The sequence below is a fragment of the Vibrio sp. S9_S30 genome, from assembly GCF_014694455.1.
In the GTDB taxonomy this organism is placed as follows: Bacteria; Pseudomonadota; Gammaproteobacteria; order Enterobacterales; family Vibrionaceae; genus Vibrio.
Map to the genome: position 1 here is coordinate 230,686 of NZ_JAAUWT010000004.1, position 57,671 is coordinate 288,356.

Annotated in this window: 55 protein-coding genes (2 of these 55 only partly in view); 41 read left to right on the forward strand and 14 right to left on the reverse strand. The window is 46.4% G+C overall.

Annotated features, from left to right (window positions below; translation table 11 throughout):
* Nucleotides 1-54: the final stretch of a GNAT family N-acetyltransferase gene (locus HC752_RS25250; RefSeq protein WP_190334347.1), read on the forward strand. Its footprint begins 477 nt before the window's first position; the window shows 54 of its 531 coding nt (coding positions 478-531); its start codon lies beyond the left edge, outside the window; it ends in the stop codon at nucleotides 52-54.
* A 138-nt stretch (nucleotides 55-192) separates the two neighbouring features.
* On the opposite strand, the gene HC752_RS06625 is transcribed toward HC752_RS25250, so the two are convergent.
* From HC752_RS06625 to HC752_RS06660, 8 genes are all read right to left on the reverse strand, one after another.
* Complete coding sequence (locus HC752_RS06625) at nucleotides 193-1,218, reverse strand: GGDEF domain-containing protein (protein ID WP_190334348.1); 1,026 nt, start codon at nucleotides 1,216-1,218, stop codon at nucleotides 193-195.
* Nucleotides 1,219-1,445: 227 nt separating this feature from the next.
* Nucleotides 1,446-2,171 (reverse strand): DUF3581 domain-containing protein, encoded by a 726-nt coding sequence (locus HC752_RS06630; protein WP_190334349.1) that lies wholly within the window; start codon nucleotides 2,169-2,171, stop codon nucleotides 1,446-1,448.
* A gap of 190 nt (nucleotides 2,172-2,361) precedes the next feature.
* Nucleotides 2,362-3,894 (reverse strand): histidine ammonia-lyase, encoded by a 1,533-nt coding sequence (gene hutH / locus HC752_RS06635; RefSeq protein ID WP_190334350.1) that lies wholly within the window; start codon nucleotides 3,892-3,894, stop codon nucleotides 2,362-2,364.
* A gap of 11 nt (nucleotides 3,895-3,905) precedes the next feature.
* Nucleotides 3,906-5,588, reverse strand: a complete 1,683-nt coding sequence (gene hutU, locus HC752_RS06640) for a urocanate hydratase (RefSeq protein WP_190334351.1) — start codon at nucleotides 5,586-5,588, stop codon at nucleotides 3,906-3,908.
* A 97-nt stretch (nucleotides 5,589-5,685) separates the two neighbouring features.
* Nucleotides 5,686-6,774, reverse strand: coding sequence for a formimidoylglutamase (hutG, locus tag HC752_RS06645; RefSeq protein WP_238930434.1), 1,089 nt, complete (start codon nucleotides 6,772-6,774; stop codon nucleotides 5,686-5,688).
* The gene (gene hutI / locus HC752_RS06650; RefSeq protein WP_190334353.1) at nucleotides 6,767-7,975 is read right to left on the reverse strand and encodes an imidazolonepropionase; all 1,209 of its coding nucleotides are present in this window, start codon (nucleotides 7,973-7,975) and stop codon (nucleotides 6,767-6,769) included. Before hutI ends, hutG begins: the two co-directional genes overlap by 8 nt.
* A 327-nt stretch (nucleotides 7,976-8,302) precedes the next feature.
* A complete protein-coding gene (hutC, locus tag HC752_RS06655) occupies nucleotides 8,303-9,013 on the reverse strand; it encodes a histidine utilization repressor (RefSeq protein WP_190334354.1) in 711 nt (236 codons plus the stop codon).
* 442 nt (nucleotides 9,014-9,455) lie between these two features.
* Nucleotides 9,456-10,874, reverse strand: coding sequence for a mannitol dehydrogenase family protein (locus tag HC752_RS06660; RefSeq protein WP_190334355.1), 1,419 nt, complete (start codon nucleotides 10,872-10,874; stop codon nucleotides 9,456-9,458).
* Nucleotides 10,875-10,963: 89 nt separating this feature from the next.
* On the opposite strand from HC752_RS06660, the gene uxuA reads away from it, so the two are divergent.
* Nucleotides 10,964-12,154 (forward strand): mannonate dehydratase, encoded by a 1,191-nt coding sequence (gene uxuA, locus HC752_RS06665; RefSeq protein WP_190334356.1) that lies wholly within the window; start codon nucleotides 10,964-10,966, stop codon nucleotides 12,152-12,154.
* On the opposite strand, the gene HC752_RS06670 is transcribed toward uxuA, so the two are convergent.
* Entirely contained in the window at nucleotides 12,151-13,374 is a 1,224-nt protein-coding gene (locus HC752_RS06670) for an ROK family protein (protein WP_190334357.1), read from the reverse strand. The genes uxuA and HC752_RS06670 overlap by 4 nt on opposite strands.
* A 258-nt stretch (nucleotides 13,375-13,632) precedes the next feature.
* Here HC752_RS06670 and HC752_RS06675 point away from each other — a divergent pair, with 258 nt between their 5' ends.
* From HC752_RS06675 to HC752_RS06800, 26 genes are all read left to right on the forward strand, one after another.
* Entirely contained in the window at nucleotides 13,633-14,388 is a 756-nt protein-coding gene (locus tag HC752_RS06675; protein WP_190334358.1) for a glucosamine-6-phosphate deaminase, read from the forward strand.
* Nucleotides 14,381-15,589, forward strand: coding sequence for an N-acetylglucosamine-6-phosphate deacetylase (locus tag HC752_RS06680; protein WP_190334359.1), 1,209 nt, complete (start codon nucleotides 14,381-14,383; stop codon nucleotides 15,587-15,589). The genes HC752_RS06675 and HC752_RS06680 overlap by 8 nt, the downstream gene beginning before the upstream one ends.
* 119 nt (nucleotides 15,590-15,708) lie before the next feature.
* On the forward strand, nucleotides 15,709-16,680 hold the full coding sequence (locus HC752_RS06685; protein WP_202987884.1) for a TRAP transporter substrate-binding protein: 972 nt from the start codon (nucleotides 15,709-15,711) through the stop codon (nucleotides 16,678-16,680).
* 78 nt (nucleotides 16,681-16,758) lie between these two features.
* Nucleotides 16,759-17,244, forward strand: coding sequence for a TRAP transporter small permease (locus HC752_RS06690; RefSeq protein WP_190334360.1), 486 nt, complete (start codon nucleotides 16,759-16,761; stop codon nucleotides 17,242-17,244).
* The gene (locus HC752_RS06695; RefSeq protein WP_190334361.1) at nucleotides 17,241-18,530 is read left to right on the forward strand and encodes a TRAP transporter large permease; all 1,290 of its coding nucleotides are present in this window, start codon (nucleotides 17,241-17,243) and stop codon (nucleotides 18,528-18,530) included. Before HC752_RS06690 ends, HC752_RS06695 begins: the two co-directional genes overlap by 4 nt.
* Nucleotides 18,531-19,187: 657 nt before the next feature.
* Nucleotides 19,188-20,051, forward strand: coding sequence for an amidohydrolase family protein (locus HC752_RS06700; protein ID WP_190334362.1), 864 nt, complete (start codon nucleotides 19,188-19,190; stop codon nucleotides 20,049-20,051).
* A 10-nt stretch (nucleotides 20,052-20,061) separates the two neighbouring features.
* Nucleotides 20,062-20,382, forward strand: coding sequence for an L-rhamnose mutarotase (locus HC752_RS06705; RefSeq protein ID WP_190334363.1), 321 nt, complete (start codon nucleotides 20,062-20,064; stop codon nucleotides 20,380-20,382).
* A gap of 10 nt (nucleotides 20,383-20,392) precedes the next feature.
* A complete protein-coding gene (locus HC752_RS06710; protein ID WP_190334364.1) occupies nucleotides 20,393-21,151 on the forward strand; it encodes an SDR family NAD(P)-dependent oxidoreductase in 759 nt (252 codons plus the stop codon).
* A 25-nt stretch (nucleotides 21,152-21,176) separates the two neighbouring features.
* Nucleotides 21,177-22,037, forward strand: coding sequence for a fumarylacetoacetate hydrolase family protein (locus HC752_RS06715; RefSeq protein ID WP_190334365.1), 861 nt, complete (start codon nucleotides 21,177-21,179; stop codon nucleotides 22,035-22,037).
* A gap of 28 nt (nucleotides 22,038-22,065) precedes the next feature.
* Complete coding sequence (locus HC752_RS06720) at nucleotides 22,066-23,169, forward strand: mandelate racemase/muconate lactonizing enzyme family protein (protein WP_190334366.1); 1,104 nt, start codon at nucleotides 22,066-22,068, stop codon at nucleotides 23,167-23,169.
* Between the two features lie 168 nt (nucleotides 23,170-23,337).
* A complete protein-coding gene (locus HC752_RS06725) occupies nucleotides 23,338-24,126 on the forward strand; it encodes an IclR family transcriptional regulator (protein WP_190334367.1) in 789 nt (262 codons plus the stop codon).
* 370 nt (nucleotides 24,127-24,496) lie between these two features.
* A complete protein-coding gene (locus HC752_RS06730) occupies nucleotides 24,497-26,236 on the forward strand; it encodes an ABC-F family ATP-binding cassette domain-containing protein (RefSeq protein ID WP_190334368.1) in 1,740 nt (579 codons plus the stop codon).
* A 337-nt stretch (nucleotides 26,237-26,573) separates the two neighbouring features.
* Nucleotides 26,574-26,951 carry a GNAT family N-acetyltransferase gene (locus tag HC752_RS06735; RefSeq protein WP_238930435.1) on the forward strand — a complete coding sequence of 126 codons (378 nt, stop codon included), beginning with the start codon at nucleotides 26,574-26,576 and terminating at the stop codon, nucleotides 26,949-26,951.
* A 244-nt stretch (nucleotides 26,952-27,195) separates the two neighbouring features.
* Nucleotides 27,196-29,688 (forward strand): galactose-binding domain-containing protein, encoded by a 2,493-nt coding sequence (locus HC752_RS06740; protein ID WP_190334369.1) that lies wholly within the window; start codon nucleotides 27,196-27,198, stop codon nucleotides 29,686-29,688.
* Nucleotides 29,689-29,925: 237 nt separating this feature from the next.
* On the forward strand, nucleotides 29,926-30,222 hold the full coding sequence (locus tag HC752_RS06745) for a YibL family ribosome-associated protein (protein ID WP_190334370.1): 297 nt from the start codon (nucleotides 29,926-29,928) through the stop codon (nucleotides 30,220-30,222).
* Nucleotides 30,223-30,705: 483 nt separating this feature from the next.
* Nucleotides 30,706-32,013, forward strand: a complete 1,308-nt coding sequence (locus HC752_RS06750; RefSeq protein ID WP_202987885.1) for an extracellular solute-binding protein — start codon at nucleotides 30,706-30,708, stop codon at nucleotides 32,011-32,013.
* Nucleotides 32,014-32,082: 69 nt separating this feature from the next.
* The gene (locus HC752_RS06755) at nucleotides 32,083-33,012 is read left to right on the forward strand and encodes a carbohydrate ABC transporter permease (protein ID WP_202987886.1); all 930 of its coding nucleotides are present in this window, start codon (nucleotides 32,083-32,085) and stop codon (nucleotides 33,010-33,012) included.
* 10 nt (nucleotides 33,013-33,022) lie between these two features.
* The gene (locus HC752_RS06760) at nucleotides 33,023-33,982 is read left to right on the forward strand and encodes a carbohydrate ABC transporter permease (RefSeq protein WP_190334371.1); all 960 of its coding nucleotides are present in this window, start codon (nucleotides 33,023-33,025) and stop codon (nucleotides 33,980-33,982) included.
* Nucleotides 33,979-34,167, forward strand: a complete 189-nt coding sequence (locus HC752_RS06765) for a hypothetical protein (protein ID WP_190334372.1) — start codon at nucleotides 33,979-33,981, stop codon at nucleotides 34,165-34,167. The genes HC752_RS06760 and HC752_RS06765 overlap by 4 nt, the downstream gene beginning before the upstream one ends.
* Before the next feature lies 1 nt (nucleotide 34,168).
* Nucleotides 34,169-35,290: an ABC transporter ATP-binding protein gene (locus tag HC752_RS06770; RefSeq protein ID WP_190334373.1), complete on the forward strand. Its 1,122-nt coding sequence runs from the start codon at nucleotides 34,169-34,171 to the stop codon at nucleotides 35,288-35,290.
* Nucleotides 35,287-36,363: an ABC transporter ATP-binding protein gene (locus HC752_RS06775; RefSeq protein ID WP_190334374.1), complete on the forward strand. Its 1,077-nt coding sequence runs from the start codon at nucleotides 35,287-35,289 to the stop codon at nucleotides 36,361-36,363. Before HC752_RS06770 ends, HC752_RS06775 begins: the two co-directional genes overlap by 4 nt.
* Before the next feature lie 51 nt (nucleotides 36,364-36,414).
* Nucleotides 36,415-37,305: a sugar phosphate isomerase/epimerase family protein gene (locus HC752_RS06780; RefSeq protein WP_190334375.1), complete on the forward strand. Its 891-nt coding sequence runs from the start codon at nucleotides 36,415-36,417 to the stop codon at nucleotides 37,303-37,305.
* Nucleotides 37,306-37,349: 44 nt separating this feature from the next.
* Entirely contained in the window at nucleotides 37,350-37,853 is a 504-nt protein-coding gene (locus HC752_RS06785; RefSeq protein ID WP_190334376.1) for a VOC family protein, read from the forward strand.
* The gene (locus tag HC752_RS06790) at nucleotides 37,850-39,025 is read left to right on the forward strand and encodes a mandelate racemase/muconate lactonizing enzyme family protein (RefSeq protein ID WP_190334377.1); all 1,176 of its coding nucleotides are present in this window, start codon (nucleotides 37,850-37,852) and stop codon (nucleotides 39,023-39,025) included. Before HC752_RS06785 ends, HC752_RS06790 begins: the two co-directional genes overlap by 4 nt.
* A gap of 2 nt (nucleotides 39,026-39,027) precedes the next feature.
* Nucleotides 39,028-39,726, forward strand: coding sequence for a FadR/GntR family transcriptional regulator (locus HC752_RS06795; RefSeq protein ID WP_190334378.1), 699 nt, complete (start codon nucleotides 39,028-39,030; stop codon nucleotides 39,724-39,726).
* A gap of 4 nt (nucleotides 39,727-39,730) precedes the next feature.
* A complete protein-coding gene (locus tag HC752_RS06800) occupies nucleotides 39,731-40,720 on the forward strand; it encodes an NAD(P)-dependent oxidoreductase (RefSeq protein WP_190334379.1) in 990 nt (329 codons plus the stop codon).
* A 72-nt stretch (nucleotides 40,721-40,792) separates the two neighbouring features.
* Here the strand turns inward: HC752_RS06800 and HC752_RS06805 are convergent, their stop codons facing one another.
* The 3 genes from HC752_RS06805 to HC752_RS06815 all read right to left on the reverse strand — a co-directional run bounded on the left by HC752_RS06805 (nucleotide 40,793) and on the right by HC752_RS06815 (nucleotide 43,286).
* Nucleotides 40,793-41,389 (reverse strand): class I SAM-dependent methyltransferase, encoded by a 597-nt coding sequence (locus tag HC752_RS06805; RefSeq protein WP_190334380.1) that lies wholly within the window; start codon nucleotides 41,387-41,389, stop codon nucleotides 40,793-40,795.
* 271 nt (nucleotides 41,390-41,660) lie between these two features.
* The gene (locus HC752_RS06810) at nucleotides 41,661-42,716 is read right to left on the reverse strand and encodes a Gfo/Idh/MocA family protein (RefSeq protein WP_238930436.1); all 1,056 of its coding nucleotides are present in this window, start codon (nucleotides 42,714-42,716) and stop codon (nucleotides 41,661-41,663) included.
* Nucleotides 42,717-42,842: 126 nt separating this feature from the next.
* A complete protein-coding gene (locus HC752_RS06815; protein WP_190334381.1) occupies nucleotides 42,843-43,286 on the reverse strand; it encodes a MaoC/PaaZ C-terminal domain-containing protein in 444 nt (147 codons plus the stop codon).
* A gap of 146 nt (nucleotides 43,287-43,432) precedes the next feature.
* Between HC752_RS06815 and HC752_RS06820 the strand changes: the two genes are divergently transcribed.
* From HC752_RS06820 to HC752_RS06870, 11 genes are all read left to right on the forward strand, one after another.
* A complete protein-coding gene (locus HC752_RS06820; RefSeq protein WP_194717303.1) occupies nucleotides 43,433-43,993 on the forward strand; it encodes a MaoC family dehydratase in 561 nt (186 codons plus the stop codon).
* A complete protein-coding gene (locus HC752_RS06825) occupies nucleotides 43,986-45,113 on the forward strand; it encodes an extracellular solute-binding protein (RefSeq protein WP_190334382.1) in 1,128 nt (375 codons plus the stop codon). The genes HC752_RS06820 and HC752_RS06825 overlap by 8 nt, the downstream gene beginning before the upstream one ends.
* The gene (locus HC752_RS06830; protein WP_190334383.1) at nucleotides 45,110-46,258 is read left to right on the forward strand and encodes a CaiB/BaiF CoA transferase family protein; all 1,149 of its coding nucleotides are present in this window, start codon (nucleotides 45,110-45,112) and stop codon (nucleotides 46,256-46,258) included. The genes HC752_RS06825 and HC752_RS06830 overlap by 4 nt, the downstream gene beginning before the upstream one ends.
* A 71-nt stretch (nucleotides 46,259-46,329) precedes the next feature.
* Nucleotides 46,330-47,652, forward strand: coding sequence for an ABC transporter substrate-binding protein (locus HC752_RS06835; RefSeq protein WP_190334384.1), 1,323 nt, complete (start codon nucleotides 46,330-46,332; stop codon nucleotides 47,650-47,652).
* A gap of 68 nt (nucleotides 47,653-47,720) precedes the next feature.
* On the forward strand, nucleotides 47,721-48,638 hold the full coding sequence (locus tag HC752_RS06840; protein WP_190334385.1) for a carbohydrate ABC transporter permease: 918 nt from the start codon (nucleotides 47,721-47,723) through the stop codon (nucleotides 48,636-48,638).
* Between the two features lie 2 nt (nucleotides 48,639-48,640).
* Nucleotides 48,641-49,495, forward strand: coding sequence for a carbohydrate ABC transporter permease (locus tag HC752_RS06845; protein ID WP_190334386.1), 855 nt, complete (start codon nucleotides 48,641-48,643; stop codon nucleotides 49,493-49,495).
* A 6-nt stretch (nucleotides 49,496-49,501) separates the two neighbouring features.
* The gene (locus HC752_RS06850; protein ID WP_190334387.1) at nucleotides 49,502-50,623 is read left to right on the forward strand and encodes an ABC transporter ATP-binding protein; all 1,122 of its coding nucleotides are present in this window, start codon (nucleotides 49,502-49,504) and stop codon (nucleotides 50,621-50,623) included.
* Between the two features lie 2 nt (nucleotides 50,624-50,625).
* Entirely contained in the window at nucleotides 50,626-51,294 is a 669-nt protein-coding gene (locus HC752_RS06855; RefSeq protein WP_190334388.1) for an RraA family protein, read from the forward strand.
* The gene (locus tag HC752_RS06860; RefSeq protein WP_190334389.1) at nucleotides 51,294-51,593 is read left to right on the forward strand and encodes a UxaA family hydrolase; all 300 of its coding nucleotides are present in this window, start codon (nucleotides 51,294-51,296) and stop codon (nucleotides 51,591-51,593) included. Before HC752_RS06855 ends, HC752_RS06860 begins: the two co-directional genes overlap by 1 nt.
* On the forward strand, nucleotides 51,586-52,776 hold the full coding sequence (locus HC752_RS06865; protein WP_190334390.1) for a UxaA family hydrolase: 1,191 nt from the start codon (nucleotides 51,586-51,588) through the stop codon (nucleotides 52,774-52,776). The genes HC752_RS06860 and HC752_RS06865 overlap by 8 nt, the downstream gene beginning before the upstream one ends.
* A gap of 27 nt (nucleotides 52,777-52,803) precedes the next feature.
* The gene (locus tag HC752_RS06870) at nucleotides 52,804-53,529 is read left to right on the forward strand and encodes an enolase C-terminal domain-like protein (protein WP_190334391.1); all 726 of its coding nucleotides are present in this window, start codon (nucleotides 52,804-52,806) and stop codon (nucleotides 53,527-53,529) included.
* Here the strand turns inward: HC752_RS06870 and HC752_RS06875 are convergent.
* On the reverse strand, nucleotides 53,445-54,188 hold the full coding sequence (locus HC752_RS06875) for a metallophosphoesterase (RefSeq protein ID WP_190334392.1): 744 nt from the start codon (nucleotides 54,186-54,188) through the stop codon (nucleotides 53,445-53,447). The genes HC752_RS06870 and HC752_RS06875 overlap by 85 nt on opposite strands.
* Before the next feature lie 721 nt (nucleotides 54,189-54,909).
* Here HC752_RS06875 and HC752_RS06880 point away from each other — a divergent pair.
* Together HC752_RS06880 and HC752_RS06885 are read left to right on the forward strand one after the other, a co-directional pair.
* Complete coding sequence (locus tag HC752_RS06880) at nucleotides 54,910-56,091, forward strand: lytic polysaccharide monooxygenase (RefSeq protein WP_190334459.1); 1,182 nt, start codon at nucleotides 54,910-54,912, stop codon at nucleotides 56,089-56,091.
* 225 nt (nucleotides 56,092-56,316) lie between these two features.
* Nucleotides 56,317-57,003: a hypothetical protein gene (locus HC752_RS06885; RefSeq protein WP_190334393.1), complete on the forward strand. Its 687-nt coding sequence runs from the start codon at nucleotides 56,317-56,319 to the stop codon at nucleotides 57,001-57,003.
* A 149-nt stretch (nucleotides 57,004-57,152) separates the two neighbouring features.
* Here HC752_RS06885 and HC752_RS06890 read toward each other — a convergent pair whose 3' ends face one another.
* Nucleotides 57,153-57,671: the 3' portion of an amino-acid racemase gene (locus HC752_RS06890; RefSeq protein WP_190334394.1), read on the reverse strand. Its footprint extends 129 nt past the window's final position; the window shows 519 of its 648 coding nt (coding positions 130-648); its start codon lies off the right edge, out of view; it ends in the stop codon at nucleotides 57,153-57,155.

The following is a 57,671-nucleotide window of genomic DNA, read 5'->3' on the forward strand; positions in this document are numbered from 1 at the left end:
AACGGATGTGTGATTGATTGTTATGAGTACCGATTAGAGCTCAATGTATTGTAGTTGTCTGCCACCCAATTGCGTTCCGATAACGCCAATAAATGGTGTTTCACAAGATAGGCTTGGTCTTACACAAGATATGATTCACAGACTGTTTCGTTTTAACACGGTCATAACATCGCCCCCAAAGCAGTCAGGCTGTTAACTGACATACTCTTCTTTATAGCGTTCTATCCTATTACGACCGTTGTGTTTTGCGGTATACAGCGAGAGGTCTGCGTTTTTCATCCATTGACTGATATTGATATCTGCGTTGGAAGACGTTATACCCGCGCTAATCGATGCAGTAAGATTATTGTGTATTCGTAATTCAGACACTTGTTGTCGTAGCTTTTCTAACCGGATATAGCTGTCTTTCAATCCAGACTTTCTATACAAAATTAAAAACTCATCACCTCCCAAACGGAAAATGAAATCATTGGGGCGCGCCGTTTCTTTGAAAACCCTTACCACAGACTGAATCATTAGGTCGCCTATATCATGACCAAACTTGTCATTCACTTGTTTGAAGTTATCAATATCGATGAGCGCGATCGTGGAAGACAGCCCTGTCTTTTGATGAAGTTCAAGTGCCGTCCCTAAAAACGCGTCGAGTTGAGCCCGATTGTAGGCGCCCGTCATTGAATCCGTAATCGACAGCTCTTTAAATCGGTCTTGCAAGTTGCGAAACGAAGTCGTGACAAAATGGGAAAAGAAAGCCGTGATTGAGAGTGCACCAACAATGCGAAGCAAGGTGGAATGCTCGATGTAGAAATAACCTGTGATGGTGATACCAATGACCATAATAACGTTAAAGGCCAACGATATTTTGGTGGGCATAATAAAAACAACACTGACAGCGATAGGAAAGGCCCAAAAAGAGCCATTGATCCCTAATACTGGGATGGCAAAAATTCCACACGCGATTAACAACGTTACAGGAAACAAATAACTGATCATGGAACGTTGTCTGGTGTAAAACCAATACACTTCGAGTAACAGTGAAAGCTCAAAGGTCATCAGTAGCGCGGCATAAAAGTATTCCCCCAGTATTACATTCTTAATTGAAAATGGTAGAAAGGTGAGCAATGAAACAATGGTAATAAAACGGAGCACTTTATGATGCTCGTTTAGCTCCAATAACCCGTAATTTGACGCCATCCATTCTGGCGTTCTTTTTCTTAGCATATGTAAACCTCATGTCGAGGCAGCACTCATAACATTGAATCTCCATGTTTGAGGTACCAGCAAAGCGCGATGTTATCTAACAAAAGTATAACAAACTCTAGGGTAAATTGAGTCATAGGATTGCACAGAAACTGAGTGGATTGTGAATTAGGCGACAAACTTGGAAAAGAAGGCAGAAATAAAAATCCCGAGCAAGGCTCGGGATTCAAAGAAATCAGTGCGTGAGATCACGCGGCTTCGACTTGTGCGGCAATGAATGCATCTTTACGAGCATTAAAACGTTCGACTAAGTCATCGACGGCTTCTTTTTCGTAAGGTTTAAGACCAGACGCGACCATGCGCTTCACACCTTTACCTACCACTTCCCCATCCTCAATAAAACGGAAGTTAAGTGTAACCAGACCACGTTTACCTTCAATATCGAACGTCGCACCAGAAAATTCGACTACAGGTTCAGACAAATCGATGCGAGTGAACTCTACTTCCATGCTCTCATACATGACGAGCGGTCGCTGGCAATTAATCATCATTTGCTTGTCCTCCATAAGAGGCACCATGATGTGAGGAAAATTCATGCCAGAAAACTGAACATAAGATTTCGTCAGGTATTCAATGAACTTAGCGTCTTTTGATACATCACCTTCATGGTGCATGTGCAAGTACTCTTTGCCATGTTCATCGACTAACGCACTTTCCGTTTTTCCTTTTTCTTCAACAGACAAGGCAATGCCTTCTGATACCATCCCCGAAAAGTCAAATCTCATTTTTTGACTCACGCCTTCCTGATTGAGGAGAACAGCAAATAGCAAATCGCCAGGAACACAGAAGCGTTTATTGTCTTCGTCATGGATTGGGTTGTAATCGCCCGCCACTTTCTTAGCAAAATGACTTGCTTGCTGGCGAGTGAACTGAAATTGATTGCCTTGGATTGAGAAGTAAGGTGTTAGAAACATAATTCACGGTTAATTACAAAAACTTCCGCGATTATATCCGACATTTATTGGGAAATGGTCTATCCAGTGAAAATTAACCTCCCCGAGGGGAGGTTATCTTATGGTTTTGTGCACAAAAAGACAGTTTGTTTAGAATCGGTTTAGATGATGTGCTTTGAAATCACCTCGTTTTTAAAAGCCAAGCGGTTTGCTAAACCGATGCTAATGTCTTTTCTGGCATTAAGTGGTTGTGAACAGCAAGTTTTAGTAGGGCATTTGCTTGTTCGATGTCTGGAGCGAAGTAACGGTCCTTATCATAAAAGGACACCTTTTCTCTTAGGATCTGTTTAGCCTCTTCAATACGAGGAGACGATTTTAATGGAGCGCGGAAGTCTAAGCCTTGAGCCGCTGATAGATACTCAACGGCGAGGATTCCACGGGTGTTTTCTGCCATGTCTCTCAGGCGTCTGCCTGCAAATGTTGCCATAGAAACATGATCCTCTTGGTTTGCGGACGTCGGAAGGCTGTCGATTGAGGCTGGGTGAGCCAAGGTTTTGTTTTCACTCGCTAACGCCGCCGCTGTTACTTGAGCAATCATAAAACCAGAGTTGACGCCGCCATTATCCACAAGAAACGGTGGAAGCTTACTCAGCGCGCTATCTATCAGTAGTGCCATACGACGTTCAGACAAGCTCCCAATTTCCGCAATCGCTAACGCCAAGTTATCGGCTGCCATGGCAACAGGCTCCGCATGGAAGTTACCTCCTGAAATGATGTCGCCGTCGTCGGCAAAAACGAGCGGGTTATCAGACACTGAGTTGGCTTCCACTTGCAGTATTTCAGCAGAATTGCGAATTTGCTGTAAACACGCCCCCATGACCTGCGGCTGACAGCGCAGTGAATACGGATCTTGAACTTTTTCGCAGTCGGTATGGGATTCGCCAATTTCACTGCGGTTATCCAGCAAATGTCGATAGGCAGTGGCAGCATCCATTTGGCTACGATGGCCGCGAACCCGATGAATACGAGGGTCGAATGGACGACGGCTACCTAGGGCCGCCTCTACCGACATGGCACCACATACCGTAGCAGACGCAAATAAATCTTCGGCTGCAAATAGCCCTTCTAACGCAAATGCGGTGGAAGCTTGTGTGCCATTCAGTAGTGCCAACCCTTCTTTGGGGGCAAGGGTGATGGGCTCTAAACCGGCAATTTTGAGTGCTTCAATACCCGATATGATTTTGCCATTGTGACGCGCTTCCCCTTCACCGAGTAATATGGTGCTCATGTGTGCGAGGGGGGCTAAGTCGCCAGATGCGCCAACGGAGCCTTTTTGAGGGACACACGGATAGACTCGAGAATTGACCAGTTTGATGAGCGCGTCGATGACTTTTAATCGAATTCCTGAATAACCGCGAGCTAAACTGTTTATTTTCAATACCATCATTAAGCGAACGGTTTCGTCGTGCATCAGTTTGCCGATACCCGCGGCATGGGAAAGTACGATACTTCTTTGAAGTACTTCGAGATCTTCTGGCGCAATACGTGTATTCGCTAAAAGCCCGAATCCTGTATTGATGCCGTAAACGACACGGTTTTCCGCAATCACTTCATTCACGACTTGCGTACTCGCCTCGATGTTTGGAATGGCCGATGGATCGAGTGAAAGGTGGATAGGGGCACGGCTCACTTCACGTAGCTGGCTTAGGCTGATGTTTCCTGGGTTTAGTTTTAAATTGTTCATGGGTTTCTCACTCATTTCAGACGGCTTAGTTCTTCGTTCAACATTGGCAGATCCAATTTCTGCTCTTTTGCGCAGTGTTTCGCGATGTCGTAACCCGCATCCGCGTGGCGCATTACGCCCGTTGCTGGATCGTTATGTAATACACGAGCGATACGCTCAGACGCGTCATCCGAGCCGTCACAACAAATCACCATACCAGAGTGTTGAGAGAAGCCCATGCCTACACCACCACCATGGTGAAGCGATACCCACGTTGCGCCACCGGCTGTGTTCAATAGAGCATTCAGTAGCGGCCAATCTGATACCGCGTCAGAGCCATCTTTCATGCCTTCTGTTTCGCGGTTAGGGCTGGCGACGGAACCTGAATCTAGGTGGTCACGACCGATGACAACTGGTGCTTTCAGTTCACCGTTTTTCACCATTTCATTGAATGCCTGACCAAGCCGCTCACGATCTTTCAGTCCAACCCAACATATGCGTGCAGGCAAACCTTGGAATTGGATGCGCTCACGAGCCATGTCGAGCCAATTGTGTAAATGTGGGTCGTCTGGGATCAGTTCTTTGACTTTTTGATCCGTTTTGTAAATGTCTTCTGGGTCACCAGAAAGCGCTGCCCAGCGGAATGGACCAATACCTTCACAGAACAAGGGGCGAATGTAAGCCGGCACGAACCCAGGGAAATCAAAGGCATTCTCCACGCCTTCTTCCAATGCCATTTGGCGAATGTTATTACCGTAATCGAGCGTAGCGGCACCTTGCTTTTGCAAATCCAGCATCGCTTGAACTTGAATCGCCATGGATTGTTTCGCGGCTTTCACCACACCGGCTTCATCTTCAAGGCGGCGAGCTTTAGCTTCGTCCATTGTCCACCCTTGTGGCAGGTAGCCATTAAGTGGGTCGTGTGCCGATGTTTGGTCTGTAACCACATCTGGCGTAATGCCGCGCTTAACCAATTCTGGGAAAACATCCGCAGCATTGCCCAGCAATCCGACAGAGATAGGGGTATCGGAGTCTTGGATCATTTGCAGGGCTTCATCAATGCTGGTGGCTTTTTTATCAACGTAGCCCGTCCGTAATCGGTAGTCGATACGCGTTTCATCGCACTCGACAGCGATCATTGAAAAGCCCGCCATCGTAGCGGCCAGTGGCTGCGCACCGCCCATGCCACCCAATCCGCCTGTGAGTACCCAGCGGTCTTTTGCTTGCCCATCGAAGTGCTTTTTAGCCACCGCAACAAAAGTTTCATACGTTCCTTGAACAATGCCTTGAGAGCCAATGTAAATCCACGAGCCTGCCGTCATTTGTCCGTACATCATCAACCCCTCTTTATCGAGTTCGTTGAAATGTTCCCAGTTCGCCCAATGAGGAACGAGGTTGGAATTCGCAATCAATACGCGCGGGGCATGCTTGTGAGTCGGGAATACGCCAACAGGTTTACCTGACTGGACCAGCAATGTTTGATCGTCTTCGAGCCTTTCTAGCACCTCGACAATTTTGTCGTAGCACGCCCAGTTTCGAGCGGCACGACCGATGCCGCCGTAGACAACCAACGCATGCGGATGTTCGGCAACATCAGGATCAAGGTTGTTCATTAACATGCGAAGTGGGGCCTCAGTTAGCCACGATTTTGCACGAAGTTGTGTTCCGTGGGGGGCACGAATGGTTCTGGTTGTGTCGAGCCTTGGATCCGTCATTGGATACTCCTTTCTGAATTCACGTTATTGGGTAGACAGCTGCATGTCTTAACTCATTTGCTGCTTAGGCAAACGACTTTGTTTTTTGATAAGACAATTAAAGTTGGTTACGCGACATCGATCTGGCGATATCCCAACACAATCGAGCAGCTAGCCTTGCGGTTTGACCATCGATATCAAATCTCGGGTTGTATTCCGCAATGTCGGCGATTTTTAGCTTTTTATAGTTGTTCAAAATTAATGAAAAATACGGTGAGAAGGTGTCCATACTCACCCCTTTTGCTGCTGGTGCACTGACTCCTGGAGCCGTGGCAGCAGGGAAAACATCCAAATCAATGGTCAGATAAATCACATCGTTTTGGTCGATAAACCGCTGAAGCTGAGTTAACTGTTTAGTCAATGTGCCAGCGTGCATTTGAGTGTCTTCGACATACCACACTCCCAAGTCGTCTGCTCGCTTGAACAGTGCTTTGGTATTGCTTGCTGCACTTACGCCAAGACAGGCGTAGTTAAATGCCCAGCCTTGTTTTTGGCAGTAGCGATGAATTTGATTAAATGGCGTGCCCGAACTGGGCTGAATACTCGTTTTAGCCACATTTGATTCAGTTCCGCTCAATACCGAACTCTTGAATTCGAACCCGTTAGACTCGAAAACGCGTAAGTCGAAGTGTGCATCGAAATTGATAATGCCAATTTGAGGTGGAGAGATGTCTGCCTCTGCCTCTGCCTCTGCCTCTGCATCAGCATTCGCTTGCGTTTTTTTGCTCTGCTCTTTGGTTAGAAATTTTGCCAATCCGAGGAAGGATGCCCACGCAATTTCATGACCACCACCCAGCGTAATGGCAGGAGTCTGTTTAAGGGTGGAGCAAAGCACATTCGCTAAGGTATTCTGGCTTTGTTCTAATTGGTCGTCTTCACATACCACCGTTCCACCATCAAACAATCGGGTGGGTTCGTGCCATGCCATATTGGCTAGGGCTTCCCGAATTTTGTTGGGCGCGGCTTGAGCGCCGATACGCCCTTTATTGCGAGCCACACCCGCATCGCACGCAAACCCCAAAATGGTTACGTCGCCTAACCCCGCATTGCTGGGGGTACCATGGCGGATGATATGATGAACCCGTTGACCAAGTTCGCCATCTTCAATGTCATTTCGACCTTGCCATTCAAATCGTTGTTCAGACATGGGTCCACTCTCCGTTGACGATACGAGCATGTAAGTGTTGGATGCCAACCTGATAGCTCAGGTCAGCTGGGTGTTCGATGTTCCATAGCGCAAAGTCGGCATCAAAACCCACTTGTATTTTGCCTTTGCTGTCTTGTAACCCTAAGGCTTGAGCGGCGTTGATGGTGACTCCTCTTAACGTCTCTTCCGGCGTTAAATTGAATAAAGTGCAGGCCATATTCATCATTAACGTCAAGCTGGCGAAAGGGGAAGTGCCTGGGTTAATGTCGGTTGAAACCGCCATAGGGACATGGTGTTGGCGAAGTAATTCAATAGGCGGTTTCTGTGTTTCACGTAGGAAATAGAACGCCCCGGGCAGTAAGGTAGCGACACATCCCGCCTTTGCCACGGCTTTTACGCCCGCTTCATCGAGGTACTCGATATGGTCGACAGAGAGCGCCCCGTGCATAGCGGCCAAGGCGCTGCCCCCTAAGTGACACAGTTGTTCGGTGTGACCTTTGATGTTAAGCCCGTGCGCTTTCGCACTCTCAAAAACGCGCTCGGTTTGCGCTAGGTTAAAGCCAATTGATTCACAGAATACGTCTACGGCTGAAGCCAGCCCTTCCGTTGCGGCGGCAGGGATGATCTCGTTACACACCAAGTCGATGTAGGCGTCTGCGTTGTTACGGTATTCAGGCGGTACAGCGTGGGCGGCGAGTAACGTGGTTTCAACATGCACGTTGTATTGTTCGCCCAGTAGCGTAGCGGCGCGCAACATTTTCAATTCGTCTTCCAGTGTTAGCCCGTAGCCGGATTTGATTTCAATGGTGGTAACACCTGAATGCAATAACGCTTCCATTCTCGGACGAGAACATTCGATTAACTCTTCAATGCTCGCTTCACGAGTGGCCTTCACTGTCGAAAGAATACCGCCCCCTTGTTTGGCGATCTCTTCATAAGGCACACCGGTTAAACGCATTTCGAATTCATTGGCTCGATTCCCTGCGTATACCAAGTGGGTATGGCAGTCGATAAGCCCCGGTGTGACCAATTTGTTTTGACAATTGAACGTGTCGGAATTGGGCACTTGCGCTGAGATTGAATCGCCAATAGCGTCAATTTTTCCATTTCTGATCAGCACCGATGTGGGGGCAGACACGGTATACCCTTGTGTGCCATTCACCATGGTGACCAATCTTGCGTTGATGAGTTTCCGAAGCATGATGTCATCTTGTAAAGTCAAATGTATATACAATTAAATAGATGAATTCAGAAAATGGAGCAAGCGATATGTTAGAAAAATGTGATCGTGGAAGTGATTTTGATGTGCTTGAACAGATAGGTCAGAGCACATGAATTTGGTCGAATGGCGACGATCTGCTGACCTGCTAGGGTCAAATTGTGTTTAATTTCTATGCGGTTAATCTATGTGGCGTACAAACGATGTAGTGTACAAACGACGTAGCGTACAAACGATGTAGCGTACAAACGATGTGTGCATAAGCTGCGTAGAGTTTCAGTTGCGGGCAAGAGTAAAGAGATCCCAGCATCAAATATCAATCTTGGAGCTCAATTTGTAGCGCGTGCCAGGGTGATAAAGTTGCGCTGAGCTGACTAACTTATCGCCACTCCATGTTCTTCTATTCAGCAATAAGCAGGGCTCGTAGTTTTTAAGTTCTAAAGCGTCCCTAATGGTGGTTTCGGGATGAATCGCTTCTACCGTGTGTTCGATAGCACTGAGTGGGCAGTTATCGGATAAGTATTGATTCGGCGTGATGGTTGAAAAATCTTGTTGGAGGTAGTGCGGCGCGTAGGCAGCATTCACCCAACGTACTTCAAGCTGAATGGGGGTTTTGTCTTCAAAGTGGATAATCTCTGTGTAAAAAACGTGACTGCCTAGCATGACACCCAGTTTAATGGCGGTTGTGTCGTCGGCTTTAAGCGCTTTCTGAGTCAGTACTTGGCTATGATATTGTTTACCACGAGAAGACACTTCTTCGGCAATATTGCGGATATCGAGTAGGGGAGATTCGGCTTTTTCTTCTATGGCACAGACAAACGTGCCTAGACGAGGAGTGCGTTTTAGCTTGCCCTCAGACACCAAATCTCGAATGGCTTTGTTCACCGTCATTCGACTCACTTCAAATTGCTCAGTGAGCTCGAGTTCAGTTGCGATTCTTTGACCTACCGGCCAAACACCGGAATCAATTTTTTCTTGGATGTAGCGTTTGATTTGTATATATAGTGGAGCGCTTGACATGACAGATATTGTCCCTTATTGACTATACAAATGATGCGAAATTTTCGTTCAGATAGCAAGCCGATTGCTTCACAAAATTTCATTATGGTGAGTGGAATGCGGTTTATAGGCGGCTCCGCTTTTGGTCAAACAAGGGATGTTAGACAAATAGTTCAGCCGTTGGATCAAGTGTTGGCTTTATTGGTGTGCTCACATAACCGGTGAGGTATTGGCGAAGGGTTTGGTGTATTGGTGGAGATATTGCAGATGTTGGACTCATCGGTGACCCATCTCCGCTTGTGTCTGAGCCCACAGTGGTAACGGATGAAAAGGCTGATTACTGCCACGCGTTGGAAAGGAAACCCACGACATAACAAGACAAGAAGCCTTTGCCAAGTGCAGTGGGCTGCATTTGCATTTACACATTCATCTGCATGTACATTGCCATTCCTTTCCAGCCTCTCTAGGATTCGTTGAACATTTTTAGCGTGCCCTTTACGCCATGTTGTACGATGGCGTTATAAGCGTTCTTTATCCCAGTGACAGCGGCATCATTAGTCATGAATTGAGTGCCAAAAATGTCTTCAATGTTGAGGAATTGTTCTACTAACTCGTTTGCCGACGCGGTTTTATGAATGTGAGCAAGGGGTTCTGATTTTGGATCTTTGACTTCAAAAGTTTCCCCATTATCGTCCACGCCACCTACGTATCGTATCCACGCTGCGATCGCCAAATAGTAATCGTTACAGTGTTGATCGGCTTTCAGTCGAATCGCTAAGGGGTTTAGGATTCGTTGCGGTAGCTTTTGGCTGCCATCCATCGCGATCTGCCACGTCTTGTGCTTGAGTTGGGTGTTGCGAAAACGCTCAATGAGCGATTCTTGATACTGGTCTAATTCGTGCTGAGGCATGCGCAACGTTTGCGCTTGCGATGCCATTAAGCGTCGAACCGCTATCTCGAAATCTTTGTCTTGGATCGTCTCTGCTACCGTTTTATAGCCTGCCAAGTAACCCAAATACGCAATAAAGGAATGCGCGCCATTGAGCATGCGTAATTTCATGTCTTCATAGGGCGTCACATCTTCAACAAATTGAGCGCCTGCCGTTTCCCAGCTTGGTCTGCCATAACGGAAGTTATCTTCTATTACCCATTGGCTGAAAGGTTCGGTGATGATGCCACAGGGATCGTGTTCACCCAAAATGCGGTCCATCTCTTCTTGAGTTTCATGCGTAACCGCTGGCGTAATTCGGTCGACCATGGTGGATGGAAAAGTGACTTCTCGGTCTATCCAATGGGCAAGATCTGGAGACATCCTCTGAGTGAACTGCATCACAGCGTGTCGAATGGTTTCCCCATTATTTGGGATGTTGTCGCAAGACAGAACCGTCACACCTTTAAGGTTTCGTTCAAACCGCCTTCTGAGAGATGCCACAATGTAACCAATTGCGGAGCGTGGCTCGTTGGGGTTGGCTAAGTCATGCTGAATGAGAGGATCGTGTGTGTCTAGCTGCCTTGAATGAGGTTCTATGCAATATCCTTTTTCAGTAATGGTGAGTGAGATAATACGGGTATCGGTTGACGCCATCGTCTCTAAGATGGTGTCTCTGCCATGCATCTCAGGGTGCAAGGCGTGGCTAATGGATTGAATGTGAGTGACACTTGCGCCGCTGTCCCCTTTGGCAATAACAGCGTATTGATATTGTTGCTCGGTTAGGGCGGTAATCATTGGCTGTCCGCTAAATAAGCTCACCACGCAAGTCCCCCATGGATCTTCAGTGTCCATCGCCTTGTGAGAATACACCGCTTGGTGCGCTCGATAGAATGCCCCAAAACCTAAATGAACGATCTTTGTCGGTATACTTTTGTCGATTCTCATGTTCATATTTTCACCAATGGTCTTTACAAAATAATTAATAACAGGTTATGTTATTAATTATTTTCAATCAAGTGATCATTCAAACGGAGTGAGTTATGGAACAGACTTGGCGCTGGTACGGACCGCAAGATCCTGTGTCTTTGCAACATATCAGGCAAGCAGGCGCAACAGGGATAGTGACAGCATTGCACCATATTCCTAACGGAGAGGTATGGAGCATAGAAGAGATCCGCACCCGAAAGAGCCAAATTGAACACGCAGGGTTAACGTGGTCGGTAGTGGAAAGTGTGCCTGTGCATGAAGACATAAAACTGAGGAAAGGCAACTGGCCAACGTGGGTCGAAAATTATAAGCAAACCCTAGAAAACCTTGCAGCGTGTGGTATCGATACCGTGTGTTACAACTTTATGCCCGTTCTAGATTGGACGCGCACAGACTTGGAATATGAACTGCCCGATGGCTCAAAAGCACTGCGGTTTGACCATACACTTTTTTCCGTCTTTGAGCTGCATATTTTGAAGCGTGAAGGCGCGGAGCATCAATACAGTGAAGAGGAAAAATCCAAAGCCCGCGACGTATTCTCGACGATGCACCAAGAAGAAATCGACAAGCTGACGGCAAACATCATCGCAGGGCTTCCGGGGGCAGAGGAAGGGTATACTTTGGCGGAATTCCGTGCCCATCTAGCGCATTACGATAATGTAGATAAAGACACGCTTCGTTCTAATCTCAAGCTGTTTTTAGAAGCGTTAATGCCAACCTGTGAACAGCACAATATTAAGATGGCGATTCATCCCGACGATCCACCCAGACCTATTTTGGGGTTGCCCCGAATTGTTTCGACCAGTGAGGATATGGCGTGGTTGGCGGAATCTGTTCCGAGTGAAAACAACGGATTTACGTTTTGCACGGGTTCCTACGGTGTTAGGGCAGACAATGATTTGGTTAACATGATTCAAGCATTTCATGACCGAATATTTTTCACACACTTACGATCGACTCAGAGAGAAGAGAACCCCCTAAGTTTCCACGAAGCGGCACATTTGGAAGGGGATGTGGACATGTATTCCGTTGTGCTCGCGCTTTTACAAGAAGAGTCCAGAAGGCGAGAGAATGGCGACAACCGTTCTATTCCGATGCGCCCAGATCACGGGCACCAAATGATAGATGATTTAGACAAATCAACGAACCCAGGTTACTCGTGTATTGGCCGATTAAAAGGGCTCGCGGAATTCCGAGGGCTGGAGCTGGGCATTCAGCGAATGCTGAGTCAAAAAACCGCTTAACGGCTTTTTAGTCGCCCTATAATTTCGGTTTGAAACAGGGGTGACAGTGCGCCAAAGATCTCATCGGCTTTGGCGCGCTGACCGACGTGCAGTGTCACTTCTCTCGAGACAAACGGTGGTAACTTCTCGGCGACGCGTTGTTCTAGTCGTTTAAATATTTCTGGGCTTTGAGCGAAAGGTCCGGTGATCACGATTTGCTGAGGAAACAAAACCAAAAAGGCATTCATTAATGTCGCGCTCATCAATTCAATCGCCTGATCGATCACAGGCAGATCGGCGATTTCTTTATTCGTAAACATTTCTTCGAACCCCGCTTCGTTGACGGGAACATCTTGAATGTGAGCCTTCAATTCCCCTTCAATGGCTCTTAGGGAAGCGATCGATTCCACTGTAACCAGTTTGTCACCCATAAAAACGGATGTTTGCCCAAGTTCGCCAAAGCCACCGATAGGCGTATGGAGCACTTGTCCTCTCAATGCATAGGACGTTCCGATTCCGTATCCCCAGTGAATATTCAGAACCGATTCTTTTCTGTTTTCGGGGTGTCGTAGCAAACGTGCGCGCAATTCGTTGTTGAGATTTTTGGCAATCTTAACGGGCAATTTCGTGTTTTTGGAAAGGGGTTCGAAAGACAAGTTGGTGACTTCGGGCCAACGGTTCGCGTAGACCCAGCGCACGTTCTCTTCGTCCACTAATCCGGGGAGCGAACACGTGATGCCCACAACATTGGACTCTGGAGAAGACTGAATCAGGGTGTTTGCCAGTGTTTCAAATTGTTCCAATATTTGTTGGTTTGACAGTTTGAGGTCGTCGAGGGTCTTCGACGATGAGCTGACCACCTCGCCTTTCAAGTTAATCAGGTGAGCATAAATGGTGAGTGAATCAATGGTGATAACAATCCCCGACAGCGCATTGGGTTGAACGCGCAAGAACACTTCAGGGCGACCTGGCTTTGACGGGTTAATGGTTTTGTCTTCGATAACAAGACCCAGCTCAATAAGCTCTCCAACCAATTCGGTCACCGTCGCTGGTCGCAGCCTGTATTCTTGGCTTAAGCTTTTTCTCGTGGGTGATGGTTGGCTAAAAATGGCACCTAATAGTTGATTTTTTCGCTTGTCAGAAAGTTGACTCAATTGCGAATCGAACTGTACCAACAATGTTGCGAGACGTTCACAGAAAGAGAGGTTATTCGACGCTTTTGAGGCTAATTCAGACGGCATAAATGGTGATTTCCTTCAAATTTTTGCTAATCAACTAAGAGGTGGGTAACGACAATGTGTTTGTTGGATATTTGCGTTTAAATTGAATAAAAACAAATGGTTGAAATTAATGTCGTTCTGCTTGACCTAAAAGCTTACTTATATAATTACACATTGTGTAAAAAATAGTTATTTACAGCAAGTGTAATTAATGACAGATTTGTGTTTAAAAGATAAACATGTGGTTCGCACATAACCCGATTTTTGGAGTAAGTAACGATGGAAATATCTAGGTGGTTAGATGAAGCATCAATGGGGGAGGCGGCGGCTCAGCACGGCGCGCGGCTCGTTCGTGAGGCAATTGAAAGAAAGGGGCATGCGAACATCATTCTGGCGACAGGAACCAGCCAATTCTCAATGCTTTCTAATCTGATCGTTGATGCGGGTATTGATTGGACGAAGGTGTCTGTTTTCCATCTGGATGAATACGTTGGATTGAGTGATCAGCACCCTGCCAGCTTCCGGCGTTACCTTAGAGAGCGCGTGGTTGAAAAACTACCCAACTTACATGCCATTACTTACGTGAATGGCGATGTGCATCCCCTCCATGAAGAACTAACAAAGTTAAACGAGAAAATAGCGGCCGTCAGTATCGACGTCGCGTTTGTTGGGATTGGTGAAAATGGGCACTTAGCCTTTAATGATCCCCCCGCAAACTTTGACGTGACTGAACCTTATATTCAGGTTGATTTAGATGAAGCTTGCCGAGAACAGCAGTTGGGTGAAGGGTGGTTTACATCTATGAAAGAAGTGCCTACCCAAGCCATTTCTATGTCTATCCAACAGATTCTGAAAAGCGAACACATTGTTTGTACGGTGCCTTCAAAAAGAAAAGCACAAGCCGTTCGCCACTGTTTGGAGGGCGACATTTCGGTTCACCATCCGGCGTCTGTATTGCAGAATCACCCTTCAACCTCGGTGTTCTTGGACAATGAATCCGCAAGTTTGCTGCACCTAAGAGGTCAAGATGAGTAGCGTGACGTTAAACAGTTTACTTGTGTATTCGGGAGATGACCGACCTTTGATGCGATATGACATCAATGAGCTTGGCATCATTACTCGGATTACCAATGAAGCGCCAGCGATTCGTCTCGACTGCAATGAACAGGAATCCGTCGTTACTCCAGGGCTGGTGGACATTCAGATCAATGGGTTCAATGGGCTGGATTTTAATTCCTACGGCGTCACAGCGGATAAGTTAGACAATGCGTTGGCGGCCATGCTGGCGTGCGGCGTGACTCGTTGCTTGCCCACATTGATTTCAGCCGAAGAAAACAAACTCTACCGACTCCTTCAAGAGCTCGATGACGCCGTCAATCAGAGCGCATTAGGCAAAGAGATGGTCGTGGGTTACCACATTGAAGGGCCGTTTTTGTCTCCAAAAGAGGGCTTTGTTGGGGCTCACCCGAAAAACGCGATGATTTCTGGCTCTGCTGCCGTGGTTAAAAAAATGCAGTCAATATCAACTAAGCCTATCAAGTTAATGACCGTTGCGCCGGAAATTGAAGGTGTGATTGAGTTGATTTCATTTCTCAAATCGGAAGGCATTAGCGTTGCTTTAGGGCATACCGATGCGAGCCCAGAAACCATCAGCGAAGCTGTGAAAGCGGGGGCGATTCTTTCGACTCACTTGGGTAACGGGCTTGCCCATCAACTGCATAAAGTCGACAACCCGCTGATGGCGCAATTGGCACACGATGGCTTATACGCCAGCTTTATTGCTGATGGGCTGCATGTAAAACCAGAGATGCTGAAAACGTGGATACGAGCAAAATCTCTGTCTCGTTCCGTGTTAACCACCGATGCAACGGCGGCCGCAGGGTTATCACAACAGCCGGGACGTTACTGGTTGGGTGAAGCCGAAATTGAGCTTTGTCCGGATGGCGTGGTACGCATACCAGGTTCTCCTTACTTTGCGGGCTCGTCGGCACGAATGGACAAAATGCTGCGCGATACCATGAAATGGTGCGGGTTAACGATGTCTGAATTGATTCAAGTCACGCGGCACAATCCACTGCACTTACTCTCATTCCCAAACACCATGCCTAAAGTAGGGGATAGAGCCGAGTTTCTTGAGTGGTCTTTAACGCCGGATGGACCTTATTTGAAGAGGGCGTATTTAGGTGAACGGATGCTGTGCCCAAGCCGTTTAACGGAGTTCAAAATAGACGCTTAAGTAGAGCGTGGACGAAATGTATTAAAGAAAAGCTGGAAAAGGCGGCATAACACAAACTTGACCGCTTAATAACCCAATATTTGGCTTAGGAATAGCCAAGTAAACAAGGAGTATAGGATATGAAATGGACATTAACAAAAGGGCTAATTAGCTGCTCAATTGCCGCAATATTGGCGCCGAGTCTATCGATGGCAACAACGCTACGCTTGGCAGAAAATCAACCGGAATCGAACCCCGTTACCGTAGCGATGCATAAGTTTGCGGAGCTGGCGTCGACATACTCAAATGGGGAGATAAAAGTCAAAGTGTTCTCGGGTGCGCAGCTGGGGCAAGAGTCTGAAACCATTGAGCAAACTCAGGCTGGAATCATCGATTTCACTCGCGTTAACAGTGTAACGTTAGCGAATGTATCACCAAGCATTGGTGTCTTTACCCTTCCGTATATATTCAAAAATGTGAAGCACAAATACCGCGTTTTAGATGGCGAAGTGGGTGATGAAGTCCGCGCAGATTTGGCGAAGTACGGTTTGGTGGGTTTTGACTACATGGAAGCGGGGACACGTAGCTTCTATACCACCAAAGACAACCCTGTTAAATCCATTGAAGACATGAAAGGTCTGAAGATCCGAGTGCAAAAATCGCCAATTTCGATCAGCATGGTCAACTTGGTCGGCGGGGTTGCAACACCCATGAACTACGGCGAAGTTTTCTCGAGTTTGCAAACAGGGGTGATCGATGGTGCAGAAAACGATTACGTCAGTTATCTCACGTCGGGTCACTATGAAGTTGCGCCTAACTACGTGGAAGATGGTCACCTAAGCCCTCCCGCTATACTGATCATGAACAAAGCGAAATTTGACGCGCTTCCTAAAAATCAGAGAGAGGCTATTTCTAAAGCAGCGAAAGAAGCGGCTCTCTTTGAGCGAGAGCTAATGATTCGCGCCAACATCGAGGCGAAAGAGAAAGTGGTTGCTGCGGGTGTGAAAGTCACGGTTATTGACAACACACCTTTCCAAGAAGCCGTACAGCCTGTGTATGACGAGTTCCCGAAATTGTTACCTCTTGTTAGCAAAATTAAGGCAGTGAAATAATGCGGAGTGCTTGCCTTAGAACGTAGGGTGCGCTTTCGAGCGTAGGGATAGGGCAAGCACAATGCTCACGGAGCCAAAATGATGAGTCTGCTCATAACGAAAATAAATCAAATTGTTGTGTGGATAGCCAATCGGCTACTTGAACTGATTGTGGTGATTACGGTAATGCAGGTGATTCTGCGGTACGTGTTTAATAAACCGACCAGCTGGTCAGAAGAAGTCGCGATGCTTTTTTTGGTTTGGTATGGAATGTTGTCTATCGCTGTGGGGGTGAAAACGCATTCTCACGTTGCCATCACTTATCTGCGAGACAAAGCGCCAGTGCCAATTGGTAAATCGTTAGATTACTTTGCCTATTTATGCATTGCTGCCTTTTCTTTCATTCTGCTGATGAATGCGCAAACGCTGGTTAACATTGCAGGAGCACAGATACTTCCTGCTTCTGGCTTGCCTAAGCAGCTACTTTATTATTCAGCCGTCGTCGGGGCTGGTCTGACTCTTATTAATGCGCTCACCAATATTGTGACGGGCAACGTAAGGGAAAGAGAAGAGGGAACGTTATGAGTGCGGATCAAGTAGGGATAGCAGTACTACTCGGTAGTTTCTTAATATTAATGTTACTGAGGGTGCCGATTGCCTTTGCATTGGGTATTTCTTCAGTACTGACTGCTTGGCAGTTGGATCTTCCGCTGTTGCTTGTGGCACAGCGAATGGTCAATGGGATGTTCAGTTTTACATTTCTTGCGGTACCCTTTTTTATTCTCGTTGGCAGTATTATGACGGAAGGCGGGATCTCGGATAGATTGGTGCGCTTTTCTGAAGTGTTAGTGGGCCGGTTTAGAGGTGGGATGGCGCAGGGCAATGTCGTCGCCAGCACCTTCTTTGGTGGCATTTCGGGGTCGTCGGTGGCCGATGTAGCGTCCATTGGCTCATTTTTGATCCCTGCCATGAAGCGAAGTGGCTACCCTGCGGAATATTCGGTAGCCGTTACGGTGACCTCTTCTGTGCAAGGCGTGTTGATTCCGCCAAGTCAGAACATGATTTACTACGCATTGGCTGCGGGCGGTTTACCGATTAGCCAGTTGTTTGTTGCAGGCTATTTACCCGGCATATTGCTGAGTGTTTCCTTGATGATTTTGTGCGGATTTTTGGCGGTACGGCATGGTCACCCTCAGGGAGTAAAGTACTCATTAAAAGAAGGATTGGCGATCACCAGTGAGGCCTCTATTGGGTTATTCACCATTGTGATCATCATCGGCGGGATCGTTTTAGGCATCTTTACGGCAACAGAGTCCGCGGCAGTGGCGGTAGCGTATGCGTTGCTGGTAACGGTGCTGGTGTACAAAAGTGTCAATCGTACCCATATGAAGAAAATCATGAGCGACACCATGAAAACGTTGTCGATGGTGATCGCCATTATCATGACATCGTCCGCATTTGGTTATTTGTTGTCGTTCCTCAGTGTGCCCAGTTTGCTGGCTGATTTTATTCTGGGGCTGTCCGATAACCCTTATGTGGTGCTTTTAGCCATTAATATCCTGCTGTTGATTTTAGGGATGCTAATGGACATGGGCGTACTGATTCTGATCCTGACACCAATCCTATTGCCCATAGCCAAAACCATCGGCGTTGATCCCATTCATTTTGGCATCATCATGTTGCTTAATTTAGGGATAGGTGTGTGTACACCACCAGTGGGCACGTCTTTAATGGTGGGGTGTGGTATCGGTAAGGTCAAAATAGAAACCACCGCTCGGCATATGCTGCCATTTTACTTAGCGATGGTTGTTGTACTTATGTTGGTGACTTATTTGCCTGCGATTACCTTATGGTTGCCATCACTTTTGTAGCGTAAAAGGCAAAACCATGAGAGAACCAGTCTCCTCAGCGCAGAGCCGTCTTCGTTTCTTGGCTTCTTGGTTTCTTGGCGTACAGCAGCGAGCGATCTCGTTTATAGGCCAACCCTTATGGTGCACCTGAGCAAGAACACCCACTGTTTGGTCACTTTATAATTATAGGCTTGGTCATACCATAGGTTTGGTAACACTATAGATTTGGTCACACTATAGGTTTGGTTACGCCATAGTAGAAGGTAGAAGGGCACACGTTTGCATCGATGTCGTATTTCATTGATGTGGTGAACGCATTACCCAATGTTGTGAGCTTATCTCGTTGGAAGGCTCATATCCATCAGGGAAAGATGCCTTGATTTCGACCCGTATCGGATGTGCAATAGATCAATCTTTATCGAGAGGAGAAATGATCAGAATGGACGACGAATAGATCGTATTCTCAAGTGACCGTGTTCCCAAAAGACGCCCAAAAGTGGCGTCTTTTTGCATTTTCAGGGTCTTTTATTCCGAAACGTTCTTTTCTTAAAGGAAGTTCACCGTGATCAACTTCACGCTAGCTGTTAAATTGATCAAATAATATTCAAATTGGGTTTACATGTCGTATTTAAAATGTAATTTTATATTTAAAATATCGAACTGAAAAGGAGATCAAGCATGATCATAGACAGTCACTTACATCTATGGGATTTGGATGAGTTCGATTTGCCATGGGTCACAGGATTTGAAGCGCTCAATAAAACGTTTAGTTTGGACATGTACCAATCTGACTTTAAATCCGTCGATCACGCCATTTACGTTGAAGTGGATGTGGCTGAAAACCAAAAAGGCAAAGAAATTGAATCGATAGGGCTACTATGCCGAGATCCTCACACCCCACTCGTTGCAATGGTTGCCTCCTTGGATGTGACTCGAAGCGACATCGCCGCCTATTTACAACGCATTAACGACGAAGCGAAACATGTCGTTGGGTTCAGGCAAGTGCTTCATACCGAAGAGCGACCACAAGGGTATTGTTTACAAGAATCCTTTATTAAAGGTGTGCAAGTGATAGGTCACGCTGGTTTTTCTTTTGATATTTGCATTCGTCCTCAAGAGCTCAATGACGCCGTTGCACTCATCAAGCAGTGCCCAGAGACGCATTTCGTTATCGATCACGGGGGCATCCCAGCCATTGCTTCTTATGTAGAAGATAAAAAAGCGTACGAGAAATGGAAAGAGGAGATAGCCGCAATCGCAGCGATGCCGAACAGTGTTTGCAAAATTTCTGGGCTGGTTACACAAGCTGGGGATCTTTCTCAATCAGAAGCACTATTGGGTGAAGTGCTTGCTTGGCTAAAAGCCTCCTTTGGTGCCGAGCGATTGCTGTTTGGGTCCGACTGGCCTGTCGTGGCCTTAGTGGAATCGGCACAGCAGTGGCAACAACGCTTAAGCGCGATGGTTTCAAACTGGTCAGAAGAAGAGCGCCAGCACCTTTTTTACAAGACGGCGCAACGTGCTTATTTGTCGCGACTACGTTAGGAGAATGCCCATGAGGAAATTTGGTCAAGTCATCCGATTAAAGCCTGAACATTACGACGAATACGTCAAAGCACATGCTGAGGTTTGGCCTGAAGTGTTGGCTCAAATTAAAGCGTCGCACATCCAAAATTACTCCATTTTCCATCACGACGGTTTGCTGTTTGCCTACTTCGAATATGTCGGTCAAGACTTCGAAGGGGATATGGCTGCCATGGCGGCAGACCCTATTACTCAAAAATGGTGGGCATGGATGAAACCCATGCAGCAACCACTCCCCGACGCGGGAGAAGCGTGGTGGCAAAACATGGAACACGTTTTTGAATTCAATTAAGGAGATACCAATGCTACAGGGAAAAGTGGCCCTTATCACCGGATCGGCGTCTGGGATTGGGTTGGCCATTGCCAAAGGTTTTCATCAATCTGGCGCGCATGTTGTTCTAGTGGACATTAATGCCGATCAACTGAAGGGTGCCGCGGAAGAATTTGAGTCTGATCGCGTGACAACATTGGCATGCGATGTGTCTTCGGAAGCCGATGTTAAGCGTTTGGTGACCGATCTGGAACAGAAACTTGGTCGTTTGGATATTCTTGTTAATAACGCCGGAATTGCGCACATCGGGAATGTCGAGAGTACCGAATTGGACGATCTTCAGCGGGTATTTTCAGTCAATGTGAATGGGCTATTCCTGTTCACCAAATACTTGATGCCAATGATTCAATCGGCAAGAGGTTGCATTCTCAATCTTTCTTCTATTGCCGCGAAATTGGGTATAGCGGACCGATTTGCGTATTCCGCCTCCAAAGGTGCGGTATCAGCCATGACGCTCAGCGTAGCAAGAGATTACGTTGATAAGGGCGTGCGCTGCAATTGCATTTGTCCTGCTCGGGTACACACCCCGTTTGTTGATGGGTATTTAGAAAAGCATTACCCAGACACGAAAAACGAAATGTTTAAAGTGCTCAGCGAGTATCAACCTATCGGGCGTATGGGTACGCCGGAAGAAATTGCCGATATCGCGGTATTTCTTTGCAGTGACAAAGCCAAATTTATTACAGGGGTAAGCTACGACATAGACGGTGGCGTGGTTCAACTCCGTTAAACAGAATGATTCTAAGGACAACAAAATGAAACTGATTCGTGTTGGAGAGCTGGGCAATGAAAAGCCCGGCATTGAAACAACCAACGGAAAGCGCATCAATGTTAGCGCTTTTGGTGAAGATTACACAGAAGCCTTTTTCGAAAATGATGGAATTACCCGTTTAGCAAAATGGTTTGACGAACACCAAGGGAACTGCCCAGAGTTTGGTGAAAAAGAACGCTATGGTTCGCCCATTTGCCGCCCGTCAAAAATCATATGTGTGGGTTTGAATTATAAAAAACATGCGGAGGAGTCGGGCATGCCGATCCCAAGCCAGCCCGTATTGTTTATGAAAGCGACGAGCTCACTCTGCGGACCAAACGATCCTGTGGTGATTCCCAAAAACAGCGTGAAAACCGATTGGGAAGTGGAACTTGCCATTATTATCGGTAAGCGAGCCAGCTACGTTTCTGAAGATGAAGCATTAGATTATGTTGCGGGTTATGCACTTCACAACGATTACTCGGAACGTGAGTTTCAGTTAGAACAAGAAGGGCAGTGGGTAAAAGGAAAAAGTTGCGACACTTTTGCCCCGCTTGGGCCTTACTTGGTGACAGCCGACGAGTGTAAAGATCCGCAAAGCCTTCGATTATGGTTATCGGTTAACGGAGAAATGCTGCAAGACAGCAACACCAGCGACATGGTGTTTTCAATCGCTAACCAAGTCAGTTACATCAGCCAATACATGACCTTATTGCCAGGTGATGTCATATCGACAGGTACGCCGTTTGGTGTTGGGTTGGGATTCAATCCACCTAGATATTTGAAAGAGAACGACGTTGTTGAACTCGGAATCGATGGGCTGGGTGTGTCTAGCCAAGTTGCCGTCGCGTATGAGAACGCCTGAATGGAATCGGGTTTAAGGAATCAAAACCATGACACGGATAGTGAAAGCAGAGCTTTTTTGGGTCGATCTGACTCCTGAAGTAAAACGAACTGACGCCATTCAGGCATTTGTTTGTCAAGAAACACCCATTGTTAAAATTACCGATAGTGACGGTGTAACGGGTGTGGGGTACACCTACACCATTGGTACTGGAGGCTCTTCTGTCGTCGCGCTTCTAAACGATCACCTCTTGCCTCAGCTAATTGGAAAAGACCCAGATTGTATTGAAGAGATTTGGCGCTCTTTGTATTTCCATTCACACGCTACATCGGTAGGCGCAATTACGTCTCTGGCACTTGCGGCGATTGATACGGCTTTGTGGGATAGAAAATCGATCAAAGCTCAGCTTCCATTGTGGAAAATGGCGGGAGGAGCGAAAAGTGAGATCCCGCTGTATACCACCGAAGGCGGTTGGTTACACCTTACGGCAGAACAACTTGCGGCGGATGCCATTGCGGTTAAACAGCAAGGGTTTGGTGGCTCTAAGGTCAAGGTTGGTTCACCGAGTTTAGCGGAAGATATTCGTAGGTTGGAATACGTTCGCGAACAAGTGGGTGATGACTATCACATCATGGTCGATGCCAATCAAAGCTTTACCCGTGATGAAGCGATAAGGCGGGGCAGAGCATTCGCAGAGCTGGGGATAAGCTGGCTAGAAGAACCCATGCCAGCAGAAGATATTTCGGGACATCAGCAATTGTGCGCGGCCGCTGGGCTGCCCATCGCGGTGGGCGAATCCATGTACGGTACTCGAGGTTTTAGAGAGTATTTAGAGCGAGGTGCCTGCCATATCGTTCAAGTCGATGTGGCAAGAGTTGGGGGGATCACGCCTTGGCTAAAAGTCGCGCATTTGGCTGAAACGTATAACGTCTCGGTTTGCCCCCATTTCTTAATGGAGCTGCACGTATCGTTGTGTTGTGCTATTCCCAATAGTCGATGGTTAGAATATATCCCACAGCTGGGTTCTGTTACATCGAACACACTTTCAATAAATAATGGCAAAGCAATTGCGCCTTTTGAAGCGGGCTTAGGTATAAATTGGGATTGGGAAAAAATACGCCAAACAACGAAAGTAGCAAATGTGATCTCATAGTCTAAAAAGCATGAACGATGCTACGTCATTGTAGATGAAACTTGTTAAAGTATTCAGTAGTATTGGTTCCAATAAGCGATAGTCTTATACCCAAGCATCTTAAGGTTGCTTGGGTATAGCGCCACAAAGGCAGCTTGGAAGCAAGTTATTCACCATTAAGGAAAGTCATTGGATACGAAAGAATCGAAAAAGTATCAAGCGCCAGCTCTAGAAAAGGGCTTAGACATCATAGAAGTGCTCTCAAACCATGCTTCTGGGCTTTCTCAGGTCGAAATTGCTAGAGAATTAGGCAGAAGTGTGGGAGAGATTTTTAGAATGCTGGTGGTGCTGTGCGATAGAGGTTATTTGTCGCTAGATTCTCACACCGACAGGTATGCGCTTACCACGAAGTTGTTCGAAGTCTCACATCGTTATCCAAAGATAAAACGCCTAACATCCCTTGCGGTTCCGGTGATGAATGCATTGGCTGAAAAGCTTCAGCAATCGGTTCATCTTGCCATTGTGTCAGAAGGCAAGTTGTTGGTGATAGGGCAGGTTGATTCTCCGGGATACCATTTAATGAGCGTACGCTTGGGAGCCAAGCTGGATGTGTGGAAAGCCTCTTCGGGTCGCGTCATTTTAGCGCACTCACCAGATAATGAGTTAGAGCAGTTTATTCTTGCTCACCCTCCCAGTACTGAAGATGACATTAATCAGATAAAAGCGGAATTGGCAAATGTTCGTAAAAAAGGATACGAAGAGCGCAAAAGCTACGTGATTAAAGGTGTCGTCAACATTTCAGTACCACTAACGGATTACTCTGGTCAGGCAATCGCCTGTTTGACCATTCCTTTAATAGAAAGTGTTGAAGGAGATAACCGCGCCATCAGGAAAGAATGTCGTGAAGCCATGCTGGAAGCCGCTGAATATCTAAACGAGCAGATGGGCGGTAACCTCCACGAGGACAGCATTCAGTAACCTTTTGATATAATTAATTAATGTGAATACCCTAAACGAATTAAGAGAAGTGACGAACTTCTCTTTTTTTATGTCTCATTAACCTCAAAGTTGTCTTATTATCAAGCCACGTCTTATTATTCTTCCAATGTTCCACATAGGGTATTACCCGATAACCAGAAGGAGGAATTAATTATGTTTGTGTGTCGCCCGTTTAGCGCACGTCACTTTGCTATAGTGAACCACTCAAGACATTGCGATATCGTGCTGCGATAATCCAGGCTTGAGCGAATACAAAACCATTCTATTCAGAGTGCTCTTCTCTTGAGCTCTTGGATTGTTGTCAGCTTAGTTTGACAAGGGCATCGTGCCCGCAATTCTTGAGAAACTTATGAGTACTTTATTATCAGCACAAACTCTTACTATTGAACAACCTTCAAGCACTTTGTTTGAAGCGATTTCCTTCACCCTGCAAAAAGGCAACAAAATTGGCTTAATTGGTCACAACGGTTGTGGAAAAAGCTCGTTACTTGCCGTGTTGAGTGGCAGATCAGATTCTCACACAGGAAGTGTTACCAAAGCACACCGCTGCGTGGTTGCCAGCGTAGAGCAGCACCTTCCTGCCGCAGTTGAGCACGCCAGTTTGATTGAAGCATTGGCAGAGCAATTACCAGAGCCCGATGAACGATGGCGCGTAGAAGCGTTATTGGCGGAATTTGGTTTTAGCGAAAGCCAATGGCAACAGCTTGCTTCCTCCCTCAGTGGTGGGCAGCACATGAAACTCTTACTGGCAAGAGCGCTTATTACCCAGCCCGATCTATTGCTTTTAGATGAACCCAGCAACCACCTGGATTTACCCACCTTGCTATGGTTAGAGCGTTTTCTTAACGCGTGGCGTGGCAGCTTTGTTTTAGTGTCTCACGACCAAACTCTATTAGATAGCGTCACCAATACAACTTGGATTATGAGAGACAAAGGGCTCTATAGTTTTGATTTACCTTGTCGCGAAGCGAGGCAAGCGCTCTTAGAGAAAGACATGGCTGATGAAGCACGCCACAAGTCGGAGCAAAAGGAGATTGACCGGATCGAAAAAAGCGCCAAACGTTTGGCCGTTTGGGGCAAAGTTTACGACAACGAAGACTTAGCCCGTAAAGCCAAACATATGGAAAAGCGTAAAGATCGATTAGTCGAGCAGCAAACCGAACTTACGCAAGGTTCACCGTGGACGCTGACCTTGTCGGGTGAGCGTATGCAAGCGAATCGCCTGTTAGAACTCGAAAACACCCAAGTGAAAGCACAGCCTCACCTTCCGTTGCTATTTGATGTCATTCACCAGCAAATCAAAAGCGGCGATAAAGTCGCGATATTGGGTCGAAATGGCAGTGGTAAATCTTCTCTTATGCGCATGCTTTGGGCTGCGTACACCTATGGTCAGAGTGTTGGAGGAATAGTTCTTCATCCAAATGCAAACATCGGGTACTACGACCAGAGCTTAGAGCAGCTTAACGGAGAGGAAAGCCTACTCGACGCGCTGTATTCTTACGGGAATTTAACGGAAGAAGTACGAAAGCGCTCATTAATCAGTGCCGGCTTTCCATTTAACCGCCATGAACAGAAGGTAAAGGAACTCAGTGGTGGTGAGCGTTCCCGATTGCTATTTATTGGGCTAACGCTCGCAAACTATCATTTGCTCATGCTGGACGAGCCAACTAACCATTTGGATTTAGAAGGGAAAGAAGAGCTTTTCGAAACCTTAAGAAATTTCCAAGGCGGCGCGTTGGTGGTCAGTCACGATCGTCGGCTTATCGAATCCAGTTGCAACCGATTCTGGCTAGTGTCCGACGGAAAACTGGAAGAGTACCTCGACGTTGATCAAGCGTACCAGCGTTTGGCTTTTGAAAGTGGTGATCTCCAAATGGGCAGTTCTTCTGAGCTCAATAAGGAAAGCAACACTATGGACATAAGCAATTCTGTCGATTCGGAAAGTGATGAAGAGATCATGCTCGAAAGGCTATTGGAATTAGAAGTCTGGCTTGAAGACGATCTAGCTCGAAAGCCTAAGCATCAAAAACCACAACTTCAGTCACAATGGCGAGAAGAAATTGTTTTAATTAATAGTAAGTTAAGCTGATACCCAAATAACCTCAAGATGCTAGGTTCAGCGAGAGTTAACTGGCTTTCAGGCAAGGCATCGATTTGAAGATCTAGTTATTCTAAATCAAGAATCGGTAACGCAGTATGAAAGCCAGTTAAACTCGCCCTTGGGAGCCCATATTCTGTTCCATTTCATCGTAAAAGAACTTGGAAAGGACTCGTCATTCCACTGCGTCCTTCTCCTTGAACTGGAACAGGCTATGAGGCTCTGAATCCTGCATTTTGAGGTCACTTGGTTATATAAGATATAAAAATGAATGCTCCCCATATGGGGAGCTTCTTTTTATCCTGAGCTCTGTTTTGAGGCATTTTCTATGACTGTCATTATCAGAAAAGCGTTTGCAGACGAATGTCAGGCTCTGCATAACTTGGTGACCAAAGACGAGGAATGGACGAAATACAACGGTCCTTACTTTGGCTACACCCGTCCAACGAAAGACATGTTTCGAACAACCACATTCCAGCGTCTTCTCAAAGGTGAAGACATTCAGGTAATTGAATGGAATGGCAAACCAGTGGGTACAGTAAGCTGCTATTGGGAAGATGAAAACACTCGTTGGTTAGAATCTGGTGTGGTGATTTACGACTCCAAAGCCTGGGGGAAGGGCATAGCACTTCAGGCCCTGACTTTGTGGGTTTCACACATATTTGCCATAAAGTTCACGGGAACGACGATCTTAAAATCTAGTTAGGCAATTTGGGTTTCTAGTATTTACTATTAATTTCTAATGACCGTCTGAGATCAAAGAAGTCATTATTCATTGTATATAAAATTTGATTTTATATTTAAAATGACTTATCAGTTAAAGAGTGAAATCCGAAAAGGTTGTAGTTACTCTTTGCTATCAAGGAAGATACGAGCTCCATTGGCTACTGCTTTTATTTTGATTTCGCCTTTATTTGTAGTTATACCAATATGAAACTAAGGTTGTATAAATGAATTGTTTTAACAAGCTTTTAACAGGGAAGTATTTAATATTTAAAGGTTTAGCGTTAATGTGCTTCGGCATGTCTAACTTAAACGCGGCTGAGTTTGGCAAATATGGAATAGCGACCCAGTCAAGTACACACAACTCGGGAAGTGCCTCAAGGGCAAATGATGGAAATACCAATGGCAGCTGGGCATCCGGTTCGGTTAGTCATACGGCCGTAGGAGACGCTCAACCCTGGTGGCAACTTGAATTGCCATTAATCACCAACATAGAAGAAATTACCTTATGGAATCGAACAGATGGTAATTTTCAATATCGATTGAGTAACTTCTACGTTTTTATATCGAATGATGATTTGACGAATAAGACGCTTGCAGAGTTGTTAGCAGACTCGTCTGTTCATAATATCTACTTTGATGGTACTGCATCTACGAAAACCGAAATATCGATTAACCAAGTTGGTAAATACGTTCGAGTTCAACTAACGTCAAACTCAGACCCACTTGCTTTAGCCGAAGTAAATGTTGAAGGTACGGTAGATAGCCCAAATGTTGCGCTAGGAAAAATAGCGCAGCAATCCTCAACCTTTAACTCTGTATACGATTTATCTGCAAGTAACGCAGTTGATAATCAATTAGATAGATCTGGAAAGCCTTCAGGTAATGCAGCCGATGGTGCTGTCGCACATACCGACGCAGAAGCGGCTCCTTGGTGGCAGGTTGACTTGGGAAATACTTATAAAGTTGAAAATGTTAAGTTGTGGAACCGTACTGACGGCCATCAAGATAGATTAAAAGATGTAACAGTAACGAGTCATAGAGTTAACTCATTAGATGTGAGTAACGCACTTGCTACGTCTAGCCAAACTATAGATGGGCAGTTGAGTCGAGAAACTACAATAGAAGTTAATGAACCTGCGCAATTTATTAATGTACAGCTCACGTCAGGCGGACAGGATCAGTTTTTACAGCTTGCAGAAGTACAAGTATATGGATGGGAGAAGTTAAATATTCACCCAAATTCCGTAAGTATGTCTGGTGTGTTCAATAATAGAACAAAAGCTGCCCATGCCGTAGATGGTAAACTCAACTCCAACGGTACAGTTGCCAGCCGCTTTGATCAAGACACAGTTAGCCATACTCCTTTACAACATCAACCTTGGCTTGAAGCGGATCTTGCGGGTACGGCTTATATTGATTCAATTCAAATTACACCAAGAACTGATTGCTGCATGCAAAGATTAGACAATGTTTATGTCCTAGTATCTTCAGAGCCATTTGGAAATAGAACGCTGAATGATTTGCTTGGAGATGACTCAGTTTGGTCGACTCAATTGGAGTCTGTAAGAACCACCGTAGATTTTCCTGTCGAACAAAATGGGCGGTATGTACGAGTACAATTACCAGAAGAGGGCTATCTACAACTGGCTGAGCTAGAAGTTTTTGGTCAGGTGCTTAGCGACCTCAAATTTGCGGACACACTTGAGTACCGCTCAATCGCAGTTCAGCAAGATGGGTATCATGTTTGGGGAAGCTCGCCAATTTGGGGAGATGATGGAAAAGTTCATATATTTGCCGCCAGATATGCTACCACGCGTCCTTTTGATCCAGGTTGGAAAGAAATCAGTGAAGTTGCTCACTACACATCGACAAGTCCAGAAGGCCCATTTAATTTTGAAAGCGTCGTCTTTTCAGGCACAGGGGTTAGCGGTGACTGGAATATGCGAAGTGGTCATAACCCTCATATCACTAAGATAGATGGCAAATATGTATTGACATTTATCTCCAACAATTCAGGTATAGGCGGCTACGCTCAGTTCACAGGTATGATGTTATCAGACTCTTTGTACGGTCCTTGGGAATGGGTTAACAATGGACAGCCTATCGTTCTACCACCAAATGACCCTGAAAACTGGACATATCGTTCAAGAAACATTGTCAATGCAGCGGTTATCAAAGTAGATAATCCTGATGACACTACACCCTATCATATTTACTTCAAATCAGGGTATACAGCACCCGATGGTAAGTCATTCACCGTTTATGGGTTGGCGCAATCGAGTAGTCTGGAAGGTCCGTACGTGATAGATAAGACACCAGTAGCTAACGCAGGGCGTGCGATAGAGGATGGTTATGTTTTTCAATACAAGGGTAAAGTTTTCTTAATAACCACTGATAATTATGGCGCGATAGAATACGGGGGTGGTCTTCTGTGGCAATCAGACGATGGCGGCGAAAGTTTTTATTTAAAAGAACAAGCGTTTAGACCAGCAGCGCGTCATATTCCAGCATCAATTTCCGAGCAACACACACCAATACAACACTATGGTAGTAGTTGGAAGTTTGAGCGTCCCCAGCTATTAATTGAAGATAGTGGGAAACCTAGCTATTTATTTGCACCTAGTGGAAGAAGCTTTCAGGGGAGTGATGGAACGACCTCATATTCGCTAAGAATCAACCAAACGTTGCTTGACCTTTGGTTTGGGCAATTGGAGTAATTAGATTGGCAGTAACGACCTATATGGTTGGCTTGCTTTAGAAAACAAACCCTCGATTGAATCGAGGGTTTGTTTTTGAACCGTTCTCAGCCTGAAAGACCGCTCATACCCTTAAACCCAAAGACGATATTGCTAAGGTCTATTTGTCACTCGTTACGCGAGCTTCAGAATTGCGCGTTTCTTGTCATCTCTTGTAAAAGCGTGAATCAAGAAAGGCTGCTCAGAAGGCGTGTGCGAATGTTCTTGATAGTTTACTCACATTTATCACTAGGGTATCTGAATACAGCGAAAGGTAGTGGCGATCAAGAAATGATTTCGAAGTTCATCGATGAAATTGAAAAGATTAACAAGAATGCGAACTCAATGAAGCACAAGCAGCAGTACGATATGAACAAAGAGCGTAAAAGTTTGCTGGATATGCCATTCTCTCGTGAAATCACCAAAACGGAACAAGCGGATATGGGTAAGCTGAAAAAATCAGTAAAAGGCTTGGTTGTGGTACACCCGACGACAAAGTTGGGCAAAGAGCTCTAGCTGAAAGTGATGACGGGTTACGCCCCGAAAAAATTCTAATTTCTGCTGCCCAAATCGAAAAAGTAGAGCGTTTAGGATCCCCTGAGCGCTCACCCCAATTTTTGCTCCCTCAGTTCTTCTGTCTCATCTACATCCGATGCATAGGCATTTAACCTGAACTCGGGCTCACCGATTTCTGCCCAACGATTGCATGTAAAAGGCATCATTTTCGTTCCTCAAACTGACACGCCACTAACAGGTGCAGAGCCAGAGACGCTTAACCAAAGCACTCGGCGATTGTGTACTTCAAATACTGTTCTGCACGATCACGTTGTGATCTCCTTCAAAAATTGATTAATTTTTAATCAGACCATATAGCCATGATGAATCAAAAACTTAGTGATCGTTTTCTTTGAGGGCATCCAAAAATTAAAAAATAAATAATTGGACTATCCAAAATGTATTGTTATAGCTTGTAGGTAATCCAACGGAAGGAGGAATACTGTGAACACATTAACTAAGATAGGAATGGCTTCCCTCACTGTAATGATGAATATCACTGGTGCAGTGGCAGCAGAGAAGCTGACGATACTTTGGGCGGAATGGGATCCTGCGAACTACTTGCAAGAGTTGGTACTGGATTATGAAGATGAAACAGGCGTAGAAGTAACCGTAGAAACAACCCCCTGGCCAGAATTTCAAAACAAAGCGTTTCGTGAATTTGTGGCCAAGGGAAGTGCTTATGACATGGTGGTGGGAGACTCACAGTGGTTAGGTGCAGGTTCGACTGCGGGTCACTATTACGATCTCTCTCAATTCTTCAAACAAAACGCGGTGGCAGACGTGATGCTGCCCGCAACGGTAGAGGGTTACGCAGAGTACCCATCCGGCAGTAAAACGTATTGGGCTGTACCACTGGAAGGGGATGCAAATGGATTTGCGTACCGCAAAGACTGGTTTAATGACCCAACAGAGCAGAAAAACTTCAAGTCGAAGTATGGGTACAAGTTAGCGGTACCAGAAACTTGGGCTCAGCTAAGAGATATCGCCGAGTTTTTTCACCGACCTAGTGAGGGAAAATATGGTTTGTCTATTTACACAGACAACTCATACGATGCACTGGTGATGGGGGTAGAAAACATTTTGTTCTCGATGGGGGCTGACATTGGTAATCGCTCTACGTACCAAGTCGAAGGCATCGTAAATAGCGAGGCCGCCAACAAGGGATTAGAGCTGTACCGAGAGCTTTATTCATTCACACCACCCGATTGGGGCAAGACCTTCTTTCAGGAAGCGAACATGGCCATCACCGAAGGGTTGGTTGCGATGAGCATGAACTACTTTGCGTTTTTCCCCGCTTTGGCAAACTCATCCATCAACCCAAATGCCGCAAATACCGGGTATTTCGCCATCCCGAAAGGGCCGAATGGGCATCAATATGCTGCACTCGGGGGTCAGGGCATTTCCGTTGTCAGTTACAGCAAAAACATCGAAGCGTCTTTGAAATTTCTGACATGGTTTATCCAACCTGAAGTACAGCAACGCTGGGCTAAGTTAGGAGGATATACCACCCATACAGAAACATTGAGTTCTGAAGAATTCCGTAAGGCAACGCCATTTAATGAAGCCTTTTTCCAATCCATGGCGATGGTTAAAGATTTCTGGTCTGTGCCTGAATACGCTGAACTGCTTACCGCTGCAAACAAGCACTGGCATCCCTATATCGTCGCTGGCAAAGGTACGGCAAAAGAGGCCAACGACGCCATTGCTAAGGAATGGGAAGCGATCTTTAAAAAATATGGTCGTCGTTAATCGGTACTAACTTGTTTTGGGTGGGACGCGTTTCCCACCCATAAAATGAAAGGGATACAAGAGGTGATTATGGAAATTGAACAGCCTCCAATGATAAGACAGAAGCCGATTACTCAGTCAAAGGTTGGACGGGTAGGGTTTGGTGCGTCGATGTCTGACGATACCATTAAAAGCTGGTTTGTTTACCCAACCATAGTGTTCCTCGTTTTGTTTAATGTATTTCCGCTTGTCTACTCGCTTGGCTATTCATTCACCGATTTTCGAGCGTCGCAAGGAGGTGAAGCCAACTTCGTCGGCTTGCAAAACTATCGTGAATTGTTAGGTGACGCCAGTATTTGGAGCAGTTTCAAGCTTACGGCATTGTATACGTTTATTTCGGTTAGTGGGCAAGTGTTCTTGGGGTTTGGTGCGGCTTTGCTGTTAAACCGAGAATTTCCATTAAAGGGTTTGGTAACAACCTTAATGCTGTTGCCCATGATGATGTCGATGGCAATCGTCGGGTTGTTTTGGAAGCTGCTTTACAATCCGTCATGGGGGATCGTCAATTATTTAATTGGGACTGACGGTTTAGTGTGGCTATCCAACCCAGAGCTCGCTCTACTGGCCGTCGCCATTACGGATATTTGGATGTGGTATCCCTTTGTCATGCTACTTAGCTTGGCAGGGTTATCGGCTATCCCTCAGTCACTGTACGAGGCAGCAGCAATTGACCGAGCTTCGGGCTGGTTTGTTTTTCGTCATGTGACGTTACCCTTGGTATCACCGTTGCTTCTCATTGCGATCATTTTCCGAACAATGGAAGCATTCAAAACCTTTGATCTGGCCTTTGTTATGGCCAGCATGGCGGAAACCGAATTGGTCTCAATTCGGCTGTTCAAGATGGCATTTCAGGAATGGCAAACCGGACGTTCAAGCGCACTGGCCTACATTATGCTGATTGGTGTCCTTGTGATAACGACCATCTATATCCGATATCTTAATAAACTGAAAGAAAGGTGAGGACAGAGCGATGGCAACGAATCGATATCTAGTAAATAAGCCGTTACATCGTCTAGCCATTGCTGCGGTGATGGTTCTATTGATTGCCTCCTTGATCCCGCTCTACTGGATCATAAGTACGGGGTTCAAAGCAAGAACGGATGCGACCTCTGTACCCCCTACGGTTTTCTTTGAGCCTCAGATTACGGCATACGCAAAGAACTTTACGAAAAGGGTGCAATTGCGAGAACCCGCGACTCAAGAGATGCTGGACGACGCCAGTTGGTGGGAAAAAGCCATCCTAGACGATGGTGAACGAGTCGTAAAAAGCCGCCAAGGAGAGGTGCGCTCTTCGGGTTACACAGAACGATTCATGAATAGCATTATTATCGCCGGAGCCAGTACTTTCTTGGCGGTGTCTCTTGGCACACTTTGCGCCTATGGATTTTCTCGGTTTTGTGTAAAAGGCGAAAAAGATTGGTTGTTTTTTATTCTGTCGACTCGCATGCTTCCACCGATCGTCGTCGCAATACCTGTATTTCTGATGTTTCGAACGGTTGGCTTAATCGACACGCACTTAGGTTTAACACTTTTGTATACCGCGTTTAATGTGTCGTTTGCGACTTGGTTAATGAAAGGGTTTATCGATGAAATCCCAAGGGAATACGAAGAAGCCGCTTTGGTGGATGGTTATCCCCGAATTCAGGTGTTCTTTCGAATTACACTTCCAGAATGTGCCACAGGGATTGCGGCTACCTCCGTGTTTTGTTTTATCACCGCATGGAATGAATACGCGTTTGCCATGATGTTAACGAATCGGACGGCTCAAACGGCACCAGCCTTTATTCCCTCGCAACTAGGGTCGGGTCTAATCGATTGGAGCACTATCGCAGCGGGTACCACACTATTTTTAATTCCGGTGTTTGTTTTCACTTTTCTCCTTCGCAAGCATCTGCTTAGAGGGGTGACTTTTGGAGCAATTCGACGATGAAATCACGTATTTATCAATATGCTTATTCACTTGAAGTGGTAAGCCTGTCTATCATGGTTTTGGGGTTCGGAATGTTATTTCAGCCATGGTTCCATTTCGCATTTCGCTACAGCGTCGTGGTTATGCTGCTTGGGCTTGTCATGTTCAATGTGTTTTCTCGACTTCCGCAGCATAAAGGGGAATAACATGAGCGCTATTGCCATCAAAAATGCCCAGAAAGATTTCAATACAACACGTGTGATTCACAGCCTAGATTTGGATATACCGGACGGCAGCTTCTTCTCTTTGCTGGGGGCGTCGGGCTGTGGAAAGACCACAACCCTAAGATCCATTGCTGGATTGGAGCAATTCACCAGTGGAGAGATCTACATTGGTGAACGTGAGGTAAGCCGTCTGTCTCCTGATCAACGGGACATTGCGTTTGTTTTCCAGCTTTATTCTCTTTATCCCCATCTGAAAGTGAAAGACAACATTGCCTTTCCACTGCGCGCAGTGAACACGCCCAAGGAGGATATAGAGCATCGGGTGAATGAGGTGACTCAATTGCTGGGAATAGAACATCTGTTGAATCAGAGGCCGTCCGCGTTGTCTGGAGGAGATATGCAGCGGGTCGCTATCGCTAGAGCCTTAGTGAGAAAACCCCAAGCGCTATTAATGGATGAGCCGATTGGCGCACTAGATGCCAAACTCAGAGAAGAGCTAAGAGGCGAGCTAAAGCGACTCCATCAGCGAAGGGGAACGACTATCGTGTATGTCACCCATGACCAATCAGAAGCCATGGCCTTGTCGGATCACATTGCCATTATGCACCAAGGGCACTTGCAGCAAGTTGGGACACCATTTGATATCTACCATTACCCTATCAATACCTATGTGGCGCGATTCATCGGTGCCCCTGCAATGAACACGTTGCTTGGGAGTGTTGGTCATATAGAGCCTGACCTTACTTTTCTGATTGATCAGTCTTCACTTCAATTTACTCTGCCCGACAATTGGAAGACGTTTCTTCAAGATAAGTCGGGTGAGCGCTTTCAAATTGGGATCCGCCCTGAGCATGTAAAGGTATCAGACGAAGGAATGCCCGTGACGATCGATCACATAGAGTTGTGTGGCAGTCACAAAATAGCGGAATTCAAAATGGGAGAGAGGACGCTCAAAGCACGGTTGAGCGCGCAAAGTCAGTATGAGGCAGGTTGTCTGGTGAAGGTGAGTTTCTCAACCGAGCACTTGCACTTGTTTGAGCCGGACACGGTATCGTCTGGGCACATTACTCACTACGGCTCGGTTTGTGATGAGGTGGCAAGATGAGTGACTTAAAAATCATGGATATCAGTAAGAAATATGATGATCTCGTGGCATTGAGAGAAGTGAGCTTAGACATAAACAATGGTGAGTTTTTCGTTGTGTTGGGTCCGACAGGGGCGGGGAAATCGACACTGCTACGCACCATTGCAGGCTTAACGACATTAGACAGCGGCAGAATTGAAATGGATGGCTGTGATCTGTCGGAAGAGACCATTGCCCAGCGAGATGTGGCTTTCGTTTTTCAACAGTATTCGCTGTATCCCAACCTCACAGTGAAACAAAACCTTGAGTTCCCATTGAAAGCGCCAGGAAGAGAGTTATCGGCAGAACAAATTTCCGAACGAGTGCTAAGTGTCGCAAAGACACTGCGCATCGAACACCGCTTAGAGGCTAAAACCCAAACTTTATCGGGAGGCGAAATGCAACGGGTGTCCATAGGAAGGGCGATCGTTCGATCGCCAAAACTGTTCCTGATGGATGAGCCGCTCTCCAACCTTGATGCAAAACTACGCGAATCCTTGCGCAGTGAGTTACGCGCTCTTCAAAGAGAATTGAATGCCACCATTGTTCTCGTCACTCATGATCAAACGGAAGCTCTGAGCTTAGGCGATCGGGTTGCCGTGATGAATCACGGTGAAGTGGTGCAAATCGGCACACCAGAAGACATTTACTTCAATCCTAAAAACGCGTTCGTTGCGGAGTTGGTAGGAAGCCCGACAATTAACTTTTTGTCTGGTCACGAGGCTAAGTACGTGCTGATAGAAAACAAGAACCCAAACAACCTGCCGCCCCTTGAACGTACTCAACGCGAGGCTGCCCACCCAATGATTGGAGTGCGACCAGAAAACCTGAAAATCATACCGGGAAAGACGTTTGAAATACAAGCCATTGAAAACCTTGGAGGGGAACAGGTGGTATTCCTTTCTAGGGAGAAAACCAACCTTCGAGTGGTAGTGGAATCTCACCATCAGATTCCCGTAGGAACCCGTTGTGATGTGACTACTGATGACAAAGATTGCATCCGATTTAACAGCGTCACAGGCGAAGCGATTAACCATCAAAGTATTACGTTATAGGTAGCGGTAAACGGAACCGCGACGAGAAGACATTCATCAAAGAAGGAGTTTATGATGCAACTGACAGCGCACACGTGGATGAGACCCGAACCCATAAAGAGAAGCATAGAACGTATGGCACAGGTCGGTATACCTGCTATGGAACTGGCCGGGGAACCCGATTGGTATACCAGTACGGAAGTGGCTAGGCACATGAAAGCGAATGGTATCGGCTGTGCAGGCACCGTTACGCTGACATTGGGCGAGCGAAACCTTTGTGCAGGGGAAAGCGCACAACGAGAACAGACGGTAGAGTTTATGAAAAAAGTCGTCACGATGAGCAAGGAGCTAGGCGGAACGTTTACCACTGTGGTGCCCTGTACTGTCGGAAAAATCACGCCGGACAGCACCCCCGAAAAAGAATGGGCATGGTTGGTGGATGGGTTGAGAGAACTCTATTCACACGCGGAAAAAGAAGGCATTCGTTTGGGAATCGAGCCGTTAAATCGGTTTGAAGCTTACCTAATTAACCGCGCCGATCAAGCGTACGCGTTGGCGAAGGAAGTTGGGCCGAATTGCGGAGTGACTCTGGATGTCTTTCATATGCATATGGAAGAGGCGGACTTGTTCCGACCTTTCTTTCAGTGCAAAGACCGATTGGTCAACGTGCACATTGCAGAGAATAATCGCTTTGCACCGGGCATGGGGCAAATTAACTGGAGCAAGCTTTTAGAAACCCTTCACGCCATCAATTACGACGCGAACTTGGGGTTGGAGTTCATGCCAACCATTGATCGGTCATCTGTACAGCGTTATGGCGCTGATCAGGTAGAGCAAGATCCAAAAGATTGCCCACCGGAATTGTATCAATTCATTGTTGATCACGGATCCAACTTACTATCGGACAGTTTCTACACGTCCATGTTTACCACATCAATAAGAACTTTGAATCCTCTGCTGTAGCAGAGCGATAGGAAGGGATGCAAAAAAGGTAAAGGGAGGCAAACATGCTATTAGGTTCACTATTTCATGTTGCGATACGCACACAGCATTTGGATAAGACGGTCCGATTTTATACAGACGTAATGAAAATGACATTGGCAGACCGACCACCATTTGATTTTCCAGGAGCGTGGATCAAATCACCCTTGGTGGACGCCGCACCCGCCATTCATGTTTATGCGGGCGAGGCGGCCTTGGAAGAAAATGGTGAATATCTGTCTGGAACGGGATTGGTGGACCACATTTCCTTTGTTTCTTATGGGTACAGTGAGTTCTTGAATCGATTTCAAACGTTAAATTTGCCTTGGCGTGAAAATCGAGTCGTGAATACACATCTCGCTCAAATCTTTGTATACGATCCCAATGGGGTGCTTATTGAGTTGCTGTTCGACATGGATTCTGAACCATGCGCTTTGCCAGACGTACGAGCGGGGCATCAATATCAACCTAAGGAAAGATGGTTTGAATTCGCTCGTTATCAATTCCTAGACCAGGAGGGAGGAGAATGAAAATCGCGAATATTGAATCATTCAACTTGTGCGTGCCCATTGCTCCTTCAAAACAGCACACCAGTGATTTTGGGCTAGCGGACAGATTTGAAACGGCGCTCGTTAAGATTACGCTGGAAAACGGTTTGGTTGGCTGGGGGGAGGGAAGAGTATCGGCGGGCAGCATGGGTGACCACAGTGTACTTTGCCGATTTATTGATCAAGTGGCTAAAGACCTCATCGGGCAAGATGCCCGAGCGATCACTAAAATATGGGACAGCTTGTATAATGGCTCCAGAATGGGCCATGCCCTCAATCGCGGTCACGTTTTTCCAATAATGGCACGTCGTGGCATCTCAATTTCAGCGATATCAGCTATCGATATTGCTTTATGGGATTTGGCGGGGAAAGCCTTGGATGCGCCAATTCACCAATTGCTTGGTGGTAAGAGAAAAAGCGAAATGCCCACCTATGGGTCGGGTGGATGGGCGGATGTCGATCACATCGGTGAGCAAATGACAGCGTTTGTCACCAAGGGAAATTTTAAGACATTAAAAATGCGCGTTGGTATTCAAGATGGCGATCCAAAAACGTCTGCTCGGCGAGTCAAAGCAGCAAGGGACGCTTTGGGGCCGGATATAGAAATCTGTTGCGACGCGCATGGAACGTTTACGGTAAATGAGGCCAAAGAGTTTTGTTATTTGGTACGCGACTTAGGTGTGAGCTGGTTTGAAGAGCCAGTAACGGCGGATGACGTAAAAGGCATGGCTGAAGTGCGATCTGGCACGCACATTGCGATTGCAGCGGGAGAGAGTGCGAGTACGCGTTTTGAGTTTCGAGATTTGATTGACTCGCGTGCGGTTGATATTGTTCAACCGGATCTCGCGATTTGCGGAGGGATCACCGAAGCAAAAAAAATCGCGGCATTGTGTGAAACCGCCAACTTAAGATTAGCACCTCACCTGTGGACTGGAGCCCCCGCTTTTACCGCAGGGCTTCACTTAATTGCTTCCAGCTCCGCAGGCTTCATTGTTGAGTATGCATTAGGTGATAACCCACTTATTCATGACTTGGTTGAAGAGTCATTTGAGATTAAAAACGGTCATATTCGGATCCCTGATGCGCCAGGTCTTGGCATTACCATCCGAGAGTCATTCGTACATCAATATAATGTTAAGGAAAAAGTGGCATAGTTATGTCTGAAGATTTATCTCCCCTCTACAAACTGCTTCATTTAATTGAAAATGAAGGCTATAGCCCTGGAGACAAGCTGCCAACCGAAAGAGAGTTAGCAGCCATGTTTGGCTCCAGCCGCGTGTCAGTGCGAGCTGCGCTCAACCGGCTTGATGCACTGCAGATGATAGAGCTCAAAGCCCGCTCAGGTATTTACATCCATTCCGATCCGATGCAATGCAGCCTCGATGTCCTAGCCCTGATGGAAGAAGCCGATCTACCATTAAACAAAAAGCGGATTGAACATGCGGTAGAGCTAAGGAAAATGTTAGAGATACAGGCGGTGAGGTTAGCGTGTCAACGCCGGACAGCGAAAGATCTCGCGCGTATTCATGCGGAGTTAAGTGAAGGGCAAAAAGCGCTCATTGAGGGCAGAAACCTTGCCAGTCATGATCCTCGATTTCATTTGGCACTGATAGCGGCGGCGCATAACCCACTTCTGACGCATCTTGCTGCGTCATTTTATCGTATGTCTCAGCGGCGTCGGGAAGTCTTTTTTTCAGATAAGGAGACCAACATAAAATCGCATCGACAGCACTCCCGTTTGTATGAAGCGATAGAAGACCAAAACGAAGAAATGGCGGTTGAACTGCTAGAAGAACACCTAGCCGACGTAGGGCTCTATTTTGATGCATGGCATGCATCCCAAGGAGAGGATTGAGTATATGAAGCCGACAGTTGTGACCACTCAGCCCATGTTAGACGACGTGCAAGATGAATTGCGGCAATGGGCAAATATCGTTGTACCTGACGATGAGTCAAGTAAAGAGCTAACGCTCGCGGTAAGGAATGCCGATGCCGTAATTGTGCGCAGCCAGCTACCAACGACGATTTTTTCAGAAGCGCCGCGCTTGGTCATTGCTGCCCGGCATGGTGTCGGGCTCGATATGATCCCTGTTGACGAGGCGACAAATGCGGGTGTACTGGTTACCAATGTTCCCGGTGCCAATGCCAATGCAGTGGCTGAATACGTGGTATCTATGTTGATAAGGGCGTTTCGAAACCACCATCGAGTAGAACGCCACCTTTCACCTTATTCTACGGATCGCTGGTTTACTGCGCGGGAGCATACTTATTCCGGTAAAGAGCTGTCCTCCTCAGTGGTTGGCGTGGTGGGGTTAGGTGCCGTTGGTCGGCGGTTACATGCGCTGCTCTCTGCTTTTGGAACTCGGGTGCTGGTGCACACCCGAAGCCAAACAATGGAAGGTATCGAGTATCTGCCTTTACACGAAATGGCAGCCCGTTGCGATGCATTGATACTCACCTGCCCCCTAAACTCTGAAACCCGCCACATGATAGATGAGAAAATTTTGTCAGCTATGCCACCTCACGCCATTTTAATCAATGTTGCGAGAGGGGGAGTCGTCGATACGCCAGCTTTACTCAACGCGCTTAGGGAGAAAAGCATTGGCACAGCGGTTCTGGATGTTTTTGATGTTCACCCTCTTGAAGAAAACAATGCACTACTGGATTCAGGTGTGCTGTTCACGCCTCACCTAGCTGGGATAAGCATGGACAGTATGCTAAGCATGGGGCGTCAATGCACTTACAGCGTGATGCAAGCCTTAAAAGGCGAGACACCTAACCACCTTGTAAATCCGAAAGCCATTCCAAAACGGAAAACTCGTAACTTGGCTCACTTTTCACTCCCCTAAATTGCTTCAATGGATATCCACTGACTCGGGTTGATTAGGGTAGGGCGCGTTAATCTTTGCCATCGGGAGGCGTTAGGTGCGTTTCACGGCAGCGACGGAGTACGTATGCCAATGTTTAAGGATTCCGATTGTGGTTTTGGCGGTTTCATCGCGTTCAGCAAATCTTACTATCTCAAAGTTAACGAACAACGCCTTTATTTGCTTCTCACTTAATGGAGTCGTGGGTTGGCGAAAATGTGAAGCCCAGCTGTCTTTTACACCCATAAAGTCCCCTGCAAACACGCCTCCGATTTCTATCGACTTTTCGATTTTTTCCCAAGTCCTATCGAATTGAGTCGGGTCGGCAAAGAACAGGCTCGAATGGGCAATCACAACGCCAGCGCGAGGGTAGTCATACAACTCAAACGAGGATTCGGTGATGTCCACCAGTGGTTTCACTTTGAATCTATCGCGACAAATATCGACCGAATCTGGATTCACATCAAAGCCATGAACTTGATACCCTTGCTGCTCAAGATATTCAACGTCGCTACCCGTGCCACAACCGCAATCGACGGCAACGTTAACCCCAGATTGATTCAGCGCTATCGCCAATTCAGTCCATTTAGAGTGAGGGCGAGACAACGCTTTTTCGTAGAACTTTCGCCAGTTTTGTGTGTTTTCATCCAAAATATGACACCTTGCGATCTTATTTGTCTATTGACTTATCACCTAGGGTTGAACTTTTCTACAGCGCCCTAACCACAACGACTATCCTCTTGGAAGATTCCTCAAATGGTGACGGTTCCCAATCCGAGTATTGTCTTTAATAACAGGCAACCATAAAGTGCAATTGAATTCATAATGATTTGAAATATTTTTTGTGCGACTCATCTCACCTTGATTAAAAAGGCTGCCAATGTCACTTGGCAGCCTTTTTAAACGAGTGAGGGTAAATCAGTTAGTACTGGATATCCATGCCTTTGGCTTTGTTACTTTCAAAGCAAGCTTCAACAACCGCCATGGTTTGGAAGGCGTCTGCAACAGCTGTGTGAAGGGTGTCATCTTCACCGGTGGCAAAGCGTTGAATGTTACTCATGGTGCCGATAAACGCGTCGGGGAACCACCCGCCTTCTAGTGGAACGGATTGCCATTCTTTACCGCGTTCACAAAACAAAAATTCATCAGGCTCACCGTTGGGGTAATCCAGCAGTACGCCCATTTTTATCATCACGCAGCCTTCGGTGCCTTCGAAGCGGAAACTCGCGTCTTGCGCCTTGCGACCGTAATCGTGATTGTGGTTAATCGACATTAGACAGCGCAAGGGATAGTCGTAATCCAAGATGGCGCTGGTGCGGGTTTGTTTGAAGTCTTGCGAACGAGGATCTGCCATGCTCCGGCAATAAACCGATTTGGGGTTACCCGCGATTGAGCGAATAAGGTCGATGTAGTGGATAGAGTGAACCAACAATTCGATTCGCTCCATTTTGAGCAAAAACGGAAACATCTCCCATGGGGTGTGGATGTTTAAGTGCACTTCAATATCCGTTAGCTCCCCCAGTTTGCCGCTTTGAACGACGTCTCGGAGCGCCAGCATCATGGCAGAAAAACGCAGTTGAAAGTTCACGGCGGCAATGAGATTTTTGCGTACGCAAATGTCGCGAATCACTTTTGCTTGTTCAAGGTCTAACCCCAGAGGCTTTTGAATCAAAACGGGTACGCCATCGGGTAGCATTTCGAGTACTTGGGGAGCAGCAGCAGGAGGAAGAGGAAGGTCGTACACTACATCGGTAAATTGGGTTGCGTCTTCTAAGCTTTGGTAAACGGTTTCGATTCCCCAGTCGCTGGCGATTTTTTCTGCTTTAGAGGCATCTATGTCAAAAATCCCCTGAACATGAAACCCTGCTTTTTTATAGGCGGGTAGGTGTGCATCATGCACGATTCCGCCAGCACCAATAATTACGATCGGTTTGGGGTTGCTGGGTTGTGGCCAAGTTTGCTGCAATTCCATTGTCATTATTCACTCCTTGAATTCAAATTTAGTGCCTTGTTACGGGTTTGTGTCAACAGTGTTGTGGTTAAAGATCATTGCCTAGTAAAGATCATTGTGCAGCAAAGAGAGCCGCGTGAAAAAGTTCAGCGTTTATTTCTTCTTCTCTACCAACAAAATATGCTCGCAATACAGCACCGTTTTTCCGTCCTGGTTCAAGACCTCGACCGTTTCGGTAATTTGTCCAAACCCTTCACGTTTAGGGTCGTCCATTTTTTTGCTGATGGTGATACGGCTTTTAATGGTATCGCCAATATAAACCGGATTGGGGAAGCGCAGCCTTTCGTAACCATAAGTAAATGCCAGCGGGTTAATCTCTGTGGCGGTTAAGCCAATGCCAATGGCGAACGTCATGGTGCCATGTGCGATTCTTTTTCCCCAAGGTTGCTGTTTGCAAAATTCTTCATCCATATGGTGCGGGAAAAAATCCCCTGTGTGACCCGCGTGTACCACAAAGTCCGTTTCTGTGATGGTACGCCCTAGAGTAAGGCGCATTTCTTCCATTTCGTAGTCTTCAAAATACCGTGCTTTTTCCATAATTATTACCTATGTTGTTCTCTTGTCGAATTTCATATTCACAATATACATTTATATTTAAAATTTATTGTTGATCATTTTTCGAACAAGTGCTAGTGTTGATTTCGAAATTAGATTTCGAATATGAAATTAACGTTGAGGTTATCATGGAAAGAAAACCGACAGTGGGCGTTTCCTCACGTCCGGTAAAAGGCATGCCCAATGACCATGCCGATATTCCGGTTTGGAATGCAGAAGATTGGTATTACGAGGATTTCGAAGTTGGTCATACCATTCGGTCTTTAAGGCGCACCATTTCTGAAGGTGAAGCCATGCTTTTTAATAGCTTGGTCATGGATCTCCATCCTTATGTCGCTGACGACACGTTTGCCAAGGAAGAAGGGCATTTCGGCAAGCGATTGGTCGCTGGCGCGCAAGTTTTTTCCTACGGTTTGGGGTTGGTCGCAACGAACTGTCTCAATTCATTTTCCTACGGTTACGACAAACTTCGCTTTATCAAACCCACGTTTATTGGCGACACCATATACACGGTGCGCAAAAATCTATCGAAAGAACCTAAATACGATGAGATGGGTTTGGTTCGTGTGAGCTACAGCGTATATAAGGGCGAAGGCGAGCTTGTGCTTTATTGCGAGCATTTACTAACGGTTCTTTATAAAGACAAAAACCAAGACAAAGATAGCAAGAAGGAGTCGGCGGGTGAGTAAAGTAACACTACATGGTATGACATGGGATCATTCCCGCGGGTACGACCCAATGGTCGCGACAGCGAACAAGTTTGCCGAGTTTCATCCAGAAGTGGAGATCATTTGGCACAAACGTTCGTTGCAGGCATTTGCCGATCGCCCTCTTGAAGAAATGACTTCTGAGTTCGATCTCATGGTGATCGATCACCCACATGCAGGTGTAGCAGCGGAAACCGGATTGTTGCTTCCTCTTGATGGAAACGGGTTCGACGACCAACTTAACATACTCGCTGAACAATCAGTGGGGCAGTCGCACTCATCCTATTTTCATGAGCACCAATGGGCACTTGCCATTGATGCTGCGGCACCCGTGGCCGCTTATCGACCAGATCTATTAGACCGAATCCCACAGGAATGGGAAGAAGTGGTGGCATTGGCAGAAGACGGCAAAGTCATCTGGCCGTTAAAGCCGATTGATGCATTAATGTCGTTTTACAACGTGCTCGCTAATCAAGGTGTCCCTTTTGGCACAGATGTAAATGGCGTTGCGACGGAACAGGGTATTGCCGCACTCAACCAACTATTACGCGTGAGTCAGCATTTGGATGAACGATGTTTCTCTATGAACCCCATTGGTGCTTATGAATGGCTCGCTAGCCGAGACGATGCCGCGTACGTCCCTTATTTGTATGGCTACAGCAACTATGGCCGCGAAGGGTTTCGACAACATGTTGTGCGATCTTGCGACGCACCAGTATTTGGTGATAACGCCGTGGGTGGTACAACACTAGGCGGAACGGGTATCGCTATTTCCGCGTCGACTCAGCACAAAGAGATCGCATTGAAATACGCGTTTTGGATTGCCTCTGCGGAAGTGCAAAAAGATCTGTTCTTTAATTCCGGTGGTCAGCCGGGGAATGTGGTGACCTGGAAAGATGATCACTGTAATCAACAATCCAATCACTTTTTTAAAGACACATTAGCGACGCTAGAAAACGCCTATTTGCGCCCTAGACACAACGGATACATGCCATTTCAGGATGTCGCGGGCGATTGGGTGAGCGCGTGTTTGCAAGGGCTGCTTTCTCCGGAAAAAACGGTCGAGAAGATCCAGCAAGAATACGCAAGGAGTAAAAGATGACATTGCCGCTAGAAGGGAAGTTGGTGGTTGATTTTAGCCAGTTTCTTGCTGGTCCTTTGGCAGGGTTAAAGCTTGCTGACCTAGGGGCTCGCGTAATCAAGATTGAACGTCCGGGCACAGGGGATTTATGCCGACACCTGTATTTAACCGACACCGACGTGGGTGGAGTAAATTCGCTTTTTCAGGCCATTAACCGAAACAAAGAAAGCTTTTGTGCCGATTTGAAAAAGCCCGAAGACGTTGCCATTGTAAAGAGCCTTTTAAAGAAAGCCGACATTGTTTTGCAGAACTTTCGACCAGGGGTCATTGAAAGGTTAGGGTTGGATTATGAAACAATTCGCCAATTTAATCCTACAGTTATTTATGGGTCTGTTTCTGGTTATGGCACAGCGGGTCCGTGGGTGAATCGCCCAGGTCAGGACTTGTTGGCGCAGTCGTTATCGGGTTTGACATGGCTAACTGGAAACAACGATATGCCACCAACACCCATGGGGTTAGCCGTTGCGGATATGTTGGCGGGTAATGCACTGGTTCAAGGTGTTCTGGCCGCGTTGGTAAGAAGTCATTCCACGGGGGAAGGAGGCAAGGTAGAAACCAGCCTAATGGAAGTGTTGATTGACTTTCAATTCGAGGTGCTCACCACGTATCTGAATAATGGTAAGAGAAAGCAAGAACGTAGCCAAATGAACAATGCTCATGCGTACTTGTCAGCACCTTATGGCATTTACAAAACCAAAGATAACTACATTGCGATTGCAATGGGACCCGTAGACCAGCTTGGGAAACTCATGGGCGACAAAAACATCGCTCAGCACACCGATAGCAAAACTTGGTTTAGCCGCCGAGACGAAATCAAAGGGCAAATACAAGCCAAGTTATTGGAAGAAAGCACAGAGCATTGGATGTCGATTTTCTCGCAACACGATGTCTGGGCTTCAGAAGTACTGAACTGGGACGAATTGATTGAAACGGAAGCTTTTCAACACCTTAATCTGCTTCAGAAATTGGAACACGAAGAGGTAGAAGAGTTACTGACAACCCGACTTCCCATAAGGTTTGACGGGAACGTTTTGAACAGCAAGGTAGCTGCACCTGCACTCGGTCAGCATACCACATCGATCATTAAGGAGTTTTTACTTAAGTAACCTACGTAAGTTTAATCTTTACGACTAATCTATAGCCGGATCTCAATTCAGGGAACGGCGTCATGGAGGACATGATGAAGCGTTTATTAGGATCGAACACACTCACTAAAGCAATTAGTTTTGCTTGTTTAGCCGCCGCAGCTTCGACTGCGAATGCTGAAAGCGACAAAGTACTTCGCGTTAAACTTATTGGTGGCGCGCAGTATGAACCTCTCTACACTTTGATTCCAAAGTGGGAAAAGAAAACAGGAATGAAGGTGGATGTGCTTTCGCGGAAAAATCATTTTGAGTTAGACCGTGAAATCAAGCAAGACATCGCCGCCAACAATATAAATTATTGTGTTGCCTCTAACCATACCAGTTTTGCTCCTCAATACGGTTCTATCTATACCGATCTCCGTAAGCTGATCAGTCAGGATATACTCGATGAGTTTGTGCCGTTGTCACTAGAGCAGGGAACCATTAGTGGTCGCTTAGTGCAATTGCCAAGGCACAGTGATATCTCAAACCTGTATTACAAAAAATCTCTGTTTGAAGATGAAGGCAATAAGACTAAGTTCAAAGCCAAATATGGTTACGACTTAGCGCCACCCGAAACATGGAGCCAGGTGAAAGATCAGGCGATTTTCTTTGCTGATCCACCTAACTTCTATGGCACCCAATATGTCGGTAAGGATGAGGCAATAACAGGGCGTTTCTATGAAATGCTCGTCGCAGAAGGCGGCGCGTTGTTTGATAAGGATTGGAACCCAACCTTTAACTCCGAAGCTGGGCAGAGAGCGTTGCAATGGTTTGTGGATTTGTATGAAGCCAAAGCCGTTCCAGCGGGTGTACCCAACTACCTATGGGATGACACGGGTCTTGGATTTGCGTCTGGCACGGTGGCCTTAAATTTGGATTGGGCTGGTTGGGCCGCGTTTTTTAACGACCCGAAAAACTCTAAAGTGGCAGGCGACATTGGTTTGGTTAAAGCCCCTAAAGGTTCGGGTGGTAAACGTACTGGCTGGGCGGGTTCTCATACTTTCTCCATTACGGAGGCTTGTGAGGACAAACAGGCAGCGGCATCGTTCATTACCTTCTTAACGAGCTACGAAGGCCAGATCTTGGAAGCTCGCCGTGGTTTGCTTCCCACTCGTGAACGTGTATGGGAAGACATCATAGAAGCGAATCGTGCGATGAATAATGACTTTATGGTTAAGGTGTTTGAAACCTACCGAGAGTCTATGGCTGAAGATGCCTTCACGCCACCGCTGATCCCAGAATGGATCGAAGTGTCTAACCTAATTTGGCCAGAGCTTCAGGCGGCAATCGTTGGCGATAAAACCGTGAAGCAAGCATTGGATGATGCTGCCAAAAAAGGGCGTGAAGTGTTGGAAGACGCGGGTTATCTATAACGTTATTTATATATGAGGGTGGGGAAACCCACCCAGCTTGAATGGTTTCAACCAATACAAGGATAGGTATGTTTCGAGCAATTCGGCGTTTTGTCCACCGAGAAGAGTCGGTTCCCTATTTGCTACTGTTACCAGCAATAGTCACCATACTCATTGTGGTTTTGTTACCACTGCTATTCTCGCTGTATACAAGTTTTACGCCATACAAAATCATTCGCCCGGAAACACTTTGGAAGTTTATCGGGTTGAGAAATTACGGCCGAATATTTTCCGATGTGGAGTTTTGGTGGGTATTCGCGAGAACGGTGTTTTTCTTGACCATCGTACTTAATGTGGAACTGATACTTGGGCTGGTCATCGCTCTGTTGGTGAATCAAATCACTACAGGGAAGCGATTATTACGCACCATAATGATGTTTCCAATGATGTTTTCCCCAATATTAGTGGGCTTTCAGTTCAAATATGTTTTTAACGACAACATAGGCATTTTAAACAATTTACTCCAAACGTTAGGTTGGACTGATCAAGCGATCCCATGGTTGGTTGATGGCACCTTGGCCATGATGTCCATCATGATTGCGGAAATCTGGATGAGTACCAGTGTCTTTGCCATCTTGTTGCTGGCGGGTCTATATGCCATGCCTCAAGATCCCATTGAGGCGGCGAAAGTCGATGGATGCTCACCCATCCAGGTGTTTAGACACATAACGTTGCCCTTTTTAATGCCCTTCATCTTCATTGCGATGACGATTCGCTCACTGGATGTGGCAAGAGCGTTTGATATTGTCGACGTGATGACGGGAGGCGGTCCCGCAGGGCGAACCGAACTGTTGTGGACGTTGATCGCACGAGTCGGCTACGACAACACCAAAATGGGACAAGCCAATGCGATGGCGTATGTATCGATTCTGCTTTCTATCGCCTTTACCTTCTACTTTTTTCGTAAATTAATGGCGGCTCGTCGCTTCATGGGAGGTGCGCAATGATCATGGCATCAACACGTGTCACGCTTCAGAAGATGTCGATTAGAGTTGGGGTATTTGTACTGATTTCTCTAATGTGCATCCCAGGGGTATGGGTTATTTTCTCTGCTTTTCGTCCGAATTCGGAGATCTTGGCTAAGCCCCCAGTATGGATTCCACAAGAGTTTGGGCTATCCAATTTCATGTCGATACTAGGGGTTGGCGTCGACCAAATTGCGATTCCGGTTGGCAGTTATTTTATGAACTCGCTGATCATCGCCGTCACCAGCACCGTCATCGCCATATTGATTGGTATCGCAGGCGGGTATGCCTTTGCCCGATACCGTTTTAAAGGGAAAGACGCTCTGTTTTTGGGCTTGATGCTCTCGCGAACCATACCCGGTATCGCCCTCAGCTTACCCGTCTTCATCTTGTGGAGCAGGTTAGGCTGGATAGACACACAATTTGGGGTGATTTTGGTGTATGTCGCACTGAATGTGCCATTCACGATTTGGTTGATTGACGGATTTTTCAGGCAGATACCTAAGGATCTGTCGGAAGCGGCGCAAGTCGATGGCTGTACGCGTTGGCAAGCGTTTTGGAAAATTGAATTTCCTCTAGCGAAATCCGGTTTGGCGTCGGCGGGTATTTTCGCCTTCCTAACCTCTTGGAACGAATATGCATTAGCGAGTCAGCTCACACGTTCTACAGACAGTAAAACGTTGCCCGTTGGGCTAATGGATTTTACGGCTCAATTTACGATTGACTGGGCGGGAATGTGTGCCATGGCAGTAATTATTATTATTCCGGCATTGATTCTTACGTTTTTAGTTCAAAAGCACCTGATTTCAGGGCTGACATTTGGTGGTGTAAAAGGATAAACATCTATGGCTGACGTAAAGCTGAACAAGGTAGTAAAAAGATACGGCAAAACTGAAGTGGTTCATGGTGTCGATTTGGATATCAAACACAATGAATTCGTGGTGTTGGTGGGGCCATCTGGCTGTGGAAAGTCGACCACTTTAAGAATCATTGCAGGGTTGGAAGGGATCACAAGCGGTGACGTTGTTATTGGTGACCGAGTCGTGAACGATTTGCAGCCAAGGGACAGAAATATCTCTATGGTGTTTCAAAGTTACGCACTTTATCCCCATATGTCGGTGGAAGATAACTTAGGTTTCGGGTTGAAAATCTCCGGTATCGAGGAATCTGAAATCGAAAAGCGAGTGCAGAACGCCGCCGAGATTTTGGGGCTAGACAGTTTGATGGATAGAATGCCAGCAGAACTTTCTGGCGGGCAGCGTCAACGTGTTGCGATGGGGCGAGCCATTGTGCGCACGCCAGATGTGTTTTTGTTCGATGAGCCACTGTCGAACTTAGATGCCAAGCTGCGAGTGCAGATGCGTACCGAGATTAAAAAACTCCACCAAACCGTAAAAACGACGGTGGTGTACGTCACCCACGATCAGGTCGAAGCCATGACATTGGCCGACCGAGTGGTGGTGATGCGAGATGGTCACATAGAGCAGATCGGTTCACCCATGGAGATTTTCCATACCCCCGTCAATATGTTTGTGGCGTCTTTTATTGGAAGCCCCCCCATGAACATGATCGATGCCATTGCGTATGAGCAAAGTGGGAAGTGGCTGTTGCATTTAGAAGGTGCGCACGAGATTGAATTGCCGGAACGCTTTTTAGGCAAAGTGACCAACGAGCAAAAAATAGTGGTTGGTATCCGACCTGATGATCTCTACCCCGTGGGGCACGGTATGGAGAGTGGTGTACAAAGTTCTTCATTTCATGAAAGCGTCATCATTTCTGAACCACAAGGCACAGAGACGATTTTATTCATTCAGATCGGTCAGAAGGAAGTGCAATCGAAAATGTTAAGCCCGAGAGATGTCAGAAATGGGGAGCGGTTGGAATTTGCCATCGGGTTGGATCGCATTCATCTCTTTGACAAAGGAACCGAACAGTCCCTTTTGGCTGAGAGTTCCCACGGAGAGTAATCATGACAAGCTATATCAATGAACAAGACGAAATTACGGCGTTGCTCAAACAGTGCTATACCGGCGTAGTCAATGATGTTATGCGAGCAGAGGGCATGATGAACTACGTTTTGCCCCGTGAGCTGCGCCCGCTCATTACCGATCAGGTATTAGCCGGTCCCGTGTTTACCATTCAGGGAGAAGTGGATCAATCCATGGATGGTCATCAAAGCTTGCTGGAATGGACAGGGTTACTTTCCAAGGCAAAGCCTGGGCATATTTGGGTATGTCAGCCTAACGACAACAAGGTTGCCCACATGGGTGAGCTTTCGGCAGAAACGTTACAACATAAGGGCGTACTGGGCTGTTTAGTGGATGGCGGGGCCAGAGATACTGGGTTTATTCGTAAAATCGGTTTTCAGGTATGGCACCGATTCTACACACCCGAAGATGTGGTGGGCTACTGGAAACCGGTAGGGTTCGATGTGCCGATTCAAATTGGTGGTGTGACTATCTCCTCTGGCGACTACTTATTGGCTGACGATGATGGCGCGATCATAATTCCAAAGGCGTCGGCTAAATCAGTAGCCGAAGCGGCCTACGCATCCACCAAAGTTGAAAACAAAGTGCGCAGTGCCATTCTTGGTGGAATGGATGCTCAGGAAGCCTATTTGCAATACGGAAAATTCTAATGGCGTCGGTGATTTTGTTAAAAGAGGACGATAACGTGTTCATTGCTTGTCGGGAATTGCACCCGCAAGAAGTGGTCACAGCAGAAGGCTCTGAGCAAGCTACGAAGGTAAAACAGTTGACGCCTGTCGGGTTTAAGATTGCGCGATTAGCCTTAAAAAAGGGATCGTTGATCGTTAAGTATGGTGTGCCAATCGGGCGGTGCAGTGCCGATGTAGAAGCGGGAGAGCTCGTTCATACTCACAACCTACAGAGCCAATATATCCCATCGCATCAAAGGGGAGGGCATGTTCATGAGTGAAGCCATATCTAATCGCCAAGTCCACTTGCAAGGTTATTTGAGAAGCGATGGTCGAAAAGGCATTCGTAACCAGATCATGGTGGCGTATTTGGTGGAGTGCAGTCATTTTGTGGTGAGCAAAATTGTTCGCCACTTTGAAGGCATAGCACCGGGCATCGTACATGAGGTGGGTTTTCCAGGGTGTTACCCAAATACGCATGCAGAACGTGTGTTGTCGGGGCTGGCCACCCACCCCAATGTTGGTGCGGTTCTGTTTGTTTCTCTAGGCTGCGAAAGCATGAATCGAGACAAGCTGGATAAGTTGGTCAGTACCAGTGGTAGGCCGTCTCACACCATCAGCATTCAAGAGGTGGGTGGGACGCAAAATGCCATTGATATTGGTATCAAGTGGGTGACGGATGTCATGGACATTTTGGCGTCTGAAACCAAAGTAAGCATGGACATCAGTGAACTTTCCATTGCGACGATTTGTGGTGGCTCGGATGGCACATCGGGCATCTCCGCGAACCCCGCAGTTGGTTTAAGTTTTGATCAATTAGTGGACATGGGAGCGACCTGTATCTTTGAAGAAACAGGTGAACTGATCGGTTGTGAAGCCCACATGAGCCAACGTGGTGCGACGCCTGAGATCTCGAAGGCACTGGTTGAGTCTGTCGATAAGGCTGCTCGTTATTACAGCACACTCGGGTTTGCGAGCTTTGCACCGGGTAATGCGGATGGCGGGCTAACAACCATTGAAGAAAAGTCTTTGGGGGCGTATTCCAAAAGTGGTACGCGCCCGATAAAAGGCATTCTAAAACCAGCAGAACTTCCTAATCAAAAAGGGCTTTGGCTGCTGGACGTGGTGCCCGATGGTGAAGTGCGGTTCGGCTTTCCCAACATTGCGGACAATGAAGAAATCACAGAACTGATTGCCTGTGGTGCCCATATGGTGTTGTTTACCACTGGGCGAGGGTCGGTGGTGGGAAGTGCGATTTCTCCCGTTATCAAGATTTGTGCAAACCCAGAGACATACCACCGTATGTCGGGGGATATGGATGTGAATGCGGGAAAGGTCTTGGAAGGCGCGACACTGGAATCCGTTGCCAATGAGATCACCGATCTCGTGATATCTGTCGCTCAAGGTCAGCAAACCAAGTCAGAGGCTTTGGGGCATGCTGAGTGTCTCATTACCTATAAGTAATGAGGCACACAAAGCACAGTAAGAATCATGATCATCACACAGGTCGAAATACGTTGTTGTCAAACAGACACGGTCATGAACGCCCACGCGTTGAAAAAGTCGGAAAAACCTGAGGCGCTGAACTTCCTTGTGGTGACCCTTAAAACCGAATGTGGATCCAGTGCATCCATGTTCGGTTTTGCGGGGAAATCCGCGTTAGGGGCGGGTCACCTTGCAGCATCGAGCATGCCGACACTGCTTGTGGGGAAAAACGCCCTTGATCGAGAAAAGTTGTGGCAAGAATACCGAACACTGAACCGTTGGTGGCATCATTTACCCATGTACAGTTATGGTCCGTTTGATTGCTGTTTATGGCTTTTGGGTGCGCAGAATGCAGGGCAGCCGTTGTGGCGTTACATTGGCGGGTCAAGGCAGCGTGTACCTGTTTATATGTCGTCGCTGGTTTTGCCCTCCATTGAAGCGTATAAGAAAGAAGCCTTGGCAGTAAAAAGGGCGGGGTATCACGCATACAAAATTCACCCTCCGGGCAACAATATGCGTGACGATTTGGAGATTCACCGAGCGGTTCGCGAGTCGGTTGGTGAGAACTTCACACTGATGTCCGATCCTGTTGCCTCATATTCACTTATGGAAGCGGTGGAGTTTGCCAAAGGGTTGGAAGCGTTGAACTATAGAGCTTCCCATTCTTCAAAAGTGATGCCTGAAAAAAATTCCCCTGACAGGAGCTCAATAAGAGTGAACTCGCCCGTGTAGTCATTTCGTGAGGCCGTATCAATAAAGTAGCTGTTTGCAATGCGGACAACGTTGTCACTTCTTGTGTGACCATGAATGGTGAAATCGACATTCGCCACAGGATCAGAGGGTTCACCTTGGATACGTGTTCTTCCCCAAATCCATCTTGGATTGTCTAGCATGTTGCCTTGCCAGTTCTGCATTTCTGTCCAATCAAGGCTGTGTGGTTGAGCGTGGCTTATACCGACTTTTCTGCCATCAGGGAGATGACAAGTCATCGCGCTTGGCATCCCTTCAGCAATTGCTTGCAAGTGTTTTAATGTGCCTATGGGTTTTTCAAGTGCCCAATCGCCCCCATTTTTGCACCACATTTCTATTAACTTTCTTTGTTCTTTATTCTTATTGTCGAGGTCCCAAACAGACATGGCATTGGACATCATGAGTTCATGGTTTCCAATAATGGAGAGAAACCAGTCATTTTCTGAGTAAAAACAGAGAGTTTCGGCGGATTGTGGGCCTCGATCGATGAGATCGCCAACCGATATCAGCAAATCGGCGTCGGGATTAAAATCGATGACTTGTAGAGTGTGTTTTAAATGCCCAAGTTTGCCGTGGATATCGCCAACCACAAAAACACGTGCAAAATTAGAGACGTTTATATGTTGATGTCTGAATTCCATTCCTTTAAACCTCTTTGAAACTGAACCAGAATCGTCTGATGGACGTTATACGAAAGCTTTCTTGTTGACTATATACCTAATTAGCCAAGTTTCAGAAGCAATATATTTCGTACAGTGCATTTATGCTAATGATAACTTACCGAGAGTGCGTTTTATTGGTCTTTAGTGCATAGGTGACGATTCGGTGCGTCTCTACACAAATAGAAAATAGAACCTCGGTGGTTTGATGGGAATTCGAACGAGAAAGGCCTGTTTCGAGCTTGATACGACAGACCTTAGGAAGCCCTAAAAGAGTAACGAGGGACGTACCGTTAGCCCAAGATATCCATTTCAAAGCGCTTCAATACAAAGTTGGTATCGCTTCCAGCACCCTGTTCAGATCCGATCAGCATTTCTGTCATCATATTCGTTTGAACGGTTCATCTGAGTAGAGTGTAAGAATGTCATTCCATATAAGGTTCTAACCTCAACCTTCTCTGGTCTGCTTGCTTAAAAGGGGTAACATCACTTTGACTATATACGTAAAATCACCGCATTCGTTGCACGATATTCGATTGATTATTGAATCACTTTATCGTTTTAACGAATCCTTTTCATTTATAGACTGACAATCAACGCCTACCTATTTTCGCTTTGTTAATCTTAGCGAGTTCGCTGACCATTTTGCGTAGATATTTATGCTAAGGCGGACGTATTTTATAAAATCAAGCGGAGAGAAATGATGAAAAAGAGAGCTATTTGTTCTATTGCCATGGCAGGTTTGTCGCAGGTTTTGCTGCCTAACCTTGCCAATGCACATGGTTGGGTTGAATACCCTAGTGCTAGGCAAAATACGTGCTACATGGACGGTGGCTTTTGGGTTGAAGCGATTCCTAACCAAGCGTGTCAGGCGGCATTCGATGTTTCGGGTGCCTTTCCTTTCGTGCAAAGAAGTGAAATTTCTGCGAACGTTTCTAAATACGAAGACATAGAAAATGTCAAAGCGGTAGTTAAAGATGGTAGCTTATGTTCGGCAGGTGCAAACTCGAAGGTTGGCCTGGATGTAACGTCACCACACTGGCAAAAGACGTCCCTTCAACTCAATGAGAATAACGAGTTTGAACTGGTCTTTTATGCTAAAACACCTCATGATCCATCTTACTGGGAAGTCTATCTATCTAATGCATCATACACGGGGGATGCACCACTAACTTGGGCTGACCTTGATATGCTGGTTAAGAGCGATAAAGTGGTACTCGGGGAGGATAGAAGATATCGACTCACGGTGAAAATTCCAGAAGGAAGAACAGGCGATGCCATACTGTACACACGTTGGCAACGTAAAGATCCAGGTGGTGAGGGTTTCTACAACTGTAGCGATATCAGCTTGAGTGGTGGGGGTGCGAGCCCAGAGCCAGCGTCGGTTGATCCAACGCCTTCAACGAAAAACCTAACTGAACTTGGTTATTTTGTCTCTTCTGACTTTGAGCCTGTAGACGTTGGGGATACTGTTCGGTTACGCACATTCAGTCCTGATGGTCAAGAGGTCAGCGATATTCAATTGCCAATCACTGCTAACAACCAGTCGAACTGGATGGGTTTGATTGCAACTCAATTTAATGACCAAAATAAAGGGCAGTGGTTTATTGGTATTTGGCATACTGACATGAACCACTACATGTATGACAGTTCGAATGTTTTGGCGAACAAAGTCCATGCAACGAACTCAGAGCTTTCGTATCAGTTGTCTTTGATCAAAGCAACAGATCCTACGCCTCCGGAAGCAGATACATGGAGCGCGACCAAACTCTATAAGGGGGGTGACGTTGTCACACATGATGGTAAAACATGGACGGCGAAATGGGAAACAAAGGGCCAAATCCCCGGCACAACAGGTAAGTGGGGTGTTTGGCGCTCAATCTAAATGAATGTTACTTTAACGCCTCTTCGGAGGCGTTTTTGGTTTCCTGTAACGTCATTCTACTCCTAAATTCGTAGGATCGTGTAACGAGCGGTTACAAAGGTCTGAGATCTTGATAATTCCTAAAGTTATCCCCGACAAATGTTTGAAAGATGGCGTTAAACACTATATTTTTAGGCTGGATTTATATAACAGGCTATAGGCAAGGTTAACTTGCTAGGGAAAACGATGGACATTTTTAAGATCATTCAGGAATCTTGGAATTACTACGCACGCCACATTCAAGGTGTTTTTTTGGTCATGATACCTGTGATCGCAATTATGGATTTATTTTACGTACTGAATCCGGTGGACCTTAAAGAGATGTCCAATGCTCAGGAAATCATGAAAAGTGTTATTCCTTTTGTAATGTTGCCTTTGTATCAAGCGGCGTTAGTTGTATTGTTTCAATCGCGTTTTGATGGCGCTATGCTGACCACCTCGCAGTGTTATAATTTTGGTAGCCAAGCCTTTGTCCGGCTTCTCGTTATGTACATTCTAATGGGCATCGCGATTTTATCCGGTTTAATGCTGTTGATCATTCCTGGTGTTTACCTGATTGGTCGGTTCTGCTTGGCCGAATTTTACTGTGTGTTGGAGAAAAAATCGTACACACAAGCCTTATCATCAAGCTGGGCTGCCACGAAGGAATATCAATGGCCAATTTTAGGAGGCTACATACTGGTGGCGTTACTTCAGGCAATGCCGACGTATTTCATTTCAATCTTATTGAATGCTTTAGAGATTGAGAATAAGGTCGTCGATTTCTTTGTCGGGGGATTAAGTACTGTTCTTTTGGTCATGATCACGGCTTACACATTCCGAGTGTACAGTTTTGTAAAAGACAGCGAACCAAAGATAACGGAAACAGTTTAAAATCCCAAGATAAGTACAGAGTCCTTCATAAAAACAACCATTCTGTATCATGCCATCGCGACCGCGATGGTTTTTTTTGCAAGTAAGGTCTTGATTCAACCAGTTTTGGGGTCTTGGCATACACATTCAGTACTTAACCGATAAATTTTCTAGCGAAAGTAATCTTGAATGGCGGTTTTTATTCCTAATTCAGGGCTACTGAATACAGGAATAGAATAACGTTTGGATTGAACCGCGCCCGCCATTGAAGCTTGTGCCAGCATAATGGCGTCAAATTGATGTTCTTTTTCTGACAGTGTTTTTGAAATTAGGTCCAAATAACCTTTGGAATCTCCCACCATAAAGCGTTCCCATGCATTTGGAATCAACTGATACTCTATACTTGGCAATGCGTGTTCTTTAATGCAGGACTGTTCCATTAACGCTTGAGTGGGCAATAACGTGCTTTCCAATGCCGCGAGCACAAGAACATGGCTGTATTTAACCGCAGCGTCTGCCATGGCTCTGTCAATTCGAATGGCGTTTAAACCTCGGTGTTGAGCATGTTTTTCCACAATCCCGCCAAGCGTTGAACACGTACAAATCGTTAGCTCGGATTGGCTAACAAGATTTTCAATTTCTTCTGTTGTTGATGTCGAAACAGACGAGTTCAAACCGTTAAGGGTGGC

Excerpts from the sequence above, each read along its gene's own strand:
- HC752_RS06625 (WP_190334348.1), bottom strand. The coding sequence starts at position 1,218 with ATGCTAAGAAAAAGAACGCCAGAATGGATGGCGTCAAATTACGGGTTA.
- HC752_RS06630 (WP_190334349.1), bottom strand. The coding sequence starts at position 2,171 with ATGTTTCTAACACCTTACTTCTCAATCCAAGGCAATCAATTTCAGTTC.
- hutH (WP_190334350.1), bottom strand. The coding sequence starts at position 3,894 with ATGAACAATTTAAAACTAAACCCAGGAAACATCAGCCTAAGCCAGCTA.
- hutU (WP_190334351.1), bottom strand. The coding sequence starts at position 5,588 with ATGACGGATCCAAGGCTCGACACAACCAGAACCATTCGTGCCCCCCAC.
- hutG (WP_238930434.1), bottom strand. The coding sequence starts at position 6,774 with ATGTCTGAACAACGATTTGAATGGCAAGGTCGAAATGACATTGAAGAT.
- hutI (WP_190334353.1), bottom strand. The coding sequence starts at position 7,975 with ATGCTTCGGAAACTCATCAACGCAAGATTGGTCACCATGGTGAATGGC.
- hutC (WP_190334354.1), bottom strand. The coding sequence starts at position 9,013 with ATGTCAAGCGCTCCACTATATATACAAATCAAACGCTACATCCAAGAA.
- HC752_RS06660 (WP_190334355.1), bottom strand. The coding sequence starts at position 10,874 with ATGAACATGAGAATCGACAAAAGTATACCGACAAAGATCGTTCATTTA.
- uxuA (WP_190334356.1), top strand. The coding sequence starts at position 10,964 with ATGGAACAGACTTGGCGCTGGTACGGACCGCAAGATCCTGTGTCTTTG.
- HC752_RS06670 (WP_190334357.1), bottom strand. The coding sequence starts at position 13,374 with ATGCCGTCTGAATTAGCCTCAAAAGCGTCGAATAACCTCTCTTTCTGT.
- HC752_RS06675 (WP_190334358.1), top strand. The coding sequence starts at position 13,633 with ATGGAAATATCTAGGTGGTTAGATGAAGCATCAATGGGGGAGGCGGCG.
- HC752_RS06680 (WP_190334359.1), top strand. The coding sequence starts at position 14,381 with ATGAGTAGCGTGACGTTAAACAGTTTACTTGTGTATTCGGGAGATGAC.
- HC752_RS06685 (WP_202987884.1), top strand. The coding sequence starts at position 15,709 with ATGAAATGGACATTAACAAAAGGGCTAATTAGCTGCTCAATTGCCGCA.
- HC752_RS06690 (WP_190334360.1), top strand. The coding sequence starts at position 16,759 with ATGATGAGTCTGCTCATAACGAAAATAAATCAAATTGTTGTGTGGATA.
- HC752_RS06695 (WP_190334361.1), top strand. The coding sequence starts at position 17,241 with ATGAGTGCGGATCAAGTAGGGATAGCAGTACTACTCGGTAGTTTCTTA.
- HC752_RS06700 (WP_190334362.1), top strand. The coding sequence starts at position 19,188 with ATGATCATAGACAGTCACTTACATCTATGGGATTTGGATGAGTTCGAT.
- HC752_RS06705 (WP_190334363.1), top strand. The coding sequence starts at position 20,062 with ATGAGGAAATTTGGTCAAGTCATCCGATTAAAGCCTGAACATTACGAC.
- HC752_RS06710 (WP_190334364.1), top strand. The coding sequence starts at position 20,393 with ATGCTACAGGGAAAAGTGGCCCTTATCACCGGATCGGCGTCTGGGATT.
- HC752_RS06715 (WP_190334365.1), top strand. The coding sequence starts at position 21,177 with ATGAAACTGATTCGTGTTGGAGAGCTGGGCAATGAAAAGCCCGGCATT.
- HC752_RS06720 (WP_190334366.1), top strand. The coding sequence starts at position 22,066 with ATGACACGGATAGTGAAAGCAGAGCTTTTTTGGGTCGATCTGACTCCT.
- HC752_RS06730 (WP_190334368.1), top strand. The coding sequence starts at position 24,497 with ATGAGTACTTTATTATCAGCACAAACTCTTACTATTGAACAACCTTCA.
- HC752_RS06735 (WP_238930435.1), top strand. The coding sequence starts at position 26,574 with ATGACTGTCATTATCAGAAAAGCGTTTGCAGACGAATGTCAGGCTCTG.
- HC752_RS06740 (WP_190334369.1), top strand. The coding sequence starts at position 27,196 with ATGAATTGTTTTAACAAGCTTTTAACAGGGAAGTATTTAATATTTAAA.
- HC752_RS06745 (WP_190334370.1), top strand. The coding sequence starts at position 29,926 with ATGTTCTTGATAGTTTACTCACATTTATCACTAGGGTATCTGAATACA.
- HC752_RS06755 (WP_202987886.1), top strand. The coding sequence starts at position 32,083 with ATGGAAATTGAACAGCCTCCAATGATAAGACAGAAGCCGATTACTCAG.
- HC752_RS06760 (WP_190334371.1), top strand. The coding sequence starts at position 33,023 with ATGGCAACGAATCGATATCTAGTAAATAAGCCGTTACATCGTCTAGCC.
- HC752_RS06765 (WP_190334372.1), top strand. The coding sequence starts at position 33,979 with ATGAAATCACGTATTTATCAATATGCTTATTCACTTGAAGTGGTAAGC.
- HC752_RS06770 (WP_190334373.1), top strand. The coding sequence starts at position 34,169 with ATGAGCGCTATTGCCATCAAAAATGCCCAGAAAGATTTCAATACAACA.
- HC752_RS06775 (WP_190334374.1), top strand. The coding sequence starts at position 35,287 with ATGAGTGACTTAAAAATCATGGATATCAGTAAGAAATATGATGATCTC.
- HC752_RS06780 (WP_190334375.1), top strand. The coding sequence starts at position 36,415 with ATGATGCAACTGACAGCGCACACGTGGATGAGACCCGAACCCATAAAG.
- HC752_RS06785 (WP_190334376.1), top strand. The coding sequence starts at position 37,350 with ATGCTATTAGGTTCACTATTTCATGTTGCGATACGCACACAGCATTTG.
- HC752_RS06790 (WP_190334377.1), top strand. The coding sequence starts at position 37,850 with ATGAAAATCGCGAATATTGAATCATTCAACTTGTGCGTGCCCATTGCT.
- HC752_RS06795 (WP_190334378.1), top strand. The coding sequence starts at position 39,028 with ATGTCTGAAGATTTATCTCCCCTCTACAAACTGCTTCATTTAATTGAA.
- HC752_RS06800 (WP_190334379.1), top strand. The coding sequence starts at position 39,731 with ATGAAGCCGACAGTTGTGACCACTCAGCCCATGTTAGACGACGTGCAA.
- HC752_RS06810 (WP_238930436.1), bottom strand. The coding sequence starts at position 42,716 with ATGACAATGGAATTGCAGCAAACTTGGCCACAACCCAGCAACCCCAAA.
- HC752_RS06815 (WP_190334381.1), bottom strand. The coding sequence starts at position 43,286 with ATGGAAAAAGCACGGTATTTTGAAGACTACGAAATGGAAGAAATGCGC.
- HC752_RS06820 (WP_194717303.1), top strand. The coding sequence starts at position 43,433 with ATGGAAAGAAAACCGACAGTGGGCGTTTCCTCACGTCCGGTAAAAGGC.
- HC752_RS06830 (WP_190334383.1), top strand. The coding sequence starts at position 45,110 with ATGACATTGCCGCTAGAAGGGAAGTTGGTGGTTGATTTTAGCCAGTTT.
- HC752_RS06835 (WP_190334384.1), top strand. The coding sequence starts at position 46,330 with ATGATGAAGCGTTTATTAGGATCGAACACACTCACTAAAGCAATTAGT.
- HC752_RS06840 (WP_190334385.1), top strand. The coding sequence starts at position 47,721 with ATGTTTCGAGCAATTCGGCGTTTTGTCCACCGAGAAGAGTCGGTTCCC.
- HC752_RS06845 (WP_190334386.1), top strand. The coding sequence starts at position 48,641 with ATGGCATCAACACGTGTCACGCTTCAGAAGATGTCGATTAGAGTTGGG.
- HC752_RS06850 (WP_190334387.1), top strand. The coding sequence starts at position 49,502 with ATGGCTGACGTAAAGCTGAACAAGGTAGTAAAAAGATACGGCAAAACT.
- HC752_RS06855 (WP_190334388.1), top strand. The coding sequence starts at position 50,626 with ATGACAAGCTATATCAATGAACAAGACGAAATTACGGCGTTGCTCAAA.
- HC752_RS06860 (WP_190334389.1), top strand. The coding sequence starts at position 51,294 with ATGGCGTCGGTGATTTTGTTAAAAGAGGACGATAACGTGTTCATTGCT.
- HC752_RS06865 (WP_190334390.1), top strand. The coding sequence starts at position 51,586 with ATGAGTGAAGCCATATCTAATCGCCAAGTCCACTTGCAAGGTTATTTG.
- HC752_RS06870 (WP_190334391.1), top strand. The coding sequence starts at position 52,804 with ATGATCATCACACAGGTCGAAATACGTTGTTGTCAAACAGACACGGTC.
- HC752_RS06875 (WP_190334392.1), bottom strand. The coding sequence starts at position 54,188 with ATGGAATTCAGACATCAACATATAAACGTCTCTAATTTTGCACGTGTT.
- HC752_RS06880 (WP_190334459.1), top strand. The coding sequence starts at position 54,910 with ATGAAAAAGAGAGCTATTTGTTCTATTGCCATGGCAGGTTTGTCGCAG.
- HC752_RS06885 (WP_190334393.1), top strand. The coding sequence starts at position 56,317 with ATGGACATTTTTAAGATCATTCAGGAATCTTGGAATTACTACGCACGC.